53 protein-coding genes and 1 other RNA gene (2 of these 54 only partly in view) are annotated in these 55,856 nt (G+C 66.0%); 38 read left to right on the forward strand and 16 right to left on the reverse strand.

The window, feature by feature from the left end:
- The 5 genes from J2Y55_RS21325 to comJ form a co-directional block, all read left to right on the forward strand.
- On the forward strand, nt 1-697 hold the 3' portion of the coding sequence (locus tag J2Y55_RS21325) for a PAS domain-containing sensor histidine kinase (RefSeq protein ID WP_310157742.1). 254 nt of this gene lie to the left of the window's left edge; 697 of the gene's 951 nt are visible here — the last part of the coding sequence; its start codon lies beyond the left edge, outside the window; it ends in the stop codon at nt 695-697.
- A gap of 335 nt (nt 698-1,032) precedes the next feature.
- Nucleotides 1,033-1,434: a PAAR domain-containing protein gene (locus J2Y55_RS21330; protein ID WP_310157744.1), complete on the forward strand. Its 402-nt coding sequence runs from the start codon at nt 1,033-1,035 to the stop codon at nt 1,432-1,434.
- 27 nt (nt 1,435-1,461) lie between these two features.
- Nucleotides 1,462-2,391: a DUF4123 domain-containing protein gene (locus J2Y55_RS21335; RefSeq protein WP_310157746.1), complete on the forward strand. Its 930-nt coding sequence runs from the start codon at nt 1,462-1,464 to the stop codon at nt 2,389-2,391.
- Nucleotides 2,392-2,907 carry a NucA/NucB deoxyribonuclease domain-containing protein gene (locus J2Y55_RS21340; RefSeq protein ID WP_310157748.1) on the forward strand — a complete coding sequence of 172 codons (516 nt, stop codon included), beginning with the start codon at nt 2,392-2,394 and terminating at the stop codon, nt 2,905-2,907.
- Nucleotides 2,907-3,386, forward strand: a complete 480-nt coding sequence (comJ, locus tag J2Y55_RS21345) for a competence protein ComJ (protein ID WP_310157750.1) — start codon at nt 2,907-2,909, stop codon at nt 3,384-3,386. Before J2Y55_RS21340 ends, comJ begins: the two co-directional genes overlap by 1 nt.
- Before the next feature lie 14 nt (nt 3,387-3,400).
- Here the strand turns inward: comJ and J2Y55_RS21350 are convergent, their stop codons facing one another.
- Together J2Y55_RS21350 and J2Y55_RS21355 are read right to left on the reverse strand one after the other, a co-directional pair.
- Nucleotides 3,401-4,546 carry an alpha-hydroxy acid oxidase gene (locus J2Y55_RS21350; protein ID WP_310157752.1) on the reverse strand — a complete coding sequence of 382 codons (1,146 nt, stop codon included), beginning with the start codon at nt 4,544-4,546 and terminating at the stop codon, nt 3,401-3,403.
- A gap of 67 nt (nt 4,547-4,613) precedes the next feature.
- Nucleotides 4,614-5,240 carry a YitT family protein gene (locus J2Y55_RS21355; RefSeq protein ID WP_310157754.1) on the reverse strand — a complete coding sequence of 209 codons (627 nt, stop codon included), beginning with the start codon at nt 5,238-5,240 and terminating at the stop codon, nt 4,614-4,616.
- Nucleotides 5,241-5,362: 122 nt separating this feature from the next.
- Here J2Y55_RS21355 and J2Y55_RS21360 point away from each other — a divergent pair, with 122 nt between their 5' ends.
- Together J2Y55_RS21360 and J2Y55_RS21365 are read left to right on the forward strand one after the other, a co-directional pair.
- Nucleotides 5,363-7,576 carry a glycoside hydrolase family 3 N-terminal domain-containing protein gene (locus J2Y55_RS21360; RefSeq protein WP_310157756.1) on the forward strand — a complete coding sequence of 738 codons (2,214 nt, stop codon included), beginning with the start codon at nt 5,363-5,365 and terminating at the stop codon, nt 7,574-7,576.
- 132 nt (nt 7,577-7,708) lie between these two features.
- On the forward strand, nt 7,709-7,912 hold the full coding sequence (locus tag J2Y55_RS21365; protein WP_069692535.1) for a cold-shock protein: 204 nt from the start codon (nt 7,709-7,711) through the stop codon (nt 7,910-7,912).
- 174 nt (nt 7,913-8,086) lie between these two features.
- On the opposite strand, the gene J2Y55_RS21370 is transcribed toward J2Y55_RS21365, so the two are convergent.
- Entirely contained in the window at nt 8,087-8,950 is an 864-nt protein-coding gene (locus tag J2Y55_RS21370) for a DMT family transporter (RefSeq protein WP_310157760.1), read from the reverse strand.
- A gap of 104 nt (nt 8,951-9,054) precedes the next feature.
- Between J2Y55_RS21370 and J2Y55_RS21375 the strand changes: the two genes are divergently transcribed.
- The 4 genes from J2Y55_RS21375 to metH all read left to right on the forward strand — a co-directional run bounded on the left by J2Y55_RS21375 (nt 9,055) and on the right by metH (nt 16,244).
- Entirely contained in the window at nt 9,055-10,497 is a 1,443-nt protein-coding gene (locus J2Y55_RS21375) for an aminotransferase-like domain-containing protein (protein WP_310157763.1), read from the forward strand.
- A gap of 78 nt (nt 10,498-10,575) precedes the next feature.
- The gene (locus J2Y55_RS21380; protein WP_310158047.1) at nt 10,576-11,574 is read left to right on the forward strand and encodes an ArsR/SmtB family transcription factor; all 999 of its coding nucleotides are present in this window, start codon (nt 10,576-10,578) and stop codon (nt 11,572-11,574) included.
- Complete coding sequence (metF, locus tag J2Y55_RS21385; RefSeq protein ID WP_310157765.1) at nt 11,574-12,485, forward strand: methylenetetrahydrofolate reductase [NAD(P)H]; 912 nt, start codon at nt 11,574-11,576, stop codon at nt 12,483-12,485. Before J2Y55_RS21380 ends, metF begins: the two co-directional genes overlap by 1 nt.
- Nucleotides 12,486-12,488: 3 nt before the next feature.
- The gene (gene metH, locus J2Y55_RS21390; protein ID WP_310157768.1) at nt 12,489-16,244 is read left to right on the forward strand and encodes a methionine synthase; all 3,756 of its coding nucleotides are present in this window, start codon (nt 12,489-12,491) and stop codon (nt 16,242-16,244) included.
- Between the two features lie 139 nt (nt 16,245-16,383).
- Here the strand turns inward: metH and J2Y55_RS21395 are convergent, their stop codons facing one another.
- Nucleotides 16,384-18,090, reverse strand: a complete 1,707-nt coding sequence (locus J2Y55_RS21395; RefSeq protein WP_310157770.1) for a Na/Pi cotransporter family protein — start codon at nt 18,088-18,090, stop codon at nt 16,384-16,386.
- A 267-nt stretch (nt 18,091-18,357) separates the two neighbouring features.
- Between J2Y55_RS21395 and J2Y55_RS21400 the strand changes: the two genes are divergently transcribed.
- Complete coding sequence (locus J2Y55_RS21400; protein WP_092166940.1) at nt 18,358-18,927, forward strand: flavodoxin family protein; 570 nt, start codon at nt 18,358-18,360, stop codon at nt 18,925-18,927.
- A 293-nt stretch (nt 18,928-19,220) separates the two neighbouring features.
- Nucleotides 19,221-20,006: a fumarylacetoacetate hydrolase family protein gene (locus J2Y55_RS21405; RefSeq protein ID WP_310157774.1), complete on the forward strand. Its 786-nt coding sequence runs from the start codon at nt 19,221-19,223 to the stop codon at nt 20,004-20,006.
- Nucleotides 20,007-20,227: 221 nt separating this feature from the next.
- Here J2Y55_RS21405 and J2Y55_RS21410 read toward each other — a convergent pair whose 3' ends face one another.
- The gene (locus J2Y55_RS21410) at nt 20,228-20,608 is read right to left on the reverse strand and encodes a nuclear transport factor 2 family protein (protein WP_310157776.1); all 381 of its coding nucleotides are present in this window, start codon (nt 20,606-20,608) and stop codon (nt 20,228-20,230) included.
- A gap of 5 nt (nt 20,609-20,613) precedes the next feature.
- Nucleotides 20,614-21,225: a glutathione transferase GstA gene (gene gstA, locus J2Y55_RS21415; RefSeq protein WP_310157778.1), complete on the reverse strand. Its 612-nt coding sequence runs from the start codon at nt 21,223-21,225 to the stop codon at nt 20,614-20,616.
- Between the two features lie 188 nt (nt 21,226-21,413).
- Here gstA and J2Y55_RS21420 point away from each other — a divergent pair, with 188 nt between their 5' ends.
- Nucleotides 21,414-21,713: a winged helix-turn-helix transcriptional regulator gene (locus tag J2Y55_RS21420; protein WP_310157779.1), complete on the forward strand. Its 300-nt coding sequence runs from the start codon at nt 21,414-21,416 to the stop codon at nt 21,711-21,713.
- 2 nt (nt 21,714-21,715) lie between these two features.
- On the opposite strand, the gene J2Y55_RS21425 is transcribed toward J2Y55_RS21420, so the two are convergent.
- From J2Y55_RS21425 to J2Y55_RS21445, 5 genes are all read right to left on the reverse strand, one after another.
- Nucleotides 21,716-22,948, reverse strand: coding sequence for an ABC transporter permease (locus J2Y55_RS21425; protein WP_310157782.1), 1,233 nt, complete (start codon nt 22,946-22,948; stop codon nt 21,716-21,718).
- Nucleotides 22,945-23,694 carry an ABC transporter ATP-binding protein gene (locus J2Y55_RS21430; protein WP_310157785.1) on the reverse strand — a complete coding sequence of 250 codons (750 nt, stop codon included), beginning with the start codon at nt 23,692-23,694 and terminating at the stop codon, nt 22,945-22,947. Before J2Y55_RS21430 ends, J2Y55_RS21425 begins: the two co-directional genes overlap by 4 nt.
- Before the next feature lie 244 nt (nt 23,695-23,938).
- Nucleotides 23,939-25,603, reverse strand: coding sequence for an HlyD family secretion protein (locus J2Y55_RS21435; RefSeq protein ID WP_310157787.1), 1,665 nt, complete (start codon nt 25,601-25,603; stop codon nt 23,939-23,941).
- 111 nt (nt 25,604-25,714) lie between these two features.
- Complete coding sequence (locus tag J2Y55_RS21440) at nt 25,715-26,518, reverse strand: peptidoglycan recognition protein family protein (protein WP_310157789.1); 804 nt, start codon at nt 26,516-26,518, stop codon at nt 25,715-25,717.
- An 11-nt stretch (nt 26,519-26,529) separates the two neighbouring features.
- Nucleotides 26,530-27,294, reverse strand: coding sequence for a TerB family tellurite resistance protein (locus J2Y55_RS21445; RefSeq protein WP_310157791.1), 765 nt, complete (start codon nt 27,292-27,294; stop codon nt 26,530-26,532).
- Nucleotides 27,295-27,352: 58 nt separating this feature from the next.
- Between J2Y55_RS21445 and J2Y55_RS21450 the strand changes: the two genes are divergently transcribed.
- From J2Y55_RS21450 to rnpB, 3 genes are all read left to right on the forward strand, one after another.
- On the forward strand, nt 27,353-27,535 hold the full coding sequence (locus tag J2Y55_RS21450) for a hypothetical protein (protein ID WP_310157794.1): 183 nt from the start codon (nt 27,353-27,355) through the stop codon (nt 27,533-27,535).
- Nucleotides 27,536-27,697: 162 nt separating this feature from the next.
- A complete protein-coding gene (locus J2Y55_RS21455; RefSeq protein WP_310157797.1) occupies nt 27,698-28,324 on the forward strand; it encodes a transglycosylase SLT domain-containing protein in 627 nt (208 codons plus the stop codon).
- 53 nt (nt 28,325-28,377) lie between these two features.
- An RNA gene (rnpB, locus tag J2Y55_RS21460) (RNase P RNA component class A) lies at nt 28,378-28,786 on the forward strand.
- A 184-nt stretch (nt 28,787-28,970) separates the two neighbouring features.
- Here rnpB and J2Y55_RS21465 read toward each other — a convergent pair.
- Nucleotides 28,971-29,393, reverse strand: coding sequence for an organic hydroperoxide resistance protein (locus J2Y55_RS21465; protein ID WP_310157799.1), 423 nt, complete (start codon nt 29,391-29,393; stop codon nt 28,971-28,973).
- A 188-nt stretch (nt 29,394-29,581) separates the two neighbouring features.
- On the opposite strand from J2Y55_RS21465, the gene J2Y55_RS21470 reads away from it, so the two are divergent.
- The 9 genes from J2Y55_RS21470 (at nt 29,582) to murD (ending at nt 39,558) form a co-directional block, all read left to right on the forward strand.
- Nucleotides 29,582-30,064 carry a MarR family winged helix-turn-helix transcriptional regulator gene (locus J2Y55_RS21470; RefSeq protein WP_310157802.1) on the forward strand — a complete coding sequence of 161 codons (483 nt, stop codon included), beginning with the start codon at nt 29,582-29,584 and terminating at the stop codon, nt 30,062-30,064.
- Nucleotides 30,065-30,427: 363 nt separating this feature from the next.
- On the forward strand, nt 30,428-30,910 hold the full coding sequence (locus J2Y55_RS21475; RefSeq protein ID WP_310157806.1) for a division/cell wall cluster transcriptional repressor MraZ: 483 nt from the start codon (nt 30,428-30,430) through the stop codon (nt 30,908-30,910).
- Nucleotides 30,907-31,947 carry a 16S rRNA (cytosine(1402)-N(4))-methyltransferase RsmH gene (rsmH, locus tag J2Y55_RS21480; RefSeq protein WP_310157809.1) on the forward strand — a complete coding sequence of 347 codons (1,041 nt, stop codon included), beginning with the start codon at nt 30,907-30,909 and terminating at the stop codon, nt 31,945-31,947. Before J2Y55_RS21475 ends, rsmH begins: the two co-directional genes overlap by 4 nt.
- A gap of 2 nt (nt 31,948-31,949) precedes the next feature.
- Nucleotides 31,950-32,336: a cell division protein FtsL gene (gene ftsL / locus J2Y55_RS21485; protein ID WP_103716506.1), complete on the forward strand. Its 387-nt coding sequence runs from the start codon at nt 31,950-31,952 to the stop codon at nt 32,334-32,336.
- The gene (locus tag J2Y55_RS21490) at nt 32,333-34,093 is read left to right on the forward strand and encodes a peptidoglycan D,D-transpeptidase FtsI family protein (protein ID WP_310157812.1); all 1,761 of its coding nucleotides are present in this window, start codon (nt 32,333-32,335) and stop codon (nt 34,091-34,093) included. The genes ftsL and J2Y55_RS21490 overlap by 4 nt, the downstream gene beginning before the upstream one ends.
- Before the next feature lie 51 nt (nt 34,094-34,144).
- The gene (locus J2Y55_RS21495) at nt 34,145-35,602 is read left to right on the forward strand and encodes a UDP-N-acetylmuramoyl-L-alanyl-D-glutamate--2,6-diaminopimelate ligase (protein ID WP_310157814.1); all 1,458 of its coding nucleotides are present in this window, start codon (nt 34,145-34,147) and stop codon (nt 35,600-35,602) included.
- Nucleotides 35,599-37,023, forward strand: a complete 1,425-nt coding sequence (locus J2Y55_RS21500) for a UDP-N-acetylmuramoylalanyl-D-glutamyl-2,6-diaminopimelate--D-alanyl-D-alanine ligase (protein ID WP_310157816.1) — start codon at nt 35,599-35,601, stop codon at nt 37,021-37,023. The genes J2Y55_RS21495 and J2Y55_RS21500 overlap by 4 nt, the downstream gene beginning before the upstream one ends.
- A gap of 19 nt (nt 37,024-37,042) precedes the next feature.
- Nucleotides 37,043-38,125: a phospho-N-acetylmuramoyl-pentapeptide-transferase gene (gene mraY, locus J2Y55_RS21505; protein WP_310157818.1), complete on the forward strand. Its 1,083-nt coding sequence runs from the start codon at nt 37,043-37,045 to the stop codon at nt 38,123-38,125.
- A gap of 2 nt (nt 38,126-38,127) precedes the next feature.
- The gene (murD, locus tag J2Y55_RS21510) at nt 38,128-39,558 is read left to right on the forward strand and encodes a UDP-N-acetylmuramoyl-L-alanine--D-glutamate ligase (RefSeq protein WP_310157821.1); all 1,431 of its coding nucleotides are present in this window, start codon (nt 38,128-38,130) and stop codon (nt 39,556-39,558) included.
- 91 nt (nt 39,559-39,649) lie between these two features.
- Here murD and J2Y55_RS21515 read toward each other — a convergent pair whose 3' ends face one another.
- Nucleotides 39,650-40,066, reverse strand: coding sequence for a hypothetical protein (locus tag J2Y55_RS21515; RefSeq protein WP_310157822.1), 417 nt, complete (start codon nt 40,064-40,066; stop codon nt 39,650-39,652).
- Between the two features lie 263 nt (nt 40,067-40,329).
- Here J2Y55_RS21515 and J2Y55_RS21520 point away from each other — a divergent pair, with 263 nt between their 5' ends.
- A complete protein-coding gene (locus tag J2Y55_RS21520) occupies nt 40,330-41,136 on the forward strand; it encodes a cupin domain-containing protein (protein ID WP_310157824.1) in 807 nt (268 codons plus the stop codon).
- A 66-nt stretch (nt 41,137-41,202) separates the two neighbouring features.
- On the opposite strand, the gene J2Y55_RS21525 is transcribed toward J2Y55_RS21520, so the two are convergent.
- From J2Y55_RS21525 to J2Y55_RS21535, 3 genes are all read right to left on the reverse strand, one after another.
- Nucleotides 41,203-42,330: a diguanylate cyclase domain-containing protein gene (locus tag J2Y55_RS21525; protein WP_310157826.1), complete on the reverse strand. Its 1,128-nt coding sequence runs from the start codon at nt 42,328-42,330 to the stop codon at nt 41,203-41,205.
- Nucleotides 42,331-42,412: 82 nt separating this feature from the next.
- On the reverse strand, nt 42,413-42,910 hold the full coding sequence (locus J2Y55_RS21530; RefSeq protein WP_310157828.1) for a GNAT family N-acetyltransferase: 498 nt from the start codon (nt 42,908-42,910) through the stop codon (nt 42,413-42,415).
- A complete protein-coding gene (locus tag J2Y55_RS21535; protein ID WP_310157830.1) occupies nt 42,900-43,691 on the reverse strand; it encodes a hypothetical protein in 792 nt (263 codons plus the stop codon). Before J2Y55_RS21535 ends, J2Y55_RS21530 begins: the two co-directional genes overlap by 11 nt.
- Nucleotides 43,692-43,883: 192 nt before the next feature.
- Between J2Y55_RS21535 and J2Y55_RS21540 the strand changes: the two genes are divergently transcribed.
- From J2Y55_RS21540 to J2Y55_RS21590, 11 genes are all read left to right on the forward strand, one after another.
- Nucleotides 43,884-45,017: an FtsW/RodA/SpoVE family cell cycle protein gene (locus J2Y55_RS21540; RefSeq protein ID WP_310157832.1), complete on the forward strand. Its 1,134-nt coding sequence runs from the start codon at nt 43,884-43,886 to the stop codon at nt 45,015-45,017.
- A 17-nt stretch (nt 45,018-45,034) separates the two neighbouring features.
- The gene (gene murG / locus J2Y55_RS21545; RefSeq protein ID WP_310157835.1) at nt 45,035-46,117 is read left to right on the forward strand and encodes an undecaprenyldiphospho-muramoylpentapeptide beta-N-acetylglucosaminyltransferase; all 1,083 of its coding nucleotides are present in this window, start codon (nt 45,035-45,037) and stop codon (nt 46,115-46,117) included.
- 37 nt (nt 46,118-46,154) lie between these two features.
- On the forward strand, nt 46,155-47,558 hold the full coding sequence (murC, locus tag J2Y55_RS21550; RefSeq protein WP_310157839.1) for a UDP-N-acetylmuramate--L-alanine ligase: 1,404 nt from the start codon (nt 46,155-46,157) through the stop codon (nt 47,556-47,558).
- 73 nt (nt 47,559-47,631) lie between these two features.
- Nucleotides 47,632-48,054: an endonuclease domain-containing protein gene (locus J2Y55_RS21555; RefSeq protein WP_310157841.1), complete on the forward strand. Its 423-nt coding sequence runs from the start codon at nt 47,632-47,634 to the stop codon at nt 48,052-48,054.
- Between the two features lie 13 nt (nt 48,055-48,067).
- Complete coding sequence (gene murB / locus J2Y55_RS21560) at nt 48,068-48,994, forward strand: UDP-N-acetylmuramate dehydrogenase (RefSeq protein WP_310157843.1); 927 nt, start codon at nt 48,068-48,070, stop codon at nt 48,992-48,994.
- A 93-nt stretch (nt 48,995-49,087) separates the two neighbouring features.
- Nucleotides 49,088-50,002: a D-alanine--D-alanine ligase gene (locus tag J2Y55_RS21565; protein ID WP_310157846.1), complete on the forward strand. Its 915-nt coding sequence runs from the start codon at nt 49,088-49,090 to the stop codon at nt 50,000-50,002.
- A gap of 8 nt (nt 50,003-50,010) precedes the next feature.
- Entirely contained in the window at nt 50,011-50,934 is a 924-nt protein-coding gene (locus tag J2Y55_RS21570) for a cell division protein FtsQ/DivIB (protein ID WP_310157847.1), read from the forward strand.
- Nucleotides 50,931-52,256, forward strand: coding sequence for a cell division protein FtsA (ftsA, locus tag J2Y55_RS21575; RefSeq protein ID WP_092166892.1), 1,326 nt, complete (start codon nt 50,931-50,933; stop codon nt 52,254-52,256). Before J2Y55_RS21570 ends, ftsA begins: the two co-directional genes overlap by 4 nt.
- Nucleotides 52,257-52,360: 104 nt before the next feature.
- A complete protein-coding gene (gene ftsZ, locus J2Y55_RS21580; protein WP_310157851.1) occupies nt 52,361-54,055 on the forward strand; it encodes a cell division protein FtsZ in 1,695 nt (564 codons plus the stop codon).
- A gap of 311 nt (nt 54,056-54,366) precedes the next feature.
- Complete coding sequence (gene lpxC / locus J2Y55_RS21585; RefSeq protein ID WP_310157853.1) at nt 54,367-55,317, forward strand: UDP-3-O-acyl-N-acetylglucosamine deacetylase; 951 nt, start codon at nt 54,367-54,369, stop codon at nt 55,315-55,317.
- Between the two features lie 282 nt (nt 55,318-55,599).
- Nucleotides 55,600-55,856: the 5' end (the start) of an outer membrane protein assembly factor BamD gene (locus J2Y55_RS21590; protein ID WP_310158048.1), read on the forward strand. Its footprint extends 610 nt past the window's final position; 257 of the gene's 867 nt are visible here — the first part of the coding sequence; the start codon lies at nt 55,600-55,602; the stop codon falls past the right edge of the window.

The raw sequence follows: 55,856 nt of genomic DNA on the forward strand, positions 1-55,856 counted from the left end.
GTGGGATGTGCAGGTTTCGCCCATCCTGGGTCCGGACGGGCGTCCTGAAAGCATTTTGTCGGTCTCCCGCGACGTCACGGAGCTCAAGCGCGCCGAGGAGCGTCAGCGACTGCTCGCGCTGGAGCTCAAGCATCGCATCAAGAACACCATCGCGATGATCCAGGCGATCGCGAACCAGACGCTGAGGAGCGGCGTGGAATTGGCCGATGCCAAGGCCGCGCTGATGGACCGGCTGAAAAACATGGGCGATGCCCAGGATCTGCTGACGCAGTCGGTCTGGTCGAGAGCTCGCATGCATGAGCTCGTCGCCAGAGTCGTGATGCCTCAGGGCGAGGCGGACCGGATTAGATTTGACGGTCCCGATGTCGAATTGTCCTCGAAATGCGCGCTGGCGATGTCGCTGGCGCTGCACGAGTTGACGACCAATGCGATGAAATACGGCGCCCTGTCGGGAGAGGTTGGCCGGATCGACGTGGCCTGGACGATCGATCGCGGTGCGAATCCGCCGCAGTTCCGGTTCGCGTGGCGGGAGATAGGTGGGCCGGTCGTCAGCCCGCCATCGCAGGCCGGGTTCGGCTCACGCATGATCGAACGAGCACTGGCAGGCTATTTTGCCGGTACGGCCGCGATGGAATACCCGCCGACCGGTGTCATTTTCACGCTGGTGGCGCCGCTCGAGGCCCTGACGGCCGATTGATCGTGGCCGCGTTTGCGCGGATGCCTTGGAGCAGGGCCCGCGTCCTTCCATTTTGCGAGTGGAGGGAGACAAGACGCGCCAACTCGGCATCTACGTCACGATTCCCTAACGCATCCGGTACGGGACATTCTTGCGCCGAGGGGCTGTTCTCGCCTCGTCGCACTGTGCCTGGTTCTCATCATGCGTGTCGCACCATGATGGATTGATCATGGCTGTGGCGCGCTTTGTGCGCGTTGACAGCCTTCCCGACGCTATGGATCATAAAAGTTGTCTGAGCCGCGTCATGCAACTGTCATGACGGTGGTTTGATCTCTCCGGAGACCGAGGAGCCTGTCATGGGAATGCCGGCCGCCCGCGTGACCGACATGCACAACTGCCCGATGATTTCGCCGGGACCGGTGCCGCATGTCGGCGGGCCGATCATCCCACCCTGCGCGCCGACCGTGCTGATCGGCGGCCTGCCGGCGGCGCGGGTCACCGACAAATGCATCTGCGTCGGGCCGGTGGACATGATCGTGAAAGGCTCGGCCAGCGTGCTGATCATGGGCCAGCCGGCTGCGCGCATCGGCGACACGACCACGCATGGCGGGGTGATCATCACGGGACAGGCCAATGTCCTGATCGGCGACCTGTCGAGCGCGGGCGCCAATATGGGCGCGGCCGGCGCGGCGCATGGTCCCGATAAGCCGTGCATGAAAAGCGCGGCGCAGAACAATTCTCCTTTCCTGCGGGCCTGAGATGCTTTGCCTGGCGAGGGGCAGCGCTTGAGCATCGATTGGGACTTCGTGCCGCTGGCACCTGCCTCGTTGCAGCTCAATGGCGCCGCCTTGAAGGCAGCTGTGGCCAGCCTGCCCAATGAAATCTTTGCTGTGCTCGATGGTGCCCTGTTTGACGACCTCGCCAGCGATCTCCAGCTGCACGGTCTCAAGGCGCGGCCGATGTTCCTGGAGGCAGGCAAGCCGCAGGCTGTGTCGGTAGGGCCGTTCCTGGTGGCTTTGCAGGAGCCTGACGATACAGGCCGCCTCTTGGCCTGCCACGGAGCACGTCGCTTGCCGGTATTCTGGTCCTGGTCGGAGGGAGAGGCCGCGCTGTTTCGGCATCTGCGGACACTGAATCTGGCAGAGATTCCAAACCAGAACAGGGCATCCGAAGACGCGCCCGCTTATGAGACGGTGATCTTTCGGCACTGGGACGCCGTCGTGCTTGGACAGGTGCTGCCGCTGCTGCGGCCCGGGCAGATCGCGCGCTTCCTCGGGCCGGGCCTCGGGCTCTGTTTCGACGCCGGGGTTGCGGGCGGCGTGTCGAAGCGCTTGCGCCCGCAAACGCTGCCGGCAGCCGACACGGGAATGCTCCGGTTCTCGCCCGAACAGGTCGCCGGCTTGAGCCATGCGCGTGTTACCGAGAGCCGCGGACGCATCTGCAACTACCTCCGCGAGGTCAGCCCCGACAAGGCGGCGAATTTGCCTCCGGCGGCATTGTTGAACCTGGTGGCACACAGTGAGCGCCTCGGGCGCGATATGGGGCTGCGAACAGAACGGGCACTGGGGCTTTGGGCGTTCCTCTGGCTTCTGACCGATGGCAAGGTCGCCGATTCCTATGAGATCAAGCACCTGCTGACGACGTCGGGAATGCCGCCGGAAGAGGCCCTGAATGCCTTCCTGCAGGCTTTCATGGTTACTGCGGGAAGCCCGTAAATGGTTTTCGCCCTTCCCGCCGTGCCGGCTGCCGTCTATTGGCTGATGGGCGCTCTCGGGCTCGCCACGGTCGCAGCCACGCCGGCCGGACAGGAGGCCATTCGACAGACCGGCAGGGCGATTGGCCGCGCCGGCACGGCTTTGCGTGACTCGGCGGCGGACGACACCTGCGAAGACTGCCCTTGCCACCGCAATCTGGTGATCTCGCGTTCGGCGTCGCCTCTGGCGGCCCAGCATATCCTGGACGCCCAAGCCGCCGGGCAGCCTTCCGTGCTGACGCTGGATCGCAATCCGGCTGCCGTCGCGGCGCGCCGGGCGGCGGCGACAAGCAAGCTTCCGATCGTGCGAGGCATGGACCGCGATGAGTACCCGCCGGCCACATTTATCGAGGGCGGCGCCACCGCCAGCGTGCGCCATGTGCCCCTCAGCGACAATCGCAGCGCCGGCGGCCAGATGACCAGCCAATTGACCGGTGTGCCCGAGGGCTGCAAAATCACGATGATGGTGGGCCCCTGATGCTCGAATTTCCCCTGACGGTTCTCTACACGCAGATCATCGCCTTCCGGACGAACCTGCCGCGACCGGGTTTGCTGTGGAGCGACGACCATGTCGCGCAAGGTTTTGCCTGGCGGCCGGAAACCGTGGCGTTCGGCGTCCCCGACCATGACGGCGCGTGCCTGTTGCACGTTGAGGCGCTCGCGCTGCCCTATCAGCTCCCGCCGGAGGCGCTGTGGGCGTTATCCGTGCCCTTCGAGGTGAGTACGGGGCGCGTCTCGGTCGGGACCGTGCTCAATACGCACGATTTCGAGCTGCCTATCGGCAGCTACAGCCTGATTTTCGACGTTCTTCCCGGTCGTACGATCGAGCGCGCTACCTACGCCTATTTGCCGCGGCTTCTGTTCGTCCCGGATGCCCGGCCCGATTTCACCATCCTGAGGAAGGGCGACGAGATCACCACCGATGTCATTCTGCGCAAGGATGCGGATCAGGCCTGAGGACAGCAGCGGTTTCAGGCTCGCCCTTTCACCAGAATCCGCCCATCGACATCGCGCACATCGCGCAGGCCGCACAGCGCCATGGTGATGTCGAGTTCCTTGCGGATGATGTCGAGGCAGCGGGTCACGCCTTCCTCGCCCATGGCGCCCAGCCCGTAGAGAAAGGCCCGGCCGATGAAGGTGCCGTGGGCGCCGAGCGCCAGCGCCTTGATCACGTCCTGGCCGGAGCGGATGCCGCCGTCGAACAGGATCTCCATGCGCCCGCCGACCTGTTCGACGATCGCCGGCAGCGCCGCGATCGAGGACAGCGCGCCGTCGAGCTGGCGGCCGCCATGGTTGGAGACGATCAGCGCGTCGGCGCCGCTCTTGGCCGCCATCTCGGCATCCTCGGGGTCGAGGATGCCCTTGAGGATCAATTTGCCGCCCCAGAGGTCCTTGATCCATTTGACGTCGTCCCAGCTCAAGGCCGGGTCGAACTGCTCGGCGGTCCAGGAGGAGAGCGAGGAGAGATCGCCGACGCCCTTGGCGTGGCCGACGATGTTGCCGAAGGAGCGGCGCGGCGTGTCGAGCATGCCCAGGCACCAGCGCGGCTTGGTGGCGAGGTTGATCAGGTTGGCGATGGTGGGCTTGGGCGGTGCGCTGAGGCCGTTGCGGATGTCCTTGTGGCGCTGGCCGAGGATCTGCAGGTCGAGCGTCAGCACGAGCGCGGTGACGCCGGCATCCTTGGCGCGCTGGATCAGCCGGGCGATGAAGTCGCGGTCCTTCATCACATAGAGCTGGAACCAGAAAGGTTTGCCGACATGGCTGGCGATGTCCTCGAGCGAGCAGATGCTCATGGTCGAGAGCGTGAAGGGCACGCCGGCTTTGTTGGCGGCGCGGGCGGCGAGGATTTCGCCATCGGCGTGCTGCATGCCGGTGAGGCCGGTGGGGGCGAGCGCGACCGGCATGGCGACGGGCTGGCCGACCATGGTCGAAGCCAGCGTGCGGTTGGTCATGTCGACGGCGACGCGCTGGCGCAGTTTGATCGCGGCGAAATCGGCCTCGTTGGCGCGGTAGGTGCCCTCGGTCCAGGCGCCGGAATCGGCGTAATCGTAGAACATGCGCGGCACGCGGCGCTTGGCCTGAAGGCGCAGGTCTTCGATGGTCAGGAGCTGGGCCATGGTCGTCGCCTCCACGCGTTCGTTTGAAGGCTCGGTCGCATGGAAATTTGCAGGTGGCAACCGTCCCCTACGACACCCCCATATACCGCCCGGGCTTGTGGTTGATCGCGAGGATGAGATTGAGCACGGCCGCGCCGGCAAGCGAGATCAGCACCTTGTCGAGCGGCAGCAGGAAGAGCGCGCCAGCGAGGATCACCACATCGACACCGAGCTGGAACCAGCCGGCGCGCACGCCATGAGCCTCCTGCAGATAGAGCGCCAGGATGTTGATGCCGCCAAGCCCGGTGCGGTGGCGGAAGAGCGCAAGCAGGCCGAGCCCCATGAAGCTGCCGCCCGCGATCGCGGCATAGAGCGGATCGACCGCCTCGATCCGGAGCCAGGCCGGCGTCGCCCAGGTGAAGACCGAGACAAGCCCGACCGCAATGAAGGTGCGCGCCGCGAAGCGCCAGCCCATGCGCCGGATCGCCAGCCAGTAAAAGGGCAGGTTGAGGGCGAAGAACAGGATCCCGAAATTGATGCCGGTGCTGAATTGCAGCAGCAGCGCCAGGCCCGCCGCCCCGCTCGTGAGCAAGGTCGCCTTGGTGTAGAGCACGATGCCGATGCTCACCATCAACGTGCCGAGCAGCATCGCCATCACGTCTTCATAGAAGCGGTGGCGTTCGCCCGTCTCCAAGGCCATAGCAGCTTGCGTCATCGCGTCATCCCGGTTCGCGCGCCTTCGGCAGGGCTCGCCCTGCGGCGATGCAACGGTTGAGCCATGCGGAGCGATCCTGTAGGGCCGGACCATCCTTTCCGCCAGTGAGCGAGACCTGTTCCATGATCCTGCGGCTCGTCGCTGCGTTCCTGCTCTGCCTTGTTGCGCCCCAAGTCTTTATCGGTGACGCCTTTGCCGATGACACCGTCGCCTGGAAGACCGGGCGCGAGGCCGCCGCGATCGAACGGCGCATCGATGCGCTGCTGGCGAAGATGACGCTGGAGGAGAAAGTCGGGCAGCTCCATCTCTCGGGGCGCGGCGACGGCTTCGACATCAACCAGATCAAGACCGGCCGCATGGGCGGGGTGATGAACTTCGTCGTGCCCAGCGAGGTACTCGCCGTCCAGCACGCCGCGCGCGAATCACGCCTGAAGATCCCGGTGATCATCGGGCTCGACGCGGTCCACGGCTTCTCCACTTATTTCCCGCTGCCGCTTGGCCAGGCCTCGACCTGGAATCCCGGGCTGATCGAGGCGGCGGCCTATTGGACCGGCCGCGAGGCGCGCGCCGCGGGCATCCAGTGGACGTTCGCTCCGATGGTCGACATCTCGCGCGATCCGCGCTGGGGCCGGGTGCTGGAAGGGGCGGGAGAGGATCCGTATCTCGCCTCGGTCGTGGCGGCGGCGCGCACCCATGGCTATCAGCGCGGCGGTGTCGCGACCACGGTGAAGCATTTCGTCGGCTATGGCGCGGCGGAGGCGGGCCGCGACTACAATTCGACCTGGATCCCGACGAGCCAGCTGCACGATCTCTACCTGCCGCCGTTCAAGGCTTCGTTCGAAGCCGGCTCGATGACGGCGATGGCGGCGTTCAACGCGCTGAACGGCATGCCGGCCACCGCCCATCGCGGCATGCTGACCGACCTGCTGCGCGGGAAATGGGGCTTCAAGGGCTTCGTCACCTCGGATTTCGGCTCGATCACCGAACTCAGGCTGCACGGTGTCGCCAAGGATGATGCCGAGGCCGCGCGCAAGGCGCTGCTCGCCGGCATCGACATGGACATGATGGGCGATGTCTACCTCAAGCATCTCGGCAACGAGGTGACGGCCGGCCGCGTGCCGATGAAGGCGCTGAACGAGGCGGTGCGCCGGGTGCTGCGGGTGAAATTCCATCTCGGCCTGTTCGAGCGCGCCGATATCGACCCGGCCGCGGCGCCGGCGCTGATGCAGACACAGGCCGCCCGCGACGTGGCGCTGAAGGCTGCCCAGGAAGGCGTGATCCTGCTGAAGAACGCCAATGAAACGCTGCCGATCGCGGCGGGCGTCAAATCGGTCGCGGTCATCGGCGCCATGGCGCGCCCCGAGGATGAGCGGGTCTGGACCGACCCGGCGGGCCTTGGCCGGCGGGTCATCCAGGCGCTGCCCGAGGCGCTGAAGGAGCGGCTGCCGGCTGATGCGAGTGTGGCCTACGAGCCCGCCTTCAGCAAGGCCTGCGGCACGGAGTTCGCCGACAAGGACGCGGCGCTGCGCGCGGCCGCCGCAAGCGACGTGATCGTCGCGATGCTGGGCGAGGATTGCGAGTTCATGGGCGAGGGCGCCTCGCGCACCAATCTCGGCCTGCCCGGGGTGCAGCAGGAACTGCTGGAGGCGCTTGTCGCAACCGGCAAGCCGGTCGTGCTGGTGCTGGCGACTGCGCGGCCTTTGGTGCTGAGCTGGGCCGAGGCCCATGTCGCGGCGATCGTCCAGACCTTCCATGGCGGCACGGAAGGGCGCACTGCCATCGCCGATGTCCTGACCGGCAAGGTCAATCCGTCAGGGCGCGTGCCGATGAGTTTTCCACGCTCGGTCGGGCAGATCCCGGTTTACTACGACCAGTTGCCGACCGGCCGGCCGGAGAAGGTCCGCCAGCGCTATGAATCCATCTTCATGGACGAGAAGAACGAGGCGCTTTACCCGTTCGGCTACGGCCTGTCCTATTCCCGCTTCACCTACGCCAATCCGCGTGTCGACAAGGCGAGCGTGCCGATGAACGGAACGGTCGAGGTCTCGGTCGATGTCGGCAATGCCGGCTCGCGCGACGGGCAGGAGGTGGTGCAGCTCTATATCCGCCAACCCGTCGCCAGCCGCTCGCGGCCGCTGCGCGAATTGAAGGCATTCGAGAAGATCGCGTTGCGCGCCGGGGAGACGCGGACGGTGCGCTTCAAGCTGGATGTGGCCCGGCTCGGCATCCATGACGACGACGGGCGCTATGTCCTCGACCCCGGAACCTTCGAAATCTATCTCGGCGGCTCGTCGCGGGCGTCGGAAACGGCAAGCTTCATTCTGACCAAGTCTTGATCGGATCGCCTCGCGCTCTGCATTCCCTTTGGTCTCGACAAGGATGAATTTTCGGTCAATCCTTCGAGGGCGCGGCCTTCGGACGCTTGCATCCGTCGGCTGGCAAGATGCGTGGCTCCAAAGGATGCGGCGATGGCGACCGGAACCGTAAAATGGTTCAATACTGAGAAGGGCTTTGGTTTCATTCAACCTGCTGACGGCGGCAAGGACGTGTTCGTCCATATAACTGCCGTAAAGGAAGCAGGCCTGATGACCCTGACGGAAGGGCAGAAAGTCTCGTTCGAGCTCAAGACCGAGCGCGGCAAGACGGCGGCGGGATCGCTCCAGCTGATCTGACCCTTTCGAGCTTGGACTATGTCTGGAGATCGCATCCTGGCTGCTGCGATAGCGAATGCCTTTGCGCAGGAGATCGCGGGCGGTTCTTCGTCGCGGCGAAAGCCAAGGAGCCTTGCTCGCGGTATCGTGACGATGGCTGCGGATGCTCTTGAGCACCGCTGAGCGCGGCCCGGGCTAGCGCGCGAAACGCTTGGCTCCCGCGACGCAGAGCGCGACGGCCGCCGAGACGGCGACCATCTGCCAACTGACCGCCTCGTTCAACAGCATCGACGCCAGCAGCAATCCGAAGAAGGGCTGCAGCAATTGCAACTGCCCGACGGCGGCGATGCCGCCCTGGGCGAGGCCGCGATACCAGAAGACGAAGCCGATCAGCATGCTGAACAGCGAGACATAGCCGAGGCCGAGCCAGGCCGGGCCGCCCGTCTGCGCGAGCGACGCCGGCATGGTGCCGAGCATGAGCGCCGCCATGATCGGCAAGGCCAGGACCAGCGCCCAGGAGATCACCTGCCAGCCGCCGAGCCTGCGCGACAGCGCCGCGCCTTCGGCATAGCCGAGGCCGCAGATGGTGATGGCGGCGAGCATCAGGAGATCGCCCAGCGGTGAGGCGTCGAAGCCGTGGGTCATGGCGAAGCCGGCGACGAGTGCGCTGCCAAAGCAGGAGAACAGCCAGAAGGCCAGGCGTGGACGCTCGCCGCCGCGCAGCACGCCGAAGATCGCCGTCGCCAGCGGCAGCAGCCCGATGAAGACGATGGAATGGGCCGAGGTGACGTGCTTCAGCGCCAGCGCCGTCAGGAACGGAAATCCGACGACGACGCTGAGCGCGACCACGATGAGCGGGACGACATCCCCTCGTTCCGGCCGGTTCTGGCGGAAGGCGAGCAGGAGCCCGAGCGCGAGGATGCCGGCGATGGCGGCCCGCGCGGCGGTGAGGAAGACGGGGTCGAAATCAGCCACCGCCACCCGCGTCGCAGGCAGCGAGCCGCTGAAGATCAGCACTCCGATCAAGCCGTTGATCCAGCCGCTCAAGGTCTTGTCCATCGATCACGCTCCGATTTCGACCTGCATCGAGGGCGCGGCGGCGGTTTGCTAGAGACAGTTCAATACAGTTGATGCAAACTGTGCTGCTTTCGGGAGCGATACGGATGCATGATCGAGCACCGCCCAACGGCGATGACGGCACGCTGGTCGAGCGCGTCATGGCGGTCGTCAACCAGCGGATTGCGGGGCGCACACTTGCGCCGGGAGCCAAGCTGCCTTCGCTGCGCAGCTTCGCCGAGACGATGGGCGTTTCGAAATCGACCGTGGTGGAGGCCTATGATCGTCTTGCCGCCGAAGGCGTGATCCAGGCGCGGCGCGGCTCCGGCTTTTATGTGGTGGGACATGCGCCGCCATTCTCGGTCGCCGATCTGGGCCCCAGGCTCGAGCGTGCGGTCGATCCGTTCTGGGTCTCGCGGCAATCGCTCGATGCCGGTGACGGCGTGCTCAAGCCAGGCTGTGGCTGGCTGCCGGCCGATTGGCTGCCGGAGGACAGCATGCGCCGGGCGCTGCGGGTGCTGTCGCGTGCGCCAGCCGAAACGCTGGCGGATTACGGCACGCCGCTGGGCTTGGCGCCGCTGCGGCAGGCTCTGGCCCGCCGCATGGCGCTCCACGGCATCGAGGTCGGGCCGGACCGGATCATGCTGACGGAATCCGGTACGCAGGCGCTTGACCTCGCCTGTCGTTTTCTGGTCGAGCCGGGTGACACGGTCCTCGTCGACGATCCCTGCTATTTCAACTTTCACGCCCTGCTACGGGCGCATCGCGTCCGCATCGTGGGCGTGCGCTATACCCAGAACGGGCCGGATACCGTGCAGTTCGAGCAGGTGCTGGCGGAGCATCGCCCGCGCCTCTACATCACCAATTCCGCGCTTCACAACCCGACTGGCGCGACGCTTTCGCCAGTCGTCGCTCACCGGGTGCTGAAGCTCGCCGACCAGTTCGGCTTGACGATCATCGAGGACGATATCTTCGCCGATTTCGAGCTGGAGCCGGCCCCGCGCCTGGCCGCCTTCGACGGACTCGACCGCGTCGTCCAGATCGGCAGCTTTTCCAAGTCGCTCTCGGCTTCGGTGCGCTGTGGCTACATCGCGGCAAGGCGGGACTGGATCGAGGGGCTGATCGATCTCAAGATTGCTGCCTCCTTCGGCACCGGCCGCCTCGCGGCCGAGATGGTCCTGACCATCCTCAGGGATGGCAGCTATCGCAAATACATGGATGGCCTGCGCGCACGTCTGGCGCGCGCCATGAGCGAGACCTCGATGCGGCTCAAGGCGATGGGCATCCAGCCCTGGATAGAACCGCGCGGCGGCATGTTCCTGTGGTGTGTTCTGCCCGAGGGGCTGGATTCGTCGGTGATCGCGCGGCAATTGCTGGCCGAGGACATCGTCCTGGCGCCGGGCAATGTCTACAGCCTGTCGCAATCGGCGAGCCGGTTCCTCCGTTTCAATGTCGCGCAGTCCGGCGATCCGCGCCTGTTCAGCGCGCTCGGACGGGCGATGGCGAGCGCCGCGCGGCGAGGGGCGCCGGCACAGATTGAGCTTGCGTGAACGTCATGATTGACATAAAGATATCTTTATATCTTTCTTGGCTTCACCTTGGAGTTCGAGCGCTTGCGCCAGCCGACCATGGTCTCGTCCGATGTTCTGCTCGCCGGCCTGCGCGCGGCCGGTGAAGAGACGCGGCTGCGTATCCTGGCGCTGCTCTCCGAGGGCGAATTGTCGGTGTCGGATCTGACCGACATTCTCGGCCAGTCGCAGCCGCGCATTTCGCGCCATCTCAAATTGCTGACCGAGGCCGGGCTGGTGCGGCGTTCGCGCGAGGGGGCCTGGGCCTTCTTCCGTCTCGACGAGACCGGGGCGGGCGGGGCCTTCGCCGCTTCGCTCGCGGCCTGGCTCGATCCGCGCGATCCGGTGCTCGCTGCCGATCGTGAGCGGCTGTCGGCGGTGCGTATGTCGCGCGCCGAGGCTGCACAGGGCTATTTCGCCAGCGTTGCGCGCGACTGGGACCGGCTGCGCTCGTTGCATGTGCCTGATGAGGCGGTTGAAGCCGCCGTGGAAGCCGCCGCCCGCGAGGGCGCGCGCGGAGCCTTTCTCGATCTCGGCACCGGCACGGGGCGCATGCTGGAGCGGATCGCGCCGACCTTCGGTCGGGCGATCGGGGTCGACGCCAATCACGCCATGCTCGCGGTCGCGCGCGCCAATCTGGAGAAGGCCGGGCTGGCGCGCGTGGAATTGCGCCAGGGCGACATCTACGCGCTGCCCTTCACGCGCGGTTCCTTCGATCTCGTCGTGATCCATCAGGTCCTGCATTTCCTCGACGATCCCGGTCGCGCCGTGCGTGAGGCGGCGGCGATGCTCAGTCCGGGCGGGCGCTTGATCGTGGTCGATTTCGCGCCCCATGAGATGGAGTTCCTGCGCGCCGAGCATGCGCATCGCCGGCTTGGCTTCTCGAAAGCCCAGATTTCCGGCTGGTTCTCGGAAGCCGGGCTCAACTGCGATCTCGCCGAGGAGATCAAATCGGCGGGCGGCGTCTCCGCTGAGCTCACCGTCATGCTCTGGCGCGGGCAGGACCGGCGCAAGCCGGCCGAGCAGAGCTTGCGTCAAACCAGTCTCGAGGTTGCCTGATGAATGCGTTTCGCCCCAGCCGGCACGGCTCGCGCCGTCCAAAAGTCTCCTTCGAATTCTTCCCGCCCAAGACGGCGGAGATGGAGACCGCGCTGTGGGAAAGCGTGCGCCGGCTCGAGCCGCTGGTGCCGAGTTTCGTCTCGGTGACCTATGGCGCCGGCGGCTCGACGCGCGAGCGCACCCACGCGACCGTCAAGCGCATGGTTGAGGAGACGGCGCTGAAGCCGGCCGCGCATCTGACCTGCGTGTCGGCGACCTGCGACGAGGTCGATGACGTCATCCGCTCCTATTGGGAGGCGGGCGTGCGCCATATCGTGGCGCTGCGCGGCGACCCGGCGGGCGGTTTGGGGACGGCCTATGAGCCGCATCCGCAGGGCTATCACCAGACCTCGGATCTCGTCGCCGGCATCCGGCGCGTCGGCGATTTCGAGGTCACAGTCTCGGCCTATCCGGAGAAGCATCCGGAAGCCGCCTCGCTTGATGCCGATATCGACGCGCTGAAGAAGAAGGTCGATGCCGGCGCGACGCGCGCCATCACCCAGTTCTTCTTCGATAACGACGTCTATTTCCGCTATCTCGACAAGGTCCGGGCGCGGGGTATCGATATTCCGATCCTGCCCGGCATCGTGCCGGTGCAGAATTTCAAGCAGACCGCGAACTTCGCCCGCAAGACCGGCGCGAGCGTGCCGCAATGGCTCGCCGACCGTTTCGAGGGGCTGGAGGAGGACGCCGCGACGCGTCGCCTGGTGGCGGCTGCCGTCTGCGCCGAGCAGGTGCTCGATCTGATCGATCGCGGCGTTTCGGACCTGCATTTCTACACGATGAACAAGGCCGATCTCGTCTATGCGATTTGCCATCTGGTTGGCCTGAAGCCCGATAAGACGGCGGCGCAGGCTGTTGCGGCGGAGTAAGTGATGAGCGAGTTCAAGCCTACTCCTGTCGACGGCGCCGAGATCGAACGCGCGCTGCGCCAATCCGCCTCCGAGCGCATCCTCGTGCTCGATGGCGCGATGGGCACGCAGATCCAGAACCTGAAGCTCTCGGAGGCCGAGTTCCGGGCCGAGCGCTTCAAGGGCTGGAACCATGACCTCAAGGGCAATAACGACCTCCTGGTGCTGACCCAGCCAGAGGCGATCCGAGACATCCACCTGGCTTACTTCACGGCCGGCGCGGACATCGTCGAGACCAACACCTTCTCCTCGACACAGATCGCCCAGGCCGATTACGGCATGGAGGCGCTGGCCTATGAATTGAACGTCGCCTCGGCGAAGCTCGCCCGCGAGGCTGCCGCGATCGCCCAAAAGGCCGATGGCCGCCGCCGCTATGTCGCCGGCGCGATCGGCCCGACCAATCGCACGCTCTCGATCTCGCCCGACGTCAACAATCCCGGCTTCCGCGCCGTGACCTTCGACCAGGTCCGCGAATCCTATGCCGAGCAGGTGCGCGGGCTGGTCGATGGCGGCTCGGAGCTGATCCTGGTCGAGACCATCTTCGATACGCTCAATGCCAAGGCGGCGATCGTGGCGATCGAGGATGTCTATCGCGAGAAGGGCTTGCGCCTGCCGGTGATGATCTCCGGCACGATCACGGACCTGTCCGGCCGCACGCTCTCGGGCCAGACGACCGAGGCCTTCTGGAATGCTATCCGCCATTCCAATCCGATGACGGTCGGCCTCAACTGCGCGCTCGGCGCGCGCGAGATGCGGGCGCATATCAAGGATTTGTCGCGCGTCGCGGACACGCTGATCTGCGCCTACCCCAATGCCGGGCTGCCGAATGAATTCGGGCTCTATGACGAGCGGCCGGAGGCGACGGCTGCGATGCTGGCGGAATTCGCCGATGCCGGGCTCGTCAATGTCGTCGGCGGTTGCTGCGGCACGACACCGGACCATATCCGCGCCATCGCCGAAGCTGTCGCCGGCAAGGCGCCTCGTCAGGTCCCCGAGATCAAGCGTTATCTCAGGCTTGCGGGGCTGGAGCCCTTCACGCTCGATGAGACCATTCCCTTCGTCAATGTCGGCGAGCGCACCAACGTCACCGGCTCGGCCCGCTTCCGCAAGCTGGTCAAGGAGGGTGATTTCGCCGCCGCGCTCGATGTGGCGCGCGACCAGGTCGCCAATGGCGCGCAGGTCATCGACATCAACATGGATGAGGGCCTGCTCGACTCGCAGGCCGCGATGACCGAGTTCTGCAATCTGATCGCCTCGGAGCCGGATATTTCGCGGGTCCCGATCATGGTCGATTCCTCGAAATTCCACGTCATCGAGGCGGGGCTGAAGACGATCCAGGGCAAGCCGATCGTCAATTCGATCTCGATGAAGGAGGGCGAGGAAGCCTTCCTCGAACATGCCCGCATCTGCCGCAATTACGGCGCGGCCGTCGTCGTCATGGCCTTCGACGAGACCGGGCAGGCCGATACCTATCAGCGCAAGATCGAGATCTGCACTCGCGCCTACAAGCTCCTGACCGAGAAGATCGGCTTTCCGCCCGAAGACATCATCTTCGACCCCAATATTTTCGCGGTCGCGACAGGCATCGAAGAGCACGACAATTACGGCAACGACTTCATCGAGGCCACCAAGACGATCCGCGAGACCTTGCCGCACGCCCATATCTCGGGCGGCGTCTCGAACTTGTCGTTCTCGTTTCGCGGCAACGAAAAAGTCCGCGAAGCGATGCATTCGGTCTTCCTGTACCACTGCATCAAAGTCGGCATGGATATGGGCATCGTCAATGCGGGCCAGCTCGGCTCCTATGACGATCTCGATCCGGAACTGCGCGAACTCTGCGAGGATGTTGTCCTCAACCGCCGCAAGGATTCGACCGAGCGGCTGCTCGACGCTGCCCCGCGCTTCAAGGGCGACGGTTCCGTCGCCGTCTCGGCCAAGGATCTCGTCTGGCGCGACAACCCGGTCGAGAAGCGGCTCGAATACGCGCTGGTCAACGGCATCACCGCCTTCATCGACACCGATGTCGAGGAAGCCCGCGCCAAGGCCGACAAGCCGCTGCATGTCATCGAAGGCCCGCTGATGGCTGGCATGAACGTGGTCGGAGACCTGTTCGGCGCCGGCAAGATGTTCCTGCCGCAGGTGGTGAAGTCCGCTCGCGTGATGAAGCAGGCGGTGGCCTATCTGATGCCCTATATGGAGGAGGAGAAGCGTCTGAACGGCGGCACCGAGCGCTCGGCTGCCGGCAAGGTGCTGATGGCGACGGTCAAGGGCGATGTCCACGATATCGGCAAGAACATCGTCGGCGTCGTGCTCCAGTGCAACAATTACGAGGTCATTGATCTCGGCGTGATGGTGCCGACGCAGAAGATCCTGGACACCGCCCGCCGGGAGAAGGTCGACATCATCGGATTGTCCGGCCTGATCACGCCCTCGCTCGACGAGATGGTGACTGTCGCCTCCGAGATGGAGCGCGAGGGTTTTGACATTCCCCTGCTGATCGGCGGGGCGACGACCAGCCGCGTCCATACGGCGGTGAAGATCCACCCGGCCTACAGCCAGGGCCAGACGGTCTATGTCACCGACGCCTCGCGCGCCGTCGGTGTCGTCTCCAGCCTGCTCTCACAAGACCAGAAACCGGCCTATGTCGAGGGCGTCCAGGCCGAATATGCCAAGGTCGCCGCCGCCCATCGCCGCTCCGAGGCCGACAAGCAGCGCCTGCCGCTGGCCAAGGCCCGCGTCAACGCCTTCAAGCCGGATTGGACGAGCTATATGCCGCCCAAGCCCAGCTTCCTCGGCACGCGCGTGTTCCGCACCTATGACGTCGCCGATCTCGTGCCGGTGATCGACTGGACGCCGTTCTTCCAGACCTGGGAGATGAAGGGGCGCTTCCCCGCGATCCTCGAGGATGAGAAGCAGGGCGAAGCAGCGCGCGCGCTCTGGGAAGACGCGCAGGCGATGCTCAAGCGCATCGTCGAGGAGCGCTGGTTCAACCCCAAGGCCGTCATCGGCTTCTGGCCGGCCAATGCGGTGGGCGACGACATCCGCCTCTATACCGGCGAGAGCCGGCAGGAGACGCTGGCGAGCTTCCACGGCCTGCGCCAGCAGCTCTCCAAGCGAGATGGCAAGCCGAATATGTGCCTGTCGGATTTCGTTGCGCCGGAAGGGATCGAACGGCCCGATTATATCGGCGCATTCGTCGTGACCACGGGGGCGGAGGAAGAGCGCATCTCCGAGAAGTTCGCGCGCGACAATGACGATTACCGCTCGATCATGGTCAAGGCGCTGGCCGACCGCATCGCCGAGGCCATGGCCGAACGCATGCATCAGCTCGTGCGGACGCAGTTCTGGGGCTATGCGCCCGACGAGAACCTGGCGAATGAGGACCTGATCCGCGAGGAGTATCGCGGCATCAGGCCGGCGCCGGGCTATCCGGCCCAGCCCGACCATACCGAGAAGGAAACCCTGTTCGAATTGCTGCAGGCCGAGCGGCGCGTAGGGGTGAAGCTGACCGAGAGCTTTGCGATGTGGCCGGGCTCCTCGGTCTCGGGGCTCTACCTCTCGCACCCGGACGCCTATTACTTCGGTGTCGCCAAGGTCGAGCGCGATCAGGTGGAGGATTACGCCACCCGCAAGGGCATGCCGATCCACGAGGTCGAGCGCTGGCTCGCGCCGATCCTCAACTACGAGCCCTCGGCCTATCGATTGGAGGCGGCGGAGTAACGCCGTCTTTCGTTGCGGCCGGAGCGATATCGGCTGCAAATTCGATGGGAGATCGTGCTCGCGAAGCCGCTCTGCCCGGCGTGACGCAGAACGGGGCCGCCCTGGAGGGCGGCCCGTTGCTTCATGCAGGGTGGCATGCTTACGCCGGCACGACCGCCAGGCTCCCGAACCCTTCCGCTCCACGCGAACGCGCCGCCGAGGCGGATACCTCGCGCGACACCGAGCGGCGCTCCGCATCGATGCGCTCGATCAGGAAATAGGCGCGCTCCGCACTGCCGAGCAAGGCGAGGATGGCGCCGCGCTCGACCCAGGGCAGTTCCGCTCCGAGCCTCAGGCAGCGCTCGCGCAGTTCGAGCAGCTTTGGCAGGCGCGGCTCGGCCTCTGCCGCCACCGGGGGATTGAGCTGATCGATCGTGATGATAGCGCGCATCGCATCCGCGACCTGATCGATGACGGTGTCGACGATCGCGCGGCCGGTTTCGCCGAAGGGCTGACGTTCGACGCGGCGCGCGATCTGATAAAGGGTCTCGCCGAGGCTGGCCGTGTAGTCCTCTTCCTCGATCAGGCTGGCGACCAGATCGGCGCGGGCATAGTGCATGTCGGGCGTGAACATGCCCGAGGTATAGGCACGGATGTCGCGGTTGAGGATGTCGATTGCGGCGTAGTGCTCCTCGATCTTGTCGGGCGCGTCGGGAACCCCCCTGGCAATGTCCAGGAAGAGCCGGGCGGCCTCGAGATAGCGTCCGGTCTCGCGCTGGATCGCGTGCACCGCCTGGGCGTGATCTTCGGCCTTCACCAGATAGCGGGGCTGGCTGTAATCCTCGATGTCGTCTGACGGACTCGCCCCGACCTTCAGCAGAACGCGCTCGAAGACGCCTACGAAGGGGAAGAGCAGGACGGTGTTGAAGATGTTGAAGAAGGTCGAATAGAGGCCGATCGCGACCGGGATCAGCGGGAAGGTTTCCTTACCGTCCTTGACGACCGCGATGCCGGGATCGCCGCCGAACCACTGCATGACCCAAGTGAGCACATCCATCGAGACAAAGAAGAGCGGGATCGTGACCGCGACGCCAATGATATTGAACGAAATATGTGCGTAGGCCGCGCGTTTGGCATTCTTGGAGAGGTTGAGCGAAGCCATCCAGGAGGTGATGGTGGTGCCGAGATCCGCGCCGAGCGAGAAGGCGACAGCCGTCTTCCAGTCGAGGATGCCGGCGGCGCCGAGACCCATCACGATGCCGATCGTCGCCGATGAGGAATGGATCATCGCGGTAATGCCTGCCGCGATCAGCACGCAATAGAGCAGGTTGAGATAGGTGTCGGCCTTGAGCGCCGAGATCACGCCCATGACTTCCGGCATGTTGCGCAGCGGGCGCAAGCCGCCGGTCATCAGGTTGAGCCCGTAGAAGATCAGCGCGAAGCCCATGCAGGCGAGCGCGATGTTCTTCACCTTGTCGGTCTTGGCGAAGATATGCAGCAGCGCGAAGATGCCGGCGAGGAACAGGCCGAGCGGTCCGAGCGGCAGCGCGATCAGGCCATTGCCGAGCGTGGTGCCGATATTGGCGCCCATGATCACGCTGATGGCGGGTCTCAGGCCAATGACGCCGGCATTGACGAGGCCGACGACCATGACGGTCATGGCCGTGCTCGACTGGATGATGCCGGTGATGAAGGTGCCGGCCATCACGCCCTTGACCGGGGTGCCGGCGATCTTGGCCAGCAGCGCCCGCATCTTGTTGACCGCGAGGTTCTGGATGCCGTTGCTCATGAATTCGAGGCCGAGCATGAAGATGCCCAGTCCTCCGACCACCGGCACGATGACCTGCGTGAAAATATCGATCTGCATCATGCCGCCCTCTGGAGAAGTCTAACGACTTTAGTCGTTAGACTGCGACGGCTCTGTGACTGCCGGCTCTCATCAAAAAGTGAGAGCAGGGATCGATGCGAAAAACCGGTTTCCACTTTTTCGCATCCTGCTCTGGAGCTGGATTTTGCGGATTTGCCCTGACGCCATCGGCCCTATGCGCAACCGCAATGGCGCGGGCATTGAAGAGCGCGCCGCAGTGCAACATCTTGCGCCTCACCGAACGGTCCCGTTCCGACAGAGGTTGCCATGACCACCATCGCCATCGTTTTCCATTCCGGCTACGGCCACACCAAGAAGGTCGCCGAGCATGTCGAGAAAGGCGCGGCCTCGACCGGCGCCAAGGTCGAGCTCATCGCCATCGACGCCGAAGGCAACCTGCCCGACAGCGCCTGGGAGGCCATCAAGGCCGCCGACGGCATCATCTTCGGAGCGCCGACCTATATGGGCGGCCCGTCCTGGCAGTTCAAAAAATTCGCCGACGCCTCCAGCAAGCCCTGGTTCAGCGGCGACTGGAAGGGCAAGGTCGCGGCCGGCTTCTCCAATTCCGCCTCGCTGAACGGCGACAAGTTCTCGACCATCCAGTATTTCATCACGCTCGCCATGCAGCACAAGCTGCTCTGGACCGGCACCGGCATGATGCCGGCCAGCGCCAAGGCGAACACCCGTGATGACCTCAACCGGCTCGGCGGCTTCTCGGGCCTGCTCACCGCCTCGCCCGCCGATGGCAGCGTCGAGGAGATGATCCCGGGCGACCTGAAGACGGCCGAAGCCTTCGGCAAGAATGTCGCCGAGGTGGTCAAGAGCGTGAAGGGCTGATCGGAGCGTTTTCGAGCGAAGTGGACACCGGTTCGCGTGAAGAAAACGCATTGAAATAAAGAGCCAGCGCTGTCGAAGGATCCAATTGGATCGGAAGCCGCTCTGGCCCGGGCTTCTCCAGTCCGGCACAACAGCTTTGCCGAAAGGGCCGTGATCCCGATGGGGTCGCGGCCCTTGTTTCGTTCGGCCGATGGTTGTTGACTTGCTCCCTGGATCTGGCGCGGCAGCGAAGCTGCGGGCAGCCGGACGAAAACGGCCTCGACAGAAGGCCGGTCCTCCAAGGGAGATACGCTATGACCATCACACGTCGCACCATTCTGGGCTCCGGCGGCGCGGCCGCCACGCTCGCGGCCACGGCCGCATCGGCACAGCCGGCCGCCACTGTGAAGACGCCCTTCGCGGTTGCGCAGACGACGATCCCGATCGTCGGTTCGCAGGATGCCTTCCCGGTCCGGCGGATCTACTGCATCGGGCGCAATTACGCCGCCCATGCCCGCGAGATGGGCTCCGACCCGACACGCGAGCCGCCTTTCTTCTTCCAGAAGCCGACCGACGCGATCCAGCTGGTCAAGCCCGGCGAGGTCGCCGACCATCCCTATCCCTCGCTGACCAAGAACTATCATTACGAGGTCGAGCTCGTCGCCGCGCTGAAATCGGGCGGGCGCAACATCCCAATCGACAAGGCGCTCGACCATGTCTTCGGCTATGCGCTCGGCCTCGACATGACGCGGCGCGATCTGCAGCGCGCCTCGGGCGATGAAAAGAAGCCCTGGGAGATCGGCAAGAGCTTCGACAACTCGGCGCCGATCGGCCCAATCCACCCTGTCGGCACGGTCGAGCACTTCACCAAGGGCGCGATCTCGCTTTCCGTGAACGGCACGGTGAAGCAGAACTCGAACCTGACCCATATGATCTGGTCGGTGGCCGAGCAGATCTCGAAGCTGTCGGAAGCCTTCGAGCTCAAGGCCGGCGACATCATCTATTCCGGTACGCCCGAGAATGTCGGCCCCGTGGTCAAGGGCGACGTGATCCTGTGCAAGCTCGACGGCCTGCCGGATCTGTCGATCAAGATCGTCTGAGGCTCTTCTGCTGCCGGGCGATCGCGGTCTGCCGGCGATATTCGCCGACCGGCAGGCCGCCGACGACCCAATCCTCCAGCAACCTCGTCGATGCCGACGAAGGTCGCTGCCGGGGTCTTGTTTCAGGATCCGGACGAGCAGTTCGGTCGGTAGAGCAGTTTCCGGTCGAGTTGGATCGTTCGATTGCGATAGGGCATCGCGAACTCCTCAAGGCGCGATCGTCACGACGAGGCGGCGATGTTGACATGAAAGACCTTGGCGATGATGCGCCACTGCCCGTCGAGCCTGACGAAGCTCAGCAGGTCGGTGAAGCGCTTCTCGCCGATCGCGCATTCGACCCGCGCCAAAGCCGTGACCGGACCGGCGAATTCGATCGACAGGATGCGGTCGCGCCTCTCTTCGCCACGGCTCGCCGGCGAGGGCCGGCCCGCGACCATGGGCAGATAGGCGTCCATGGTCAGATGGGTGAGCCTGCCCTCGCTGGCGCAGGCATAGATCGCCTGCGCATGGAAGACGCGGCTGAGTTCGGCCGCGTCGCTGTGGTGAAGGCCGTCGAAATAGCGCCCCAGGGTTTCGGCGATCTCGGAGAAGCGAGGGTCCATTGCGCTCACTGGACCAGCCCTTCGGCGCGCATCGCCTGCTGAACCGAATCGCGGGCCGCCACGCGGCTCATGAAGGCCTGAAGCCTCGGCCAGGGCTCCAGCGCGAGCCCGACATGGCCAGCCCAGTTCACCACGGTGAAGAGGTAGGAGTCGGCGACGCTGAAGTCCTTGCCAAGCAGATGGTCGCGACCGTCCGAGAGCGTCATCTCGACATGATCGAGGCGTCTAGTGACCACGGCGCGGGCGTCGCGCTTGCCATCCTCGCTGGTGGTGGAGCGAAGCAGCGGCACAAAGGCCTTGTGCAACTCGGTGGCGACGAAATTGAGCTCCTCCTGCAGCCGCGTTCGGGCGAAGGTGCCGGCTTTGGGGGCGAGACCGGCATCGGGAGCAAGATCGGCGATGAACTGGACGATGGCCGCGCCTTCGGTCAGCACCGCGCCGTCGTCGAGCTGCAGGGCGGGCACGTAGCCCTTCGGGTTGACGGATGCGAAGGCCTTGCCCGTTTCCGTGGTGCCGGCCCTGGTGTCGACCTTCTCGATGGTGAAGGGCAGCCCGGCCTCGCGCAGCGCGATATGGGGGGAAAGCGAGCAGGCGCCGGGGGAATAATAGAGCTTCATGTCCGTCGGTCTCCGTATTGGCTGTGCGGCGGAGCTAGGCGGAGGCGGTAACCTTTGTATATGCGATAACTTGTTGTAACCGAATTTTCAGGTATCATTCCGGTAACCGGAGCTTTGCTGCCATGGCCTTGAAAATTCGACGGAATCGCGCGCCAAAGCCGCCGCAGACCTGCGATATCGGGACCTGCATGCAAATCCTCGGCGGAGCCTGGACGCCGAATGTGATTTGGCTTTTGAGCGGCGGCCCGCGCCGTTTCGGCGAGCTCAGGCGCGACATTCCACTGATCTCCGCGAAGATGCTGAGCGCAAGGTTGCGGGCTCTGGAGGAGAAGCGCGTGGTGGCGCGCCGGGTCGTGCCGAGTTCTCCGCCTTCGGTCGAGTACAAGTTGACCGCGCTGGGCGAGGAGCTGATGCCGGCGATCCAGGCGATCGCAGGCGTGGGCGTCAAACTGAAGGCGCAGGCGCTTGCAGCAGCGCAGGCGGCCTGAGCCTATTCGCGCCTGAGCGCCTCGATCGGGTCGAGCCGCGCCGCCTGGCGCGCCGGGTAGAAGCCGAAGAAGACGCCGATCATGCCGGAGACGCCGACCGCGATCAGGATCGTCTCGATCGAGACGACGGATGGCCAGCCGGCGAAATTCGCGATGGTCAGCGCCGCGGCGATGCCGAGCGCGATGCCGACCGCGCCGCCGATCGTCGCCAATGTGGTCGCCTCGATCAGGAACTGCGCCAGCACGTCGCGCTGGCGCGCGCCGACGGCGAGCCTGAGCCCGATCTCGCGGGTACGCTCCGTGACCGAGACCAGCATGATGTTCATGATGCCGATGCCGCCGACCAGGAGCGAGACGGCGGCGACCGCGGCGAGTAGCCAGGACAGGGTGTTGGCGGCGGCGGTCGCGGTGTTGGCGATCTCGGTCAGGTTGCGGATGATGAAGTCGTCATCCTGCTCCTCGGCGAGGCGGTGGCGCTGGCGCAGCAAGGCGCGCGTCTGCTCGATACCGGGATCGATCGCCTGCTCGTTGGCGAATTTCACCATCACCGTCTGGACCGAGGCGTCGCGGGCGTAGTTGCGCCCGACGATGCGGCGGCGGCCGGTGTCGAGCGGGACGAAGATGACGTCGTCCTGGTCCTGGCCGAGCGCCGATTGGCCCTTGCCCGCCATCACGCCGATGACCTTGAAGGGCACATTGCGGATGCGGAACTGCTGGTCGAGCGGATTCACCTCGCCGAAAAGGTTCTTCGCCACCGTCTGGCCGATGACGGCGACGATCTCGCCGCGGCGCAATTCTTCCGGCTCGAACAGTCGCCCCTCCGCGATGTCCCACTCGCGCGCGGTGAAGAAATCGAGATCGGTCGCGGTGATCTGCGTCGACCAGTTCGTGCCGGCGAAGACGGCCTGAGCGCGGGTGACGAGAATGGGGGCGGCGGCCACGACGTCGTCGACCTCGCGAATGATGGCGCGAGCGTCCTCGTCCGTCAGCGTCGAGGAGGCGCCGGCTCCCAGCCTGACGCCGCCTTGCGTGACATTGCCGGACTGGATGATCGCGAGATTGGCGCCGAGCGACTTGATCTGCGCGGTGACGCGCTCGCGGGCGCCCGAGCCGATTGCGACCATGGCGATGACGGCAGCGACACCGATGATGATGCCGAGCATGGTCAGCGCCGAGCGCAAGGCATTGGCGCCGATGGCCGAGAGCGCCGAACGGATCGCTTCGATCAGGCTCATGCCGCGGCCTCGGTTGTCGATGGGGAGCGCTCCAGAGCGGCGAGGGCGGTGCGAGCATCGGCCGCCTCCTGCCTCTCGTCGGACAGCAGATGGCCGTCGCGGAAGCGGATGACGCGGCGGGCATGGCGCGCCACCTCCGCGTCATGGGTGACAATGACGACGGTGACGCCCTCGCGGTTGAGATCCTGGAACAGGCCGAGGATTTCGAGCGCGGTGCGGCTGTCGAGCGCGCCGGTCGGCTCGTCGGCGAGCAGCAGGCGCGGCTGGTTGACCAGAGCGCGGGCGATGGCGACGCGCTGCTGCTGACCGCCTGAGAGCTGCATCGGCCGGTGATGAGCGCGGTCTGCCAGGCCGACACGGTCGAGCGCGGCGAGCGCGCGCGCCTTGCGCGTCCGGCCGTCGATCCCGGCATAGACCATCGGCAATTCGACATTGGCGCAGGCGTCGACACGCGGCAGCAGGTTGAACTGCTGGAAGACGAAGCCGAGCTTGCGGTTGCGCAGCTCGGCGAGGCCGTCGCTGGAGAGCGTCTCGACCGCGACGCCGTCGAGCCTGTAATGCCCGCCAGTCGGCCGGTCGAGGCAACCGATCAGGTTCATGAAGGTCGATTTGCCCGAGCCCGACGGGCCCATGACCGCGACGAGATCGCCGGCCTCGATTGCGAGCGAGACGCGGTCGAGCGCAGTGACGCGGCCGGAATCGAGGTTGTAGACCCGGGAGAGTTCTCGCGCCTCGATCAGGGGCATGGCGTGTCTCCGGCATCATTCCGGTACACGCAGCCGGGTTGAAGGGGGCCGGGAACCCTTCCCCCGTGTGGGAGAAGGGCAGGGATGAGGGCCCGCCCTGACCGCAGAAGGCGCAGCGGCTCTGCTGCGGCATCATTCCGAGAGGGCAGGCCCTCACCCCTACCGCTCTCCCATCCGGGAGAGGGGATCCCGTGCCTGAACTTGTTGGCGTTGGCTAGCGACGAAGGCCTCAACGTTGACCCCATCAGAACAGCCGCGGGCCGCGCGCCGGCGGGCCGCCGGTGGGGGCTGCGAGGCCGGCCGGGCGGGGGCCGCCGCCGATGATGACCTGCGTCGCGTCCTTGATGTCGCCCGCGAGGATCTCGGTATAGGCGCCGTCGGTCGGCCCCAGCATAAGGGCGACAGCCTTGGGCTGGCCCTCAGTGTCGAGCGTGTAGACCCGGGCCGGAGTGCCTGTCTGCTGCCGGTTCGGACGGCCCTCCCGCATCAGTGCTTCGAATTTCGTGCGACGCTCGGGGTCGAGCACGGCGGCGACCTTCTTGATCATCTCGATGCGGGCGGCGCGGAAGGCGGCGCGGCGCTCCTCCTCGGAGAGACCGGCCAGCGCCTCACGCCCGCCGCGCCGCTCCTGGAAGATCGCGGCGATGGCCTGCTTCTGCTCCGGGGTCGGCTGGATATCGGCTTCGATGCGTTCGCGCAGTGCAGCTCCGCTGCGGTTGCCGCCGCCGGCCTGCTGGCTCTGGGCGGCCATGGGCAGCACGACCGGCGCGGGGCCCTGGGCCACGCCGACAGGGCGGAAGCGCAAAGCCGCATTGGGCGCGCGCAGGACGTTGTCGCGGTCCTCGGTGACCACCTGCAGATTGGCGGTCATGCCGGGGAGTAGCGCCATATCGGTGTTGGTGACACGAACCACCCCGGTATAGGTGACGACGTTCTGGATCGTCTGCGCGCCGAGCCGGACCATTTCGACATGGCCCTCAAAAGTGCGGTTGGGATAGGCGTTGACGGTGAAGCTGACCGACTGGCCAACCTTCAGGCGGCCGACATCGGCCTCGTCGATATTGGCGTAGATGTCGATGACGCGCAGATCCTGCGCGATCAGGAACAATGTCGGCGTCGAGAGCGAGGCCGCGACCGTCTGGCCGAGATCGACCTGGCGCTGGACCACGACACCATCGACCGGCGAGCGGATATCGGTGCGCTCCAGATCGATCAGGATGTCCTTGAGCTTGGCGTCGCGCTGCGAGATGGCCGCTTCGCCCGACTGCACCTGCCCTTCGGCCAGCAGGATGTCGGCGTCGAGCCCGTTGAGCTCTGCCTTGGCGGAGGCGATCTGCGCCTCGCAGGAGGCGAGCGTCGCTGTCTGGACCTCGACCTGCGTGCGCGCCGTGTCGAGGTTCTGCTGCGAGCCGGCCTTGCGCGAGAACAATTCGTTCTGACGCTCGAAGGTGCGCCTGGCGTCTGCGAGCTGGGCTGCAGTGCGGTCGCGCTGGGCTTCGAGATCGCTGATCGTCGAGTTGGCCCTGATCCGCGTCGAGCGCGCCCGGTCGAGCTGGGCGCGCTTGACCATGAGATCGGCCCTGGCTTGCGAAACATCGGCCTGGGCTGCGTCACGGCGGGTCTTGATCTGGTCGCTGTTCAATCGCGCGACGACCTGGCCGGCCTTCACCTGCGAATTATAGTCGGCGAGGATCTCGACGATCTGGCCCGAGAGCTGCGAGCCGACGAGGACGGTGGTGACCGGCGTCAGCGTGCCGGTCGCACGCACGGCGGCGGTGATCCGGCCGCGATCGAGCGCAGCGGTGCGATAGGCGGCGTCGTTCGCCGAGCCTCCGGTCGGACGCAAGGTCCAGTAGCCGGCTGCAATGGCGAGCACTGCCAGTCCCGATCCGATCAGCCACTTGCGCAAAACCGTTCCCCGATCCGGCGCAGCTCCGAGAATGGGCGCGCACTTGATCGCAGAATGCCAGAATCGCGCAGCCTTCGCGAGTTAACTTCCCGCAATGTTGCGCAAGGTCACTCAGGCGGTCCGCGCGTCCCGGGTCATGGCCAGCAGGTCGCGCAAGGTGGTGATCGTCGAGGCGTCGGCGACGCCGTCGACCTTCTCCGGCCGCCAATGGCGCTGGAAGGCCGAGACGACAGCCTCGAGCCGCTCGTCGAAGACGCCGTCAACCGTCACGCCATAGCCCAGCATCGCGAACATCGCCTGCAGCGCCTCGACCGGCTGGCCGCTTTCGCCGCGCGCCAGGAAACGGCCGCTGCGGATCGGTGCGGGGTCCGCCCAGACGCCGACGCCGCCCTCACTGAGCCACCGCCAGGGGAATTTCTCGCCGGGGTCGATCTTGCGGCCGGGCGCAATGTCGGAATGAGCGAGCACGCGCTCGGGCGGGATGGCCCAGCGCTCGCAGATGTCGCGGCAGAGGTTGAGGGTCGCCGTGATCTGCTCGGGCGGGAAATCGGGCAGGCCGCCGGGATGACCGGGATTGGCGATCTCGATGCCGATCGAGCAGGAGTTGATGTCGGTCTCGCCGGCCCAATGCGAGGCCCCGGCATGCCAGGCGCGACGGCCTTCCGGCACGAGCTGCAGCGTATGGCCGTTCTCGAAGACGAAATAATGCGACGAGACCTGCGAGACCGGGTTGCACAGCCATTGCAGCGCCTCGCCGGCGTCGCTCATGCCGGTGTAGTGCAGGATCAGCATGTCCGGGTGGCGGGGAGGGGCGTCATCGCCCGCACCATTGCCGCTTGGCTTGCGTTCGCCATGGTTCGGAGACGGAAAGATCTTGGCCGCGAAGCGGCTGTCGGGGTGGGCGGTCTGGTTCATGCTGGGTTCTCTCAGGCCGGCTCGCGCGGGCGCTTGGTCGCCAGGTCCTTGGCCGCCAAGCCGCGTTCCGCCTCGATCGTATCCCAGGCGGCATTGATCGCGGCGAGGCGGCGTGTGGCGATAGCCACGGCCTCCTCGGGCAGGCCGCGCGCGATCTCGCGGTCGGGATGGGTTTGCGCGACCAGCTTGCGATAATGCTGCTTCAAGGTGGCATCGTTCATCTCACGCGTCGCGCCCAGCACCAGATAAGGGTCGTCGGGCCGGCGCATATGGCGCGCCTCGATGCGGGCGAAACCGGCCTCGGTGATGCCGAAGATCGTGGCGACGTCGCGCAGATAGGCGTGCTCGTCCTGATGGATCGCGCCATCGGCCGCCGCGATCAGGAACAGCCCGTCGAGGACGTCCTCGAGCAAGGCAGGCTCGTCGCGGAAGGCCTCCGCGATCTGCGTCGCATAGGCCTCGAAGCCGGCGCTGGTCTGCTTGGCGAGGTCGAACAGGCTTTCGATGCGGGCCTGCTGGTCGGGCGGTACGATGACGATGCGCCGGAAGGCGGCGATCTCGTCGCGCGTCACGACGCCGTCCGAGCGCGCCATCTTGGCCGCGAGCGCGACCAGCCCGGTGGTGAAGACGAGCTCGCGCGGGGCGGGCCCGAACGGCGCGCCCTCCCTGTCGATCAGGACATGGCCTGCGACAGCGCCGATCAGTGCGCCGAGCGGGCCGCCGAGCGCAAGACCGAGGCCGCCACCGCTCAGCGCCCCCCAGAATGACGAAACCATGATGCGGGCGACTCCCGGCCTGACCTAGCGAATGAGAACCTGGTGGATGAGGATAGTGATGAAGGGCCGCGTCGGACAGGCCGGCGCGGCGCGGGATGGTGCCGGCGGCGATATTTTTTCGCTGTGGCGTCGCCCGAGAGGCGATTTCACCACTCCGGCCGTGAAATGCGTCCTCAATGGGGCAATGTCTTCGGTCGAGATTGTCGTTGCGTCAGCACAATCCATGGTTGCGCGCTGTTGATTCGAATACATGCCGAATACTCCAGCGATAAATATCGAATAATTTCCTGTTGATGGCGCTAAAGCATAGTTTTGTTGTGCGTCGGGTCAGATTATAGTCACATTTGCTGGTCATTTGCCTCTGCCCTTCAGCCATGTTCCAGCATGAAGGGTAAAGTTGATCATGCGATATACCACAAGCGCCGCCGCCATTTTCGCGATTTGCCTCGTCGGATTTCAGCCTGCTCGGGCTGAATCGGTCAATGACGAAAAGGATGCGCTGGCGTTTATCGTGAGGGACGCCGAGATCGCTCGCGAGAAGGCTGCCGCGCAGGGTGGGCACGAGACCGCGAAGACCGAAAAGGCCTCGCAGGCACGGCTTGCCCGTTCCGAGAAGACGGCGACGCGCGCAGCCCCTTCGCTGGCCGCGCCGGCCGGTTCCGAAGGCCTCAAGGCGCTGGTCGCGCGCCATGCCGCAGCCAATGGCGTGCCGTTCGCGCTGGCCGATGCCGTCGTGCGGATCGAGAGCCGCTACAATCCCCGCGCAACCCATGCCGGCAATTACGGCTTGATGCAGATCCGCCACCAGACCGCGCGCGGCCTGGGTTATACCGGCGGGGCCGGTGGCCTGCTCGATGCCGAGACCAATGCGCGCTTTGCGATGAAATATCTGGCTCAGGCCTATCGTCTTGCTGGCGGCGACACCTGCAAGACCGTGATGAAATATCAGAGCGGCCACATGACCGAGCGGATGAGTGGCGCCAACCGGACCTATTGCGCCAAGGTCCGCACCATCAGCGCCCATAGCTGAGCCGTGGCCCGGCTGGCTTGACGCGGCGCGCCCAAACGCGCACTAGCGACCCGCCAGTCGGCCGGACGGCCGCTCCCGTTCGCGGGGGAGGGAAAGTCCGGGCTCCACGGAAACACGGTGCCGGATAACGTCCGGCGGGGGCGACCCCAGGGAAAGCGCCACAGAGATCGAACCGCCTTCTGCCAAGCGCTTCGGCGCCTCGGTGCGAAGGTAAGGGTGAAAAGGTGCGGTAAGAGCGCACCGCGGACCCGGCAACGGGGACGGCATGGCAAGCCCCACCGGGAGCAAAACCGAATAGGGACGATGCTTTCCGCGCAGGCGGGGAGGGGCCTGTTTCTGGGCCTTGTCGTTCGGGTTGGTTGCTCGAGGCGCGCAGCAATGTGCGTCCCAGAGGAATGGCCGTCACGTCGGGGGAGCGATCCTCCGGCCATCCAGAACCCGGCTTATAGGCCGACTGGCACCTCTCGACCGTCGGATATTCTACTCCGGCGGACATCTGACGCGGCTTTCTGCGCTTCCGGTGCTCACGGACCGATGTCCGCTCCGCTCCGGTTCTCGAAAGCCACGCCAGCTGCCTCACCGGAGCGAATCTCCGATCGGCCGCGGACGGTCCGAGGCCTCGCCAGACGTCTCGCGGCCTATCGGCTCACGCGACCTTCAGCTCGACGTCGATATTGCCCTTGGTCGCGTGCGAGTAGGGGCAGACGATATGGGCCTTCTGGACCAGGTCCTCGGCCACAGCCTTGTCGATGCCCGGTACCGAGATGGTCAGCTTGACCGCGATGCCGAAGCCGGCGCCGTCGTCGCGCGGGCCGATGCCGACATCGGCGCTGACGCGGGAGTCCTCGGGAATCTTCACCTTTTCCTTGCCGGCGACGAATTTCAGCGCGCCGAGGAAGCAGGCGGAATAGCCGAGCGAGAACAACTGCTCGGGATTGGTGCCGTTGCCGCCGCCGCCACCGAGTTCCTTGGGCGTGTTGAGCACGACATCGACATTGCCGCTGTCGGTGGCGGCCTTGCCCTCGCGGCCTCCGGTCGCGGAGCCATGGGCGGTGTAGAGGATTTTCATCAGGAATCTCCTTGGTCTTGGTGATCGTTCGGCGGGGCGCGATGCGGGACCGGCTGATCGGCGAGCTTGCGTTGGCAATTTAGATCGTGCACAATTAAATTGTCAACGAGCAAAATGAATCCGCTCACGTTGAGTTGATTGCGTCGCCGGCTGCATTCTGGTCTTCGGTGTTCAGGAGGCGATGGCTGATGCTGGGAAGGGAAGCGATGGCGGCCAAGAAGGTTCCCGAGCAGCATTCGCCCCGGCTGGAGGATCAGCTTTGCTTCGCTGTCTATCTCGCCGGCCATGCCTTCAACCGCGTGTATCGCTCGGTGCTGGCCGAGCTCGGCCTGACCTATCCGCAATATCTGGCCATGCTCGTGCTGTGGGACTGTGACGGGCTGACGGTGAAGGCGATGGGTGAGCGGCTCATGCTCGATTCCGGCACGTTGACGCCGCTGCTGAAGCGACTGGAGGCCGCCGGCCTGATCCGCCGCGAGCGCGACCGCGAGGATGAGCGGCAGGTGCGGCTATACCTGACGGCGCAGGGCGAGAGCCTGCGCGAGAAGGGGCGCTGCGTGCCCGACAGCATGGCGCGCGCGCTCGGTGGCGCAGTGGAATCCAGGGGGCGGCTGCTGGAGCAGTTGAACGCCTTGCGCGATGCGCTGCTCGCGGCCGCCGAGCCCGCCTGAGGCAGAGCAAAATCTCCGAAAATTATTTTGCATGGGCTGCCATCCGTGCGGCTGCCGCATGGTCGCAGCGGAGGCGGTATTGGCGTCAAATCCGCGCGTGCTTACGGATGCTTAACCTTAACGGGCTGTGATGGGGCGAAGCGTCGGCAGGCACCTGTCGGCGCATGCGATTCCATTGACGCCCATAAGAACCCATGCTATCCCAAATCATCCCGTCGAAGCAGACAGGCGACAGTCAGGTCAAGGTCCGTGTGCCGCGCGGATTTCGGCTCGCTCTCTCGCTTTGCCTGCTTCGACGGGGTGTCATGACCCCGGCCGTTGCCGAACCGGGCATGCATGTGAAGAGCAGGCCGGGAGGCGGCGTTGACAGACCGCTTCGTCTCGAACTTCACCAATCGGCTCGACGCCAAAGGGCGCGTGTCCATCCCTGCGAGTTTCCGATCGGTCCTGGCGAAAGACGGCTACGAGGGGCTTTACGTCCATCGCACGCTGGACCTGCCGGCGCTGGATGCGGGCGGTCACGCCCTGCGGGCGACGATCGACGATATCCTGGCCCGCTTCTCGCCCTTCTCGGACGAGTGGGAATTGCTGTCGACGGCTCTGAACGGCGCCTCGGAGGTGCTGAAAGTCGATCCGGAGGGACGCATCATGCTCAGCGAGGCGCTGAAGACGCATGCCGGCATCGGCGATGCGGTGACCTTCGTCGGCCACGGCCACAAGTTCCAGCTCTGGGAGCCCGCCCGCTTCGAGGCGCATCTGGAGGCGGCGCGGACGCGGCTGCGCGACGTCAAGCGCAGCCTGGGAGCGTCATTGCCTGTTCCAGCCACTTCGGGGGCGGGGACATGAGGGGGCGTCGCAGGCCCGACGACCTCGGCGTCGACACGGGCGCCCGCCATATCCCAGTGCTGCTGGCCGAGGTCCTGCAGGCGCTCGCGCTGCAGCCGGGCGGCCGCTATCTCGACGGCACCTTCGGGGCCGGCGGCTATGCCCGCGCCCTGCTCGAGGCCGCGCCCGGCGCGACGCTTCTGGGGCTCGACCGCGACCCGACGGCGATCGCGGGTGGGGCGGATCTCGTCGCCGAGATGGCCGGCCGGCTGACCTTGTCGCAGGCGCGCTTCGGCGAGCTCGCCGAAGAGGCGCAGCGCTTCAAGATGGCGCCGCTCGACGGCGTGGTGCTCGATATCGGCGTCTCCTCCATGCAGATCGACCAGGCGGAGCGCGGCTTCTCGTTTCGCTTCGACGGGCCGCTCGACATGCGCATGGGGCGCGAGGGCCAAAGCGCTGCCGACATCCTCAACGAGACCGAGGAGGGGCTGCTCGCCAACATCTTCTATCACTATGGCGAGGAGCGGCGCTCGCGCGCCGTGGCGCGCGCCGTGGTCGAGGCGCGGCGCAAGGAGCCGCTGACGACGACAAAGCAGCTTGCCGATCTCGTCGCCGGCATCGTCCGGACCGAGCCCGGCGGGGCGCATCCCGCGACGCGGGTGTTCCAGGCCTTGCGCATCGCGGTCAATGATGAGCTCGGGGAGCTGGTCAAGGCGCTGCACGCGGCCGAAGCCGTGCTCAAGCCCGGCGGGCGGCTGGTCGTGGTGACCTTCCACTCGCTGGAGGACCGCATCGTCAAGCAGTTCATGGCGGCGCGTTCGGGGCGCAGCCCCGCGGGCTCGCGCCACGCGCCCGTGGTCGCCATCGCCGAGCCGACCTTCAGTCTCGTCTCGAAGGGGGCGGTCGCGCCGACAGAGGCCGAGATGCGGCTCAACCCGCGGGCGCGCTCGGCCAAGCTGCGCGCGGCGGAGCGGCTGGCCACTGCCGCACGTGCCGCCGAGCCCGATCTGGTCGCGCTCGCAGAAGTGCCTGACCCACAGCCGCGCCGGAGGCCCTGAGCGTGATCAAGCTGCTCCATGTCGTCGCCATCGGCGCGCTCGTCTCCTCGGCGCTCTATGCCTACACGATCAAATACGGCACCACTCTGGAGGCCGAGCAATTGCAGAAGATCAAGAGCAAGGCGCAGCGCGAGCGCGAGGCCATCGCCGTGCTCAAGGCCGAATGGCAGTTCCTCACCCGGCCCGACCGCTTGCAGACGCTGGCGGACCGCCATCTCGATCTGCAGCCTTTCTCGGTGACGCAGGTCGTGCGCGCCTCCGACATTCCCAATCGCGGCCCCAAGGTCGACGCCATCGGCCGCAAGCTTGAGGATCTCGGGCTCGGCTTGCCGACCGAGACCCCCAGGGATCGCAAGGCGAGCGCAACCACGCCCGGAGGCCGGCCATGAGCGTTGAGACGACCTCCGAACCTGGCGCCGAGGCGCCGCCGCCGGCGCGCCGGCTCTTCAGCTTCCTGCGCGACGTCTTCCGCATGAGCGGTGAGAAGAGCCAGCCGCGCGTCGGCCTGGTGATCCTCGCCTTTTCCGCGCTGTTCCTGGCCATCACCGGCCGGCTCGTCATGCTGGCGACGCTGCCCGGCGAGCAGGTCGGCCTGCGCCGGGCCACCGCGAATGCGATCTCCGCCGCGCGGCCCGATATCCTCGACCGCAACGGCGTCGTGCTGGCGACCGATATCAGGACGGTTTCGGTCTTCGCCGAGCCGCGAAATATCCTCGACAAGGACGAGGCGACGGAGCTCCTGACCGCTGTCCTGCCCGATCTCGACGCCAAGGAGCTGCGCGAGAAGCTCGGCACCAAGAAGGGCTTCGTCTGGGTCAAGCGCGAGATCACGCCGCGCCAGCAGGCGGAGGTCCACCGGCTCGGCATTCCAGGCGTCGGCTTCGTGCCCGAGAACAAGCGCGTCTATCCCAACGGGCCGGCCGCCGCCCATGTGCTGGGCTTCGCCAGCGTCGACAATGTCGGCATCGCCGGCATCGAGAAATACATCGACACGCAGGGCCTGCAGGATCTGTACGGGGCGGGGCTTGCGACGCAGGCCTCCGACCTGAAACCGGTGACGCTCTCGGTCGATCTGCGCGTCCAGCACCTGCTGCGCGACGAATTGGTCAAGGGCATGGAGCGGTTCAAGGCGATCGCTGCTGCCGGCGCCATCCTGGACGTCAATACCGGCGAGGTGCTGGGGCTGGTCTCGCTGCCGGATTTCGACCCGGGCAATCCGGTCGATGCGCTCGAGAAGGACCGGATCAACCGGATGAATGTCGGCGTCTACGAGATGGGCTCGACCTTCAAGGCGCTGACCATCGCGATGGCGCTGGATTCAGGCAAGGCCAACATCAATTCGAGCTATTCGACCGCGGGCGGGATGATGCGCTTCGGCCGGCAGGTCATCAAGGAATACCATGGCACGGGGCGCACGCTGACGGTGCCGGAGGTGTTCGTGCATTCCTCGAACATGGGTTCGATCAAGATGGCGCTTTCCGTCGGCGTCGAGGGCCACAAGGCCTTTCTGAAGAAGATGATGCAGCTCGACCGGATGACGACGGAGCTGCCCGAGAGCGCCGCTCCGATCGTGCCGAGCCGCTGGGGCGAGATCAACACGGCGACGATCGCCTTCGGCCACGGGCTCGCGGTCGCACCGATCCAGGCGATGGCGGCGGTGGGCGCGCTGGTCAATGGCGGCACCTTCATCACCCCGACCTTCCTGAAGCGTTCCGAAGAGGATGCAAGGAAGACCGGCGTGCGCGTGATCAAGCCGGAAACCTCGGAGGCGATGCGCTTCATCATGCGCATCAACGGCGAGAAGGGCTCAGCCCGCAAGGCCGACATCCCCGGCTATTTCGTCGGCGGCAAGACCGGGACGGCCGAAAAGGTCATCAACGGGCGCTATGCCAAGAACCGCAACTTCACCACCTTCACGGCGATTGCGCCCTCGGACAAGCCGCGCTTCCTCTTCCTTGCGATCTATGACGAACCCAAGGGCTATGCCGAAAGCGGCGGCTACTCGACGGCTGCATGGAACGCCGGCGTCACCACCGGCAGGGTCATCGAGCGCGCCGCGCCGATCCTGGGCCTGGCGCCGCGCTTCGAGCCTCCGATCGCGCCGTTCCCGCTGATGGCGAAGCTCGGCGCCTGGGGCAGTCGCTGATAGCATGGTGGGGCGATTGTTGTTGTGGGCAGGCAGGGCTTTGACCGAGCGATGAATGCGCGAAACTGGAGCCTCGGCCAACTCTTTCCCGGAGCCTTCCCCTCCGACAAGGACCGCAGCGTAACGGGTGTGGCCTTCGACAGCCGCAAGGTCGCGCCCGGCGCGGTCTTCGTGGCGCTCGCCGGGGCCAAGGCAGACGGCGCGCGCTTCATCGCGGACGCGGTCGCGCACGGTGCGACCGCCATCGTCTCGGGCCAGCCGAGGCCGGGCAATCTCGATGGCGCGATCGCCTTCGCGCAGGTCGAGGATCCGCGCCTCGCTCTGTCTCTGGCCGCGGCGGTCGTCCATCCGCGCCAGCCCGGAACCATCGTCGCGGTGACGGGCACGAGCGGCAAATCCTCGGTCGCCGATTTCACACGCCAGATCTTCCAGGTGCTGGGCCATGAGGCGGCGAGCCTCGGCACGGTCGGCATCGTCACCTCCAAGGGCTCGAAATACGGCTCGCTGACGACGCCCGATCCGCTGTCGCTACATGCCTCGCTCGACAATCTCGCTGGCGAAGGCGTCACGCATCTGGCGATGGAGGCCTCCTCGCATGGGCTCGACCAGCGCCGGCTCGATGGGGTGCGGCTTGCGGCCGGCGCCTATCTCAATCTCGGCCGCGACCATCTCGACTACCACCCGACCGTCGAGGATTATCTCGACGCTAAGCTGCGGCTCTGGGACCTGCTGCCCGCTGGCGCGCCGGTCGTGATCAATTGCGACGGGGCTTTTGCGGACAAGGCGTCGGCTGCCGCCGTGGCGAAGGGCCATCCCATCATGGGCGTCGGCCGCGCTGGTGAGACGCTGAGATTGCTGGAGGTGCTGCGCGAGGGCTTTTCGCAGCGCCTTCGGGTCCGGGCGCAAGGCCGGGAGATCGAGGTCGTGCTGCCGCTGGTCGGCGATTTCATGGCCGGGAATGCGCTGGTCGCCGCTGGGCTCGCCGTCGCGGCGGGCGAGGCGCCGGAGGCTGCGCTCAACGCCTTGTCGGGCCTCGTCGGCGTGCCGGGACGGCTCGAACGCGTCGGCTCGCTGAGAGGTGGGCTCGCCGTCGTCGATTTCGCCCATAAGCCCGATGCCCTGGAGGCCGTGCTTGCGACCTTGCGGCCCTATGCGGCGGGGCGCCTGATCTGCGTTTTCGGCTGCGGCGGCGATCGCGATCGCGGCAAGCGGCCAGTGATGGGTCAGATTGCGGCCGATCTCGCCGATCTGGCAATCGTGACCGACGACAATCCACGCACCGAGGATCCCGCCGCGATCCGGGCCGAGATCCTGGCGGCTTCGCCCAAGCTGACCGAGATCGGTGGCCGGGCTGAGGCCATTCGCCACGCTGTCGGCTTGCTGGGTGCGGGCGATGTCCTCGTCGTAGCCGGAAAAGGCCATGAAACCGGCCAGATCATCGGCGACCGGACATTGCCGTTCTCGGATCAGGACGTAGTGCGGGCGGCGATTGCGGAGATGGGTCAATGAGCGCGCCCTTGTGGAGCGGAGACAACCTGGTCGCGGCCATGGGCGCGCGGCTTGCCGGGGCGACGCCGGCCGCCGTGACCGGGGCCTCGATCGACACCCGCACCTTGGAGCCGGGCGACGCCTTCTTCGCCATCCAGGGGGAGGCGCGCGACGGCCATGAGTTCGTCGCCGGGGCGCTCGCGAAAGGCGCTGCGCTCGCGGTGATCGACGAGGCGCATGCCGCACGATTCAGCGGCGAAGGGCCTTACGCCGTGGTGCCCGACGTGCTGCGGGCGATGGAGCAGGCCGGCGCGGCGCGCCGGGCTGAGCTCAAGGCCCAGGTCGTCGCGGTGACGGGCTCCGTCGGCAAGACCGGCACCAAGGAGGCGCTGCGGCTCGTCCTGTCGCGTCAGGGCAAGACGCATGCGCCGGTCGCCTCCTACAATAATCACTGGGGCGTGCCATTGACCCTGTGCCGCACGCCGGCCGATGTCGCCTATGGCGTTTATGAGATCGGCATGAGCAACCCCGGCGAAATTCTGCCGCTGGCCCGGCTTGTGCGCCCGCATGTCGCGATCATCACGACGATACAGCCGGTGCATCTGGCGGCCTTCGCTTCGCTCGAAGGCATCGCCGAGGAAAAGGCCTCGGTGTTCTGGGCCCTGGAGCCCGGCGGCACCGCCATCCTCAACGCCGACATCCCGCAGACCGAGCTTTTGCGCAGTCTCGCCAAGGCCGGCCCGGCCGGGCGCATCATCAGCTTCGGCGAGAGCATGGATGCCGATGTCAGGCTGGTTTCCTGCGCGCTGAAGCCCGATGTCTCCACGGTGGACGCCGTCGTGATGGGCCAGCCGGTGACCTATCGGCTCGGCAGCCCGGGCAAGCATATCGTGCTGAATTCGCTCGCGGTTCTCGCTGCCGTCACGGCGCTTGGCGCTGATCTCGCTTTGGCGGCGCTGGCGCTGGGCGATCTCAAGCCGCCGGCCGGCCGGGGCGCAAGGCAGATCCTGCAAGGGCCGGGCGGGGCCTTCGCGCTGATCGATGAGAGCTATAACGGCAACCCGGCCTCGATGCGGGCGGCGATCGAGAATCTCGGCCGCATGCCGGTCTCCGGGCGTGGTCGGCGCGTCGCCGTGCTGGGCGACATGCTGGAGCTTGGGCCGAGCGGACCCGACCTCCACAAGGGGCTGGCCGAGGTCGTCCTTAGCAACGGCGTCGACAAGGTTTTCGCCTGTGGTCCATTGATGCGCGGGCTCTACGACAGCTTGCCATCCACCCTCAGGGGGGCTTATGCCGCCCAGTCGAGCGGGCTCGAGCCGCTCGTACTGGATGCGATCAGGGCCGGCGACGTCGTCACGGTCAAGGGGTCGCTGGGTTCGCGCATGGGGCCGATCGTGAAGGCGATCGTGGCGCGTTTCCCGACCCTGCAGGCCGATGAATAGAACAAGAGACTGAAAACCGATGCTCGTCTGGCTCGCCGATTTCTCCGGCACGTTCCCGATCCTGAACGTGTTCCGCTACATCACCTTCCGCGCCGGCGGCGCTACCGCCACGGCGCTGCTCGTCGTCTTTTTCTTCGGTCCTGCCGCGATCTCCTGGCTGCGCATCAAGCAGGGCAAGGGCCAGCCGATCCGCACCGACGGGCCGGAATCCCATCTCGCCAAGCGCGGCACGCCGACCATGGGCGGGCTTATGATCCTGGCCGGGCTGTTTGCCGCGACATTGCTCTGGGGCAATCTGCGCAATCCTTACGTCTGGATCGTGCTCGGGGTCACCGCGAGCTATGGCGCCATCGGCTTCTACGACGATTTCCTGAAGGTCACGAAGCAGTCCCACAAGGGCTTCTCCGGCAGGGCGCGCATCGCGCTCGAGGTGGTGATCGCGGTGATCGCCTGCACCTTCATCATGCAGACGCAGCCGCCGGCGATCTCGTCGAGCTTCGCCATGCCCTTCCTCAAGGAAGCGATCATCCCGCTTGGCATCCTGTTCCCGCTGGTCACCGCCTTCGTCGTGGTGGGCGCTGGCAATTCGGTGAACCTGACAGACGGGCTCGACGGGCTCGCCATCGTGCCGGTGATGATCGCGGCCGGCACTTTCGGTTTCATTGCCTACCTTGCCGGTAACGCCATCTTCGCCAACTACCTGCAGATCCATCATGTGCCAGGCGTCGGCGAGCTCGCCGTGATCTGCGGCGCGATGATGGGGGCGGGGCTAGGCTTCCTTTGGTTCAATGCGCCGCCGGCGCAAATCTTCATGGGCGACACCGGTTCGCTCGGCCTGGGCGGCATGCTCGGCACCATCGCGGTCGCGATCAAGCACGAGGTCGTACTCGCCATCGTCGGCGGCCTGTTCGTGGTTGAGGCGCTCTCGGTCATCATCCAGGTCGCGGTGTTCAAGCGCACCGGCAAGCGCGTTTTCCTGATGGCGCCGATCCACCATCATTTCGAGAAGCTGGGCTGGACCGAGCCGCAAGTGGTGATCCGCTTCTGGATCATCTCGGTGGTGCTGGCGCTGGTCGGTCTCTCCACGCTCAAGCTGCGCTGATCATGACACCCGTCACCGTTTTCAAAGGCAAGCGCCTGGCTCTGTTCGGGCTCGGCGGCTCGGGGCTGGCAACGGCGCGCGCCCTGAAGGCGGGCGGGGCGGAGGTCGCGGCCTGGGACGACAACCAGGCGAGCCGCGACAAGGCCTCGGCCGAGGGCATTCCGGTGGTCGATCTCGCCCAGGCGGATTGGGCGGGCTTTGCGGCGTTCATCCTGTCGCCGGGCGTGCCGCTGACCCATCCGCAGCCGCATTGGACGGTCGAGAAGGCCAGGGCCGCCGGCGTCGAGATCATCGGCGATGTCGAATTGTTCTTCCGCGAGCGGGCGAAGATTGCGCCTGCCGCGCCGGTCGTCTGCATCACCGGCACCAATGGCAAGTCGACGACGACGGCGCTGGTCGCGCATGTGCTGCGCCAGGCCGGCCGCGACGTGCAGATGGGCGGCAATATCGGCACGGCCGTTCTGGCGCTGGAGCCGCCGGCGCAAGACCGCATCCATGTCATAGAGTGCTCAAGTTACCAGATCGACCTCGCGCCTGCGTTGGCGCCGACTGTCGGCATCCAGATGAACCTGACGCCGGACCATCTCGACCGGCACGGCACCTTCGAACATTACGGCGCGATCAAGGAGCGACTTGTCGCCCAGTCCGACATCGCCGTGATCGGCGTCGATGACGAGCCGTCCAAGCAGATGGCGCGGCGGCGCGCCGCCTCAGGCCGGCCGCTGGTCAAGATCAGCGGCGAGCAGCCGCTCGACGAGGGCGTCTTCGCCGGCATCACGGCCAATGCCGGCAAGCTCGACACCCGCATCGTCCAGGTCAGGGACGGCAAGCCCAAGGTGGTGGCGAACCTCGCCGGCATCGGCAGCCTGCGCGGCTCCCACAACGCCCAGAACGCGGCGGCGGCTTTCGCCGCCTGTTTCGCGCTGGGACTGAGCGCTGAGGACATCGCGGCGGGCTTCAAGAGCTATCCGGGCCTGGCCCACCGCATGGAGGAGATCGGCCGCGTCGGCCGGGTCGTCTTCATCAATGATTCCAAGGCGACCAACGCCGATTCCACTGAAAAGGCACTGACCTCCTTCCGCGACATCTTCTGGATTTTGGGCGGCAAGGCGAAGGAGGGCGGTATCGAGAGCCTGACGCGCTACTTCCCCAACATCGCCAAGGCCTATCTCATCGGCGCGGCGAGCGACCTGTTTGCGACGACCTTCGATCAGGACGGCCGGGTCGCTTACGAACGCAGCGGCACGCTCGATGTCGCGGTCGCTGCCGCGACCCGCGATGCGCAGGCTCAGCCCGGCGAAGGCGAGATCGCGGTACTGCTCTCGCCGGCCTGCGCTTCCTTCGACCAGTTCCCGAATTTCGAGGTGCGCGGCGACGCCTTCAGGGCGCTGGTCAAGGCGCTGCCGGGCTTGGTGCCGTTCGGGGCGGATTAGGCTGTGCGGCAGGCCCGTTCGCCATGCTCTACCTCCTTGCTTTATCGCATTTTCTTCACGCGAACCGGTGTCCGCTTCGCTCGAAAATGCTCTAGGTCGACGTATCCATGATGTAGGGAACGCTGCTCGCGACGATGGCGAGCTCGATCGCATTGAAGAGCATGCCGCCGCAATGCAACCAGCGCAGCTGACGGGCCGCATTGGCAGGCCGAGCATCGATCTGGGCATCCATCCGCTGCAGGAACCAGCGACGCGCCGAGACAGTGAAAGCCAAGACGCCGACGCCAATGACGACGGCCCGTCGGCCTGCCACGGCGAAAGCAACCGTTCCAATGACGCTGGTGATGGTCAATGTCAGGAAATAGGCATGGAACATGCCGCGCAAGAGCCGTGCGACTTGCGGAATGTCGAGTTTGAAGAAGAGAAAGCCGGGCGCTGCCAGCAGAAGATACGCCATCGGAAGCATCAAGATGACGATGGCGAAGAAGGCGGCGGCATCCGACGTCATGCGAGCACCTTTTACGTCTCCCGCCGGGCGAGGGTTTTCCGGCAGCAGCGTGCAGTAATATCCGCCTGGATATAGCCTCGACACTATTGGGCTTTAGTCGGATACGATCGCGCAGGATCATTCTCCGGCGCATGAGATCGTCGTCGCACCGGCGTCACAGATTGTACGGTGCGCCTAAGGCCTAGTTGCTTGGATCTGCTGCTTTCAGCACAACGATGACCTTAGGATATGCCCTCGGCGAAATCGATTGAGCTGCCGGCGCGATGGCGACGGAGCAAGACAACGACGAAGAAAGACAACGACAAAAAGAACCGAAACAGCGGAGGACACAGATGAGCAGGCTCTCTTGGCGCTGGTGGTCACGAAGCAAGAGCAAACCCCTGGACGAGGCGGGACCCTGTTCCGGACGGTTTGAAGGCGGGGATCGGCGCCAACTGCTCCAGGCGCTCTCCGCCATCGCCGGCGGCGGTGCCCTGGCCGCGATGCCGCAACCCGCCGGAGCGAAGGACTCGAGCGAATTGCCGCCCCCAAAACGGGTGCTGACCGGTCGCGATGCAGCGGGCAAGTCGGTGTTCAAATCCGTCGATGTCACCTCCAAGGTGGTGGAGATCGATTCCAATCCGGGGCTGACCTTCTACGAACTCTATATGACCGAGGGCGTGCCACGGCTCACCGGCCAGGAGCCGGACCCGATGCTCCAGGGAACGAGGGCCTTTCCCGGCCCGGGCGGCACGATGTTTCGCCTGATCTCGTATCCGCCGAAGCGACCCGAGGGCTGGAAGCCGCCGCCCGGCGTCACTTTCGCGAGCGCGCTGGGAGAAATGTCGGAGAAGATCCCTCGCATGGGGGAGCATTTCGAGCATGGCGCGCCAGGCATGCACACCTCGGACACCATCGACTACGGGGTCGTGGTTCGTGGCGAGATGACGCTGGAGCTGGACGACGGAAAGATAGTCCATCTGCGCCAGGGCGATTGCATCGTGCAGAACGGTACCCGGCATCGCTGGCGCAACCCGTTGCCGGAGCCCTGTCTCATGGCCTTCATCTCGGTCGGCGGACAGCGCGGGTAGGACGCGGCTACCTTCAAGGCGAGCCAGCCTGACCCGGGACGACCGCGCCTGTCCGCCTCGCGGGCATCACACTGCAGCGGGGGCAGTCGCTCCTTGCAAGATGCTGTACCGTCCGCGTCCGGACTCCTTGGCCGCGTAGAGTTCGCGATCGGCCTTTTGCAGGAGTGCATCGGGCTCGTCGCCCGGTGGCTGGCAAATCGTGACGCCGACGCTCACTCCGACCCGGATTTCGCGCCCATCGATCATGACCGGTGCGGCCACGGCCTCGACCAGCCGCTGGGCCAGGGCGCAGGCCTCGGCCGGCTGCGTGAGCGGCGTCTGAATCAGCGCGAACTCATCTCCGCTCAATCGCGCGACGATATCCGACGACCGGGCCGCCTCCTTCAATCGCAGGGCGATCTGGCGCAGGAGTTCGTCGCCGGCGGCATGACCCAGCGTATCGTTGACCGCCTTGAAGTGATCGAGGTCGAGATAGAGAACCGCGAAGCCCTGGCCATAGCGCCGGGTCCGGTCGCACTCCTCCTGGAGGCGCTGACGGAAAAGGGCGCGGTTGGGCAGCATGGTCAGGTCGTCATACAGCGCTTGTCGCGCCAATTCGCGATGGGCGACGATCCGGTCGAGGATGGTCAGGTGCAGATGCGCGATCATCTCGAAGCCAATGATCAGATAGGCGATCAGCATGACCGCCATCAGGAGATGCTCGGGGTCGCCATTGGCCAGGCTGGCGACGATCGGCGGGGCGAGCGTCAGGACAAGCTGGATCCGGGCGATCACCGGTCGAACGGCGACGCGAATGATCATTCCGCAGGGATAGGCGACCAGTACGACCGCGATCAGCAATTGCGCAGAGGTGTCAGCGGTCAGGAAGACATAGGCCGCGACACCGCCCAGCAGCGCGCAAAATGCGAAACCGCCGACGGCATAGCGGCGCTCCCATCGTCGGGCCTGTTCGGCGCTTTGGATGCTGGGTCTGGCCCGCCGATAGGCTGCCGTGATCAGGACGCGCCCGGTAGTGACGATCGCGGCCGCGATGCTCGCCGCCGCGACGATCTGATCCTCGTACAGGGCCGAACTCATCCACGCTGCCGCGCTCAGCGCAATCCCAACCGCGATGACGGAGGCCAAGGACGTGAACATGATGTCGACGAGCTCGGGCAGGACATTGTCCGGGGCTCGGGCGGGCGCTGTCGTCATACCTATCTCCCTGCGTGCAGGTAGCATGCAGGGCTTAATCGAAGTTGTCTCGCGGAACTCGCATCCTGCCGGTGTCCGGGCTCTACGAAACATCGAAGCCGGGGTGGTAGGTGACTTCGCCTTTTGGTGCTGGCCCGTGGAATGTCAGGAACTGCAGATAGCCGGGCGGCACATCGCCGTAAGAGAGTTCGGGGTCGCTTTCGAAGCCGAAGCGAGAATAGTAAGCGGGGCTGCCGAGCAGGATGCAGCCGGCTGCCTTCATCGCTCTGAGCCGCTCAAGACCATCCCGAATCAAGGCCTGGCCGATGCCCTCGCGTTGCCGGGCGGGCCGGACGGAGACGGGCCCCAGCCCATACCAATCGCCCGGTTCGCCGTTGATCCTGACAGCCGAAAAGGCGACATGGCCGACGATCTCGCCGTTGTGACGCGCAACCAGCGACAGCGTCAGTGCCCCTGCCGCCCGCAAGGCGTCGACAATCCTGGCTTCGGTCTGCTGGCTGAAGGGTATGTCCTTAAAGGCTTCCTCCGTCAGACGGTGGATCGCCAACGCGTCTTCAGGGTGCTCTTGTTCAATCTGCATCCGGACGAAACTCCACCGTGGCACCTAGTTCGACCAGCTTGTCGCGGACGCGACGCAGCTGGATCGGCGAGCCGGTCCCAACGACGATGTCGCGCTCCCCGGCCAAGGCCAGGACCTCTGGCAACGACAGGCCAAGAGCCTGTTTCACAACCTGAACGACCTTGAGCTTCTGCGAGCCGACATCGGTGATGACCAGGGTGCCCTGCTGGAAGTCCGCGGGGTCGTATGTCGTTTCGTCCAGCGGAAACTCCTTCTCCAGTGCCTCCCGCTCAAGGACACCCTGATGGACCTCGCTCCATAGCGCGTTCGTCATGTCGGCTTCGGTCTCGATGAGCTTCAGGAGCCGCTCATCGTCATCCTTCACGCCGTTCAGAGCCGACAAAAGCTGCCCGAAACGTTGAAGGCTCGCGGCCACAGTGACGGCATCCCAGCGCCCGGCACCGTGCGCCGCGTAGTAGACGGGGAAGCCGGCCGACTTTTCGTAGATGTCGATGAAGAAGGGGTCGTCGAAGCCGTTCAGTGCGATGACATACCATCCCGGCTGCCAATCGCCCGATGCTCGCGACACAAGGCTTTCGCCCGTGATCCCGTGAGAGCGGAAGCCGACCTGCAAAGCCCCGATCTCGTGAAGTTCGGGGTAGTGCGTCGGCAAGGCCAGATTGCCGACGACAATCCGTGATTCGATGAAATCCCTGATCGCGTCCTGAAGACCGTCGGCCAATGGGTCGCTCTCATCTGGTGGCATGGTTTTCACGAGATCCGATTGAGGTGACGGCTTCATGCCAGATTCTGCGGCGCCGCGTCAGCCGAGCTTGGCAACATGATCGGACCTTCCGGCCCGGTAAGGACAGGGCTTCACCTGGCGGACCGCGCTACTCTCCGTGCCCTCGGAATCAAACGCTTAACCATTCATTGACAGAGTGATTCGGAAACGAGGCGCATCTCTGCGCCGTGCTCGATCTTGGAGCCAAGCATGGTCTCTCGCGCGGAACCCAGTCTCAGTGGCCGCTGGTGGTGGTCGATCGACCGCCTCATCCTCAGCGCTCTCGTGGCGCTGATGGTTTCGGGCGTCGTCCTGCTGATGGCGGGTGGGCCGCCGGTCTCGGAACGGCTCGGGCTCTCGACCTTCCATTTCGTTAACCGCCAGGCGGTCTATCTGCTGGTCGCGCTGACCGTCGTCGTCGCCGTCTCGTTCATGACGCCGCGCCAGGTCCGACGCTCGGCGCTGCTCTTGTTCGTGGTCTCGCTCGCCATGGTGGTGGCGACGCTGTATCTCGGTGTCGAGGTCAAAGGCGCGCGGCGCTGGCTCACCATGGGGCCGTTGGGCTCGGTGCAGCCCTCCGAATTCCTCAAGCCTGCCTTCGTCGTGCTTGCGGCCTGGGCCTTCGCCGAGGGCACGCGCCGGCCCGATCTGCCGGGTACGGTCATGGCCTTCCTGCTATTGCCATTGACGATCGTGCCGCTCGTGCTGCAGCCGGATTTCGGCCAGACCATGCTGATCACGCTGGTCTGGGCCGGGCTGTTCTTCGTCGCCGGCCTGCACTGGTTCTGGGTGCTGGGGCTCGGCGGGGCCGGCGCCTTCGGCATTCTGGTAGCCTATCAGCTCGTGCCGCATGTCCGCGCCCGCATCGAGCGCTTCATGGACAAGGGCTCGGGCGACACCTTCCAGGTCGACACCGCTCTGGAGAGCTTCGCGCAGGGCGGCTGGCTCGGCAAAGGGCCGGGCGAGGGCACCGTGAAGCGCATCCTGCCCGACGCGCATACCGACTTCATCTTCGCCGTCACGGCGGAGGAGTTCGGCATCATCGTCTGCATCGCGCTGGTCATGCTGTTCGCCTTGATCGTGCTGCGCGCGCTGTTCGTGGCGCAGAAGGCCGAGGATCCCTTCGTGCGCCTGGCGACGACGGGCCTCTCGCTGCTCTTCGGCATCCAGGCCGCGATCAACATGATGGTCAATCTGCACATGATGCCGGCCAAGGGCATGACGCTACCCTTCATCTCCTATGGCGGCTCATCACTGATCTCGCTTGCGATAGGCACCGGCTTCCTGCTCGCCTTGACACGCAAGCGCCCGCGCGCCGTCGACCTCGGCGCATTCAGGCGCTGACCGCTATGGCAAGGGACATGCTCGTCGTTCTGGCCGCCGGGGGCACCGGCGGTCATCTCTTTCCGGCCGAGGCGCTGAGCCATGCGCTGCATGCGCAAGGCGCGCGCGTCGTGCTGATGACCGATACGCGCGCTGCCGAATATGCCGGCAATTTCCCAGCCGAGGCGGTGCATGCCGTCCAGGCGGCGACGCCATCGGGTCGCTCGCCCCTGAAGATGGCCGGCGCGCTGTTGACGCTTACGAAGGGCGTGTTCGCGGCGCGGCGGATCGTCAAGGAGCTGAAACCGGCGATCGTCGTCGGCTTCGGCGGCTATCCGACTGTTCCTCCGGTGCTCGGCGCCTCGCTGGCGGGCGCCAAAACGCTGATCCATGAGCAGAACGCCGTGATCGGCCGGGCCAACCGCTTCCTGGCGGGTCGAGTCGACATCATCGCGACGGGCTTCGCCGAGGTCGGCGGGCTGTCGGCCTCGGCCAAGGCGAAATGCCGGCAGGTCGGCAACCCGGTGCGTCCGCCCGTGATCGAGGCAGCTTCGCCCTATGCCGTTTCCGGCGACGGCATGCTCAATCTCCTCGTCTTCGGTGGCAGCCAGGGCGCGCGGGTCATGGCCGATATCGTGCCGCCGGCGGTCCAATTGCTGACCGAGGCCGAGCGCGCGCGCCTGACCGTGATGCAGCAGGCCCGGCCGGAGGATGACGAGCGGGTGCGCCGCATCTATGCCAGCGCCGGGGTCAAGGCCGAGATCGCGCCCTTCTTCACGGACCTGCCGGCGCGGATGGCCAAGGCGCATCTCGTCATCGGCCGTGCCGGTGCCTCGACCGTGGCCGAGCTGACCGTGATCGGCCGGCCGGGGATCCTCGTGCCGCTGCCGGGCGCGCTCGATCAGGACCAGGCAGCCAACGCCGCCGTGCTGGAACGTGCCGGCGGCGCGATCCGCATCCTGCAATCCGATTTCACCCCGAGACGGCTGGCGAGCGAACTCTCCGGCCTGCTTGCCGACCCCAACCGCTTGACGGCGATGGCGGGCAACGCCAAGAGCGCCGGCATTCCCGATGCGGCCGAACGACTCGCCCGCCTCGTTCTCGACGTCGCCGCGTCCTAGAGGCTGTACAGCCTCTAGTCTCCACAGGAGTTCCCCGATGAAGCTGCCGCCAAAGCTCGGCTCCATCCATTTCGTCGGTATCGGCGGCATCGGCATGTCCGGCATCGCCGAGGTGCTGCACAATCTCGGCTACAAGGTGCAGGGCTCGGACGCCGCCGACGGCGCCAACGTCAAGCGCCTCGCCGACAAGGGCATCAAGACCTTCGTCGGCCACAAGGCGGAGAATCTCGGCGAGGCCGAGGTCGTCGTGGTCTCGACCGCGATCAAGCGCGACAATCCCGAGCTCATCGCCGCGCGCGAGCAGCGCCTGCCGGTGGTACGCCGTGCCGAAATGCTGGCCGAGCTGATGCGCCTGAAGAGCTGCGTCGCCATCGCTGGTACCCATGGCAAGACCACAACGACCTCGCTCGTCGCGACGTTGCTGGAAAAGGGCGGGCTCGACCCGACCGTGATCAATGGCGGCATCATCAACGCCTATGGCACCAATGCCCGCATGGGCGAGAGCGACTGGATGGTGGTCGAGGCCGATGAATCGGACGGCACTTTCCTGAAGCTGCCGGCCGATGTCGCTGTGATCACCAATATCGACCCCGAGCATCTCGACCATTTCGGCACTTTTGATGCGATCAAGGCGGCCTTCCGCAGCTTCGTCGAGAACCTGCCCTTCTACGGCTTCGCGGTGATGTGCATCGATCATCCGACCGTGCAGGGGCTGGTCGGGCAGATCGAGGATCGCCGCGTCGTCACCTATGGCGAGAATCCGCAGGCCGATTTCCGCCTGATCGACATCGATCTCTCCGGCGGCCAGGCCAAGTTCACGCTCCTGATCCGCGACCGCAAGCGCGGCCGCGACGAGGTCGTGCGTGACCTGATCATGCCGATGCCGGGCCACCACAACGCGCTCAACGCCACGGCGGCGATCGCGGTCGCCTATGATCTCGGCATCCCGGTCGAGAGCATCCGCGCGGCTCTTGCCGGCTTCGGCGGGGTCAAGCGGCGCTTCACCAAGACCGGCGAATGGAACGGCGCGCTGATCTTCGACGATTACGGCCACCATCCGGTCGAGATCGCTGCCGTGCTCAAGGCAGCGCGCGCCTCGACCAAGAGCAAGGTGATCGCCGTCGTGCAGCCGCATCGCTACACCCGGCTCTCCAGCCTGTTCGACGATTTCGCCGCCTGCTTCAACGATGCCGACACGGTGATCGTGGCGGAGACCTATGCGGCGGGCGAGACGCCGATCGCCGGAGCCGACCGCGATTCGCTGGTCTCAGGCATCAAGGCGCGCGGCCATCGTCATACGCTGGCGCTGGAAGGCCCCGACAAGCTGGCGGGCTTGGTGGCCGAACTCGCCGGGCCGGGCGACTATGTCGTGCTCCTGGGCGCCGGCAACATCACGCAATGGGCCTATGCGCTGCCGGGAGAGCTGGCGGCACTGGGTTGATCCGCGATGGTTGACCCTTCTCCCCTCCGGGGGAGAAGGTGGCCGGCGAAGCCGGTCGGATGAGGGAAGTCAGGTGCTGGAGCGAAAGAACTCGCCCGAAACGCTCGACTTCGCCCGTCAGCAGCGCGGAAAGCCGACCCGGGCGGAAGCCGCGTTCTGGCAGGTGGTTCGGGGCCGCCGATTTAACGATCTGAAGTTCAAGCGACAGGTGGCGATCGGGCCGTTCATCGCGGACTTTTGCTGCTTCGAGCATCGGTTGATCGTCGAGTTGGATGGCGAGCCGCACCAAACCGATGAAGCGAAGCTCAAAGACGCCTCTCGCGACGTCTTCTTGAGGCGCGAAGGCTACAAGGTCTTGCGCTTTCCGAATGAGCGCGTGCTAGGAAACCTCGAATTCGTGCTGCGCGAGATCGCCGACATGATCGGTCTCGCCGGACTTCCCTCATCCGACCCGGCTTCGCCGGGCCACCTTCTCCCCCGAGGGGAGAAGGGTTAGCGCAGCGGCCCTCATGACCTTCCCCGACATCACGCCCGATCTCCGCACTGCTGCGCCGCAATTGCGCGGCCGGCTTCTGCCTAATCACGACATGTCCGGCCTGACCTGGTTCCGCGTCGGCGGGCCGGCGCAGGTGCTGTTCACGCCGGCGGATGAGGAGGATCTGGCTCATCTGCTGGCGAGCTTGCCGGCCGAGATCCCCGTCACGGTGGTTGGGCTCGGCTCGAATCTGATCGTGCGCGATGGTGGCATTCCCGGCGTCGTGATCCGGCTCGGCGGCAAGGCCTTCGGCGAGATTTCGCTGGAGGCGGGCGACCGCCTGCGCGCTGGCACCGCCGTGCCCGACGTCAAGGTCGCGCGCGCGGCGGCCGACGCCTCGCTCGACCGGCTTGCCTTCTATCGCGGCATTCCCGGCTGCATCGGCGGGGCGCTGCGCATGAATGCCGGTGCGCATGGCGGCGAGACGACCGATGTGCTGGTCGAGGCGCGCGGCGTCACCCGCAAGGGCGAGATCGTCACGCTGAACCATGCGCAGATGGGCTTCACCTACCGCAACAGCGCGGCCGAGACCCATGAGATCATCTTCACTTCGGCGCTGTTCCAGGGTCGTCCGGGCGATCAGGCGGCCATCTTTGCCGAGATGGATCGGGTCACGGCGGCACGCGAGGCGGCCCAGCCGATCAAGGAGCGTACCGGCGGCTCGACCTTCAAGAATCCTCAAGGCGGCAAGGCCTGGCAGTTGATCGACGCGGCCGGCTGCCGCGGCCTGCGCATCGGCGGGGCCCAGGTCTCCGAGATGCACTGCAACTTCCTGATCAACACCGGCGGCGCCACGGCGGCCGATATCGAAGGGCTGGGCGAAGAGGTCCGGCGCCGGGTGAAGCAGAATTCCGGCTTCGAGCTGCAATGGGAGATCAAGCGGCTCGGCGTGGCGGGCTAGAACTCGCTCCTGCCGCTGGCTCTCGCGCCATCACTTAACGCTGCATTAACCATGATGGGTCGAGGTTCGCCGTAACAGGGAGCCATGACCCCGATGACCAAACACGTCGCAGTGCTGATGGGCGGATGGTCCGTCGAGCGGGAGGTCAGCCTCAGCAGCGGCGCGGCCTGCGCCAAGGCGCTGGAAAGCGTCGGCTTCCGCGTCACGCACATCGACGTGCAGCGCGACATCGCCCAGGTGCTCGCCGATCTGCGCCCCGATGTCGCCTTCAACGCGCTGCATGGCCGCTTCGGCGAGGATGGCGTGATTCAGGGCGTGCTCGAGATTCTGCGCATTCCCTACACGCATTCGGGCGTGCTCGCCTCGGCGCTCGCGATTCGCAAGGACAAGGCGAAGCTCGTTGCCGCGGCCGCCGGCGTGCCGGTGGCGCATGGAATCGTGGTTTCCCGCTTCGAAGCGGCGAAAAAGCACGTTCTGCAGCCGCCTTACGTGCTCAAGCCGATCAACGAAGGCTCGTCCGTCGGCGTCGTGATCGTCAAGAAAGGCCGCGAGCACCCGCCGCAGGAAATCGCCCGCGAGGACTGGCCCTGCGGCGATACGCTGCTGGCTGAAAGCTTCATCAAAGGGCGCGAGCTGACCTGCGCCGTCATGAGCGGCAAGTCGTTGGGCGTCACCGAGATCCGGGCCTCGACCGGGGAGTTCTACGACTACGATGCGAAATACACGAAAGGTGGTTCGATCCACATCTGCCCGGCTCAAATTTTACCAAAAATTTACCAGCAGATCGAAGAGTGTGCGTTAACGGCGCATCAAGCAATCGGGTGCCGGGGCGTCAGCAGGTCTGACTTCCGCTATGACGACGAGACCGACACTCTCGTCTGGCTGGAAGTCAACACGCAGCCCGGCATGACCGAAACGAGCTTGGTGCCCGAATTGGCCGCCCATGCGGGCATGAACTTCGGTGAACTCGTCAAATGGATGGTGGAGGACGCCTCCCTCGATCGGTGAATGCGGTGATGGCGACAGCCAGCTCCCGCTTGCCGGTCCCTGCCGCCGGGCCGCAACTCCTCGTCGGAGAGCGGTCTGGACGCTGGCTGCGCCGCTCGCGGCGCAGCGCGGTCGCGGTGCCTCTGGCGCAGCGCCTGCCGCGCCGCATCGGCACCTGGCTTGCGCTCAGCTTCCTGAGCCTGAGCATCGGCGCGGGCAGCGTCCTGGGCGGCCATGTCGAGGCCTTGCGCCAGGCCTATGGCGAACCGCACCACATGCTGGCCCGGCTGGTCGGACTCGGCATCGACCGCGTCACGATCTCGGGCCTCACGGAGCTGTCCGAGGTCGAGGTCCTGGTCGCCGCCGGGATCGATCCGAAGATCTCGCTCGCCTTCTTCGATGCCGACCAGGCCCGCAAGCTCCTGGAAGCGACGCCGCTGATTCGTGAGGCGACGGTCCGCAAGCTCTATCCGGGCGAGATCTCGATCACGCTGGTCGAGCGCGAGCCTTACGCGCTCTGGCAGGTCAAGGGCGACCTGTTCGTGATTGCAGCCGACGGGACGGTGATCGACAAGATGGATGACGGACGCTTCGCGCATCTGCCGCTCGTCGTCGGGCCCGGCGCCAATCTGCGCGCGGCCGAGTACATCGCGCTGCGCGGCGAAGCGGGGCCGCTGGCGGCCCATATCCGGGCGGCGACGCTGGTCTCCGGTCGCCGCTGGACACTCAAGCTCGACAACGGAATGGATGTACGCCTGCCCGAGATCCAGCCTGGCGTCGCGGTGAAGCGGCTCGCCGGGCTCGAAAGCGATTTCCGCGTGCTCGACAAGGATCTGCTCGCGATCGACCTGCGCCAGCCCGACCGGGTGGTGATGCGATTGTCGGAAGAGGCGGCCAGCGCCCGCGCCGAACAGCTCAAGAGCAAGACCAAGAAGAAGGGAGGCGAAGCATGAATCTGACCTCCCAGGGCCTGACGCCGCGGATGCGGCCCTTGTCGTCGCGCAAGAGCGCGACCTTGTCGATTCTGGACATCGGCACCAGCAAGGTCGTTTGCCTGATCGCCGAACTGAACCCGGCCGAGGCCAATGAACGGCTGCGCGGCCGCACCCATGTCGCGCGCATCATCGGCATCGGCCATCAGCGCTCGCTCGGCCTCAAAGGCGGGGCGATCATCGATCTCGAAAGCGCCGAGCGGGCTATCCGCGCGGCGGTCGACGCGGCCGAGCGCATGGCAAAGGTCGAGGTCCAATCGGTCATCGTCAACCTGACCGGTGGCCGGCTCGGCTCCCAGCATTATGCCGCGGGTGTCGACCTGCGCGCCGGTGCGGTCGGCGACAGCGACGTCAAGCGGGTGCTGGCCGCGGCCGCGATGCATGCGCTCAAACCCGGCAAGGCCGTGCTGCACGCGCTCCCCACCGGCTATGCGCTCGACGGCTCGCCCGGCGTGCTCGATCCGCGCGGCCTGATCGGCAGCAAGCTCTCGGTCGACATGCATGTCGTCGCCAGCGAAGCCTCGGCCGCGCGCAATGTCATGCTCGCAGTCGAGCGTTGCCATCTCGAGGTCGAGGCGGTCGTCGCGACACCTTACGCCTCCGGCCTCTCCGTGCTGGTCGATGACGAGGCCGAGATGGGCGTTGTCGTGGTCGATATGGGCGGCGGCACGACGAGCCTCGGCGTCTTCTCCGGCGGCCATCTGATGCATGCCGACGCGATCGCGGTCGGCGGCAACCACATCACCATGGACGTGGCGCGCGGGCTCTCCACCCGCGTCTCGGCGGCCGAGCGCCTGAAGACGCTGCATGGCTCGGCGATCTCCAGCGCTTCGGACGAACGCGACATGATTTCCGTGCCGCAGGTCGATGACGACGAGCGCGACATGCCCAACCACCTCGCCAAGTCGCATCTGGTGCGGATCATCAAGCCGCGCGTCGAGGAGATCCTCGAACTGGTGCGCGACAGGCTCAGCAATGCCGGCTTCTCCGCTCAGGCGGGACGCCGCGTCGTGCTGACCGGCGGCGCCTGCCAGCTCACCGGCCTGCCGGAGGCGGCGCGCCGCATCCTCGGCGGCCAGGTCCGCACCGGCCGGCCGCTCGGCATCAAGGGTTTGCCGGAAGCGGGCAAGGGGCCGGCCTTCGCGGCGGCCGTCGGGCTCCTGGTCTATCCGCAGGTGGCGCATGTCGAGCATTTCGAGCCGCGCGCCAGCTCGGCCTATTTCGCCACGGGAACGGATGGGTATTTCTCCCGCGTCGGCCGGTGGCTGAAGGAAAGTTTCTAAGGGGTAACGGTGCGCCGGGGCGTTTTTCCGGCGGCGCCAAGTGTCAATCGTAGCAATCGGGACGGCTCCCGCCAGGCGCCGGACAAGGATCAAAAGAGGCAACCATGGCGATGAATCTGCAAGCCCCGGATATCCGGGAACTCAAGCCCCGGATCACGGTGTTCGGTGTTGGTGGAGCCGGCGGCAACGCCGTGAACAACATGATCGAGGCCGGTCTCGACGGCGTCGACTTCGTGGTCGCCAACACGGACGCCCAGGCGCTGGCGCTCAGCCGCGCCTCGCGCATCATCCAGATGGGCCTGCAGGTCACCGAGGGGCTTGGCGCCGGCTCGCAGCCTGAAGTCGGGCGCGCGGCGGCCGAAGAGGTCATCGACGAGATCCGCGACCATCTGGCGGGCGCGCATATGGTCTTCATCACCGCCGGCATGGGCGGCGGCACCGGCACCGGTGCTGCTCCCGCGATCGCCCGCGTCGCCCGCGACATGGGCATCCTCACCGTGGGCGTCGTCACCAAGCCGTTCCAGTTCGAGGGCCATCGCCGCATGCGCATGGCGGAAGCCGGCATCGGCGAGCTGAACGAGGCGGTCGACACGTTGATCGTAATCCCGAACCAGAACCTGTTCCGCGTCGCCAACGAGACCACGGGCTTTGCCGACGCCTTCGGCATGGCCGACCAGGTGCTCTATTCCGGCGTCGCCTGCATCACCGACCTGATGGTGCGCCCAGGCCTGATCAACCTCGACTTCGCCGACGTGCGCGCCGTGATGCGCGGTATGGGCAAGGCGATGATGGGCACCGGCGAGGCGCAGGGCGAGAAGCGCGCCCTGTCGGCCGCTCAGGCCGCGATCAACAACCCGCTGCTCGACGACGTCTCGATGAAGGGCGCGCGCGGCCTGCTGATCTCGATCACGGGCGGGCGCGACATGAAACTCTATGAGGTCGACGAAGCCGCCACCCGCATCCGCGAGGAGGTCGATTCCGAGGCCAACATCATCGTCGGCGCGACCTTCGACGAATCGCTCGAAGGCATCGTGCGTGTCTCGGTCGTGGCGACCGGCATCGACAAGCCCGTCACCACCCAGGCCGAGATGGACGAGACCGAGGCCCGCATTGCCCAGGTCGCCGAGCGCCTGAAGGCGGAAGCCCGCCTGCGCAGCACCAGCGCCCCGGTGCGCGGCTTCACGCCACCGCCGGCGCCCGAGCCTGTCATGGATCTGCGCATGCCGCAGCAGGCCGAGCCGCTGCGCGCCCCGGCGCCCGCTCCGATCGCCGAGGACATCCATATCGAGCCGGTCCAGCCGCGCGCGATGATGCCGGCGGCGCCGTCTCCCGAGCCGATGCTGTCGATCCCGCAGCAGGCCATGCCGGAGAACAGCTTCATCCCGCCGTCTCCGGAACGCGCCGTGATCCGCCCGACGCGGATGCCCCGCATCGAGGATCTGCCGGTGCCGGCGCAGAACCAGATTGCAGCCCAGCGTGGCGCGCAGTCGGCTCCCCCGCCGCCGAACTCCGCCGACCAGAAGCGGATGTCTCTGATGCAGCGCCTGGCCTCAGTCGGCTTCGGCCGCAAGGAGGATGAGGCTCAGGAGCCGCAGGCTCCGCTGCGCCAGGCTCCGCAGCCTCCCGCCGCGGCGCCTGCGCCGAGCGCGGCCCATGCCGAATATATGCGCCGTCCGGCGGCGCCGGCCGCGCGCCCGGCGCAGGGTCAGCTCGACCAGATGGGTCGCGCCGCCCCGAATCGCAGCAGCGAGGAAGACCAGCTGGAAATCCCCGCCTTCCTGCGCCGCCAGGCGAACTGACCTTAGGGTAGCTCTTCCGCCTCTGTAACAAAGCCCGGTGCGCTGCAGCGAACCGGGCTTTGTTCATGTCTGGAAAACCATATTTATCAACGGGATGATCAGTCTTTCCTGGCTTTGTGAGGGCTGTAACAGAGCGAAAGAAAGCGTGATTTTGTCACCCTGTCCGAAGCGCTTATGTTGCATCTGCACTAACGGGGACATCGGCGCAGGGCTTCGGCCAGGGGTTTGATGTCCGAGGCATCGCAGCGACGGTCGGTTCGGGAGCCATGTCAGGCTCCGCCACGTTCCCGGCGATCAGGATTGGATACCAGATGAGCTTCGATCGGCAGACGACACTGCGCGCCCCCGTGACCTTGACCGGGATCGGCGTGCACTCCGGAGCACCCGCCACTATTTGCCTGAAGCCCTCCAGCGCCAATTCGGGCGTGGTCTTCCTGCGCAAGGGGCTCGATGCCGAGCCGGCGCAATTGATCCACGCCAAGCATACCAAGGTCAGCGCCACCGAGCTTTGCACCGTGATCGGTGACAAGGCTTCGGCTTCGGTCGCGACCATCGAACATCTGATGTCGGCCTGCGCCGGCCTTAGCCTCGATAACGTGCTCGTCGAGATCGACGGTCCCGAGATGCCGATCATGGATGGCAGCGCCACCGAATTCGTCAACGCGATCGAGACTGCCGGCGTCACGACGCTGCAGGCCGCCCGGCGCTACCTCAAGATCCTGCAGCCGGTGCGCATCGAGCATGGCCGCGCCTTCGCCGAATTGCTTCCGTCGGATCAAGAAGGCTTCCGCCTCGATGTCGAGATCGATTTCGACACCACCGTGATCGGTCGCCAGCGCAAGGTCTTCGACCTGGAGCCGGTGGCTTACGCCCGCGAGATCTCCCGCGCGCGGACCTTCGGCTTCATGCGTGATGTCGAGCAGCTCTGGAAGGCGGGCTTCGCGCTCGGCGCCTCGCTCGACAATACGGTTGCGATCGGTGACGACAAGGTCATCAATCCCGAAGGCCTCCGCTATGCCGACGAGTTCGTGCGCCACAAGGTGCTGGACGCGATCGGTGATCTCGCGCTTGCCGGCTATCCGATCCAGGGCGAGTTCCGCTCCTATTGCGGCGGCCATCGCATGAATGTCCGCATCCTGGAGGCGCTGTTCGCCGACCGCGCCAATTACGCGATCGTCGAGGCCGAGCCGGTTTACGCCGCTCCTCGTGCGGTCCAGATGGCGGCGGCCGCGCCGGCCGCCTTCGCGCCTGATTTGCACTGACGCGCACTGCTAAGACGCGTCTGCGCCTTCCATTCGCCTGCTTTCTGTCGAATGTACGCTGCTGGAATCGGCTCGCACCGGATGTTAGCGAGGGCGACAGGTTCCGCGCCGCTATCGCCACTCGTCCGGTTGTCCCGGATCACGCGCCTCGTTTTCGACGGTGGCGCGCGGGCGGCGTCTGAGGTAAGGCATGCTTCCCCATCAAGCGGGGACGATCGAAAGAGGACAGACGACGTGAGCGTCAAGCGGCTGACCATTCCGACAATCCATCGCGCCGGATCGATGCGCAGCAGCACGGGCTTTGCCCTCGGCGTCGCCCTGATGCTCGGCGGCTGCGATACGCTGTCGAACATGAATCCCTTCGACAAGCCCGAGGTCTACAAGCCAGAGGTCGTCGCCGACGTTCCCGCCGACAGGCTCTATAATGAGGGCCTGGCGCGGATGCAGAACGGCGACAGCGAGGGCGCGACCAAGAAATTCGGCGAGATCGACAAGAACGCGCCGTTCTCTCCCTTCGCCAAGAAGGGCCTGATCCTGTC

This window comes from Allobosea sp. BE125 (assembly GCF_031456075.1).
In the GTDB taxonomy this organism is placed as follows: domain Bacteria; phylum Pseudomonadota; class Alphaproteobacteria; order Rhizobiales; family Beijerinckiaceae; genus Allobosea.

Excerpts from the sequence above, each read along its gene's own strand:
- J2Y55_RS21330 (WP_310157744.1), top strand. The coding sequence starts at position 1,033 with ATGGGAATGCCGGCCGCCCGCGTGACCGACATGCACAACTGCCCGATG.
- J2Y55_RS21340 (WP_310157748.1), top strand. The coding sequence starts at position 2,392 with ATGGTTTTCGCCCTTCCCGCCGTGCCGGCTGCCGTCTATTGGCTGATG.
- comJ (WP_310157750.1), top strand. The coding sequence starts at position 2,907 with ATGCTCGAATTTCCCCTGACGGTTCTCTACACGCAGATCATCGCCTTC.
- J2Y55_RS21350 (WP_310157752.1), bottom strand. The coding sequence starts at position 4,546 with ATGGCCCAGCTCCTGACCATCGAAGACCTGCGCCTTCAGGCCAAGCGC.
- J2Y55_RS21355 (WP_310157754.1), bottom strand. The coding sequence starts at position 5,240 with ATGACGCAAGCTGCTATGGCCTTGGAGACGGGCGAACGCCACCGCTTC.
- J2Y55_RS21360 (WP_310157756.1), top strand. The coding sequence starts at position 5,363 with ATGATCCTGCGGCTCGTCGCTGCGTTCCTGCTCTGCCTTGTTGCGCCC.
- J2Y55_RS21365 (WP_069692535.1), top strand. The coding sequence starts at position 7,709 with ATGGCGACCGGAACCGTAAAATGGTTCAATACTGAGAAGGGCTTTGGT.
- J2Y55_RS21370 (WP_310157760.1), bottom strand. The coding sequence starts at position 8,950 with ATGGACAAGACCTTGAGCGGCTGGATCAACGGCTTGATCGGAGTGCTG.
- J2Y55_RS21375 (WP_310157763.1), top strand. The coding sequence starts at position 9,055 with ATGCATGATCGAGCACCGCCCAACGGCGATGACGGCACGCTGGTCGAG.
- J2Y55_RS21380 (WP_310158047.1), top strand. The coding sequence starts at position 10,576 with ATGGTCTCGTCCGATGTTCTGCTCGCCGGCCTGCGCGCGGCCGGTGAA.
- metF (WP_310157765.1), top strand. The coding sequence starts at position 11,574 with ATGAATGCGTTTCGCCCCAGCCGGCACGGCTCGCGCCGTCCAAAAGTC.
- metH (WP_310157768.1), top strand. The coding sequence starts at position 12,489 with ATGAGCGAGTTCAAGCCTACTCCTGTCGACGGCGCCGAGATCGAACGC.
- J2Y55_RS21395 (WP_310157770.1), bottom strand. The coding sequence starts at position 18,090 with ATGCAGATCGATATTTTCACGCAGGTCATCGTGCCGGTGGTCGGAGGA.
- J2Y55_RS21400 (WP_092166940.1), top strand. The coding sequence starts at position 18,358 with ATGACCACCATCGCCATCGTTTTCCATTCCGGCTACGGCCACACCAAG.
- J2Y55_RS21405 (WP_310157774.1), top strand. The coding sequence starts at position 19,221 with ATGACCATCACACGTCGCACCATTCTGGGCTCCGGCGGCGCGGCCGCC.
- J2Y55_RS21410 (WP_310157776.1), bottom strand. The coding sequence starts at position 20,608 with ATGGACCCTCGCTTCTCCGAGATCGCCGAAACCCTGGGGCGCTATTTC.
- gstA (WP_310157778.1), bottom strand. The coding sequence starts at position 21,225 with ATGAAGCTCTATTATTCCCCCGGCGCCTGCTCGCTTTCCCCCCATATC.
- J2Y55_RS21420 (WP_310157779.1), top strand. The coding sequence starts at position 21,414 with ATGCAAATCCTCGGCGGAGCCTGGACGCCGAATGTGATTTGGCTTTTG.
- J2Y55_RS21425 (WP_310157782.1), bottom strand. The coding sequence starts at position 22,948 with ATGAGCCTGATCGAAGCGATCCGTTCGGCGCTCTCGGCCATCGGCGCC.
- J2Y55_RS21430 (WP_310157785.1), bottom strand. The coding sequence starts at position 23,694 with ATGCCCCTGATCGAGGCGCGAGAACTCTCCCGGGTCTACAACCTCGAT.
- J2Y55_RS21440 (WP_310157789.1), bottom strand. The coding sequence starts at position 26,518 with ATGAACCAGACCGCCCACCCCGACAGCCGCTTCGCGGCCAAGATCTTT.
- J2Y55_RS21445 (WP_310157791.1), bottom strand. The coding sequence starts at position 27,294 with ATGGTTTCGTCATTCTGGGGGGCGCTGAGCGGTGGCGGCCTCGGTCTT.
- J2Y55_RS21450 (WP_310157794.1), top strand. The coding sequence starts at position 27,353 with ATGAAGGGCCGCGTCGGACAGGCCGGCGCGGCGCGGGATGGTGCCGGC.
- J2Y55_RS21455 (WP_310157797.1), top strand. The coding sequence starts at position 27,698 with ATGCGATATACCACAAGCGCCGCCGCCATTTTCGCGATTTGCCTCGTC.
- J2Y55_RS21465 (WP_310157799.1), bottom strand. The coding sequence starts at position 29,393 with ATGAAAATCCTCTACACCGCCCATGGCTCCGCGACCGGAGGCCGCGAG.
- J2Y55_RS21470 (WP_310157802.1), top strand. The coding sequence starts at position 29,582 with ATGCTGGGAAGGGAAGCGATGGCGGCCAAGAAGGTTCCCGAGCAGCAT.
- rsmH (WP_310157809.1), top strand. The coding sequence starts at position 30,907 with ATGAGGGGGCGTCGCAGGCCCGACGACCTCGGCGTCGACACGGGCGCC.
- J2Y55_RS21490 (WP_310157812.1), top strand. The coding sequence starts at position 32,333 with ATGAGCGTTGAGACGACCTCCGAACCTGGCGCCGAGGCGCCGCCGCCG.
- J2Y55_RS21495 (WP_310157814.1), top strand. The coding sequence starts at position 34,145 with ATGAATGCGCGAAACTGGAGCCTCGGCCAACTCTTTCCCGGAGCCTTC.
- J2Y55_RS21500 (WP_310157816.1), top strand. The coding sequence starts at position 35,599 with ATGAGCGCGCCCTTGTGGAGCGGAGACAACCTGGTCGCGGCCATGGGC.
- mraY (WP_310157818.1), top strand. The coding sequence starts at position 37,043 with ATGCTCGTCTGGCTCGCCGATTTCTCCGGCACGTTCCCGATCCTGAAC.
- murD (WP_310157821.1), top strand. The coding sequence starts at position 38,128 with ATGACACCCGTCACCGTTTTCAAAGGCAAGCGCCTGGCTCTGTTCGGG.
- J2Y55_RS21515 (WP_310157822.1), bottom strand. The coding sequence starts at position 40,066 with ATGACGTCGGATGCCGCCGCCTTCTTCGCCATCGTCATCTTGATGCTT.
- J2Y55_RS21520 (WP_310157824.1), top strand. The coding sequence starts at position 40,330 with ATGGCGACGGAGCAAGACAACGACGAAGAAAGACAACGACAAAAAGAA.
- J2Y55_RS21525 (WP_310157826.1), bottom strand. The coding sequence starts at position 42,330 with ATGACGACAGCGCCCGCCCGAGCCCCGGACAATGTCCTGCCCGAGCTC.
- J2Y55_RS21530 (WP_310157828.1), bottom strand. The coding sequence starts at position 42,910 with ATGCAGATTGAACAAGAGCACCCTGAAGACGCGTTGGCGATCCACCGT.
- J2Y55_RS21535 (WP_310157830.1), bottom strand. The coding sequence starts at position 43,691 with ATGAAGCCGTCACCTCAATCGGATCTCGTGAAAACCATGCCACCAGAT.
- J2Y55_RS21540 (WP_310157832.1), top strand. The coding sequence starts at position 43,884 with ATGGTCTCTCGCGCGGAACCCAGTCTCAGTGGCCGCTGGTGGTGGTCG.
- murG (WP_310157835.1), top strand. The coding sequence starts at position 45,035 with ATGCTCGTCGTTCTGGCCGCCGGGGGCACCGGCGGTCATCTCTTTCCG.
- murC (WP_310157839.1), top strand. The coding sequence starts at position 46,155 with ATGAAGCTGCCGCCAAAGCTCGGCTCCATCCATTTCGTCGGTATCGGC.
- murB (WP_310157843.1), top strand. The coding sequence starts at position 48,068 with ATGACCTTCCCCGACATCACGCCCGATCTCCGCACTGCTGCGCCGCAA.
- J2Y55_RS21565 (WP_310157846.1), top strand. The coding sequence starts at position 49,088 with ATGACCAAACACGTCGCAGTGCTGATGGGCGGATGGTCCGTCGAGCGG.
- J2Y55_RS21570 (WP_310157847.1), top strand. The coding sequence starts at position 50,011 with ATGGCGACAGCCAGCTCCCGCTTGCCGGTCCCTGCCGCCGGGCCGCAA.
- ftsA (WP_092166892.1), top strand. The coding sequence starts at position 50,931 with ATGAATCTGACCTCCCAGGGCCTGACGCCGCGGATGCGGCCCTTGTCG.
- ftsZ (WP_310157851.1), top strand. The coding sequence starts at position 52,361 with ATGGCGATGAATCTGCAAGCCCCGGATATCCGGGAACTCAAGCCCCGG.
- lpxC (WP_310157853.1), top strand. The coding sequence starts at position 54,367 with ATGAGCTTCGATCGGCAGACGACACTGCGCGCCCCCGTGACCTTGACC.